This is a genomic window from Micromonospora sp. MH99 (assembly GCF_021442385.1).
Lineage (GTDB): Bacteria > Actinomycetota > Actinomycetes > Mycobacteriales > Micromonosporaceae > Micromonospora.
Genome location: NZ_MUZA01000025.1, coordinates 1 through 57,671 on the forward strand (window position 1 = coordinate 1; position 57,671 = coordinate 57,671).

The 57,671-nt window shown below is 72.4% G+C and carries 49 protein-coding genes and 1 pseudogene (1 of these 50 running past the window's edge); 35 read left to right on the forward strand and 15 right to left on the reverse strand.

Going from position 1 to position 57,671, the window contains the following annotated elements; all coding sequences use genetic code 11:
• Positions 1 to 120 precede the first annotated feature (120 nt).
• From proS to B0E54_RS15430, 12 genes are all read left to right on the forward strand, one after another.
• Positions 121 to 1,527, forward strand: a complete 1,407-nt coding sequence (gene proS, locus B0E54_RS15375) for a proline--tRNA ligase (RefSeq protein ID WP_234584219.1) — start codon at positions 121 to 123, stop codon at positions 1,525 to 1,527.
• Positions 1,528 to 1,602: 75 nt separating this feature from the next.
• Positions 1,603 to 2,250 (forward strand): DUF402 domain-containing protein, encoded by a 648-nt coding sequence (locus tag B0E54_RS15380; protein WP_234584220.1) that lies wholly within the window; start codon positions 1,603 to 1,605, stop codon positions 2,248 to 2,250.
• A gap of 230 nt (positions 2,251 to 2,480) precedes the next feature.
• Entirely contained in the window at positions 2,481 to 2,981 is a 501-nt protein-coding gene (gene rpsP / locus B0E54_RS15385; protein ID WP_234584221.1) for a 30S ribosomal protein S16, read from the forward strand.
• The gene (locus B0E54_RS15390; RefSeq protein ID WP_172862164.1) at positions 2,956 to 3,216 is read left to right on the forward strand and encodes an RNA-binding protein; all 261 of its coding nucleotides are present in this window, start codon (positions 2,956 to 2,958) and stop codon (positions 3,214 to 3,216) included. Before rpsP ends, B0E54_RS15390 begins: the two co-directional genes overlap by 26 nt.
• Positions 3,216 to 3,773 (forward strand): ribosome maturation factor RimM, encoded by a 558-nt coding sequence (rimM, locus tag B0E54_RS15395; protein ID WP_234584222.1) that lies wholly within the window; start codon positions 3,216 to 3,218, stop codon positions 3,771 to 3,773. The genes B0E54_RS15390 and rimM overlap by 1 nt, the downstream gene beginning before the upstream one ends.
• 11 nt (positions 3,774 to 3,784) lie before the next feature.
• A complete protein-coding gene (trmD, locus tag B0E54_RS15400; protein ID WP_234584223.1) occupies positions 3,785 to 4,558 on the forward strand; it encodes a tRNA (guanosine(37)-N1)-methyltransferase TrmD in 774 nt (257 codons plus the stop codon).
• A gap of 143 nt (positions 4,559 to 4,701) precedes the next feature.
• Positions 4,702 to 5,058, forward strand: a complete 357-nt coding sequence (gene rplS, locus B0E54_RS15405; protein WP_030335223.1) for a 50S ribosomal protein L19 — start codon at positions 4,702 to 4,704, stop codon at positions 5,056 to 5,058.
• Positions 5,059 to 5,239: 181 nt separating this feature from the next.
• Complete coding sequence (gene lepB / locus B0E54_RS15410) at positions 5,240 to 6,109, forward strand: signal peptidase I (RefSeq protein WP_234584224.1); 870 nt, start codon at positions 5,240 to 5,242, stop codon at positions 6,107 to 6,109.
• Between the two features lie 10 nt (positions 6,110 to 6,119).
• The gene (gene lepB, locus B0E54_RS15415) at positions 6,120 to 6,755 is read left to right on the forward strand and encodes a signal peptidase I (RefSeq protein WP_234584225.1); all 636 of its coding nucleotides are present in this window, start codon (positions 6,120 to 6,122) and stop codon (positions 6,753 to 6,755) included.
• 49 nt (positions 6,756 to 6,804) lie between these two features.
• Positions 6,805 to 7,278 carry an NUDIX hydrolase gene (locus tag B0E54_RS15420; RefSeq protein ID WP_234584226.1) on the forward strand — a complete coding sequence of 158 codons (474 nt, stop codon included), beginning with the start codon at positions 6,805 to 6,807 and terminating at the stop codon, positions 7,276 to 7,278.
• Complete coding sequence (locus B0E54_RS15425; RefSeq protein ID WP_234584227.1) at positions 7,272 to 8,084, forward strand: ribonuclease HII; 813 nt, start codon at positions 7,272 to 7,274, stop codon at positions 8,082 to 8,084. The genes B0E54_RS15420 and B0E54_RS15425 overlap by 7 nt, the downstream gene beginning before the upstream one ends.
• Positions 8,081 to 8,404, forward strand: a complete 324-nt coding sequence (locus B0E54_RS15430) for a DUF2469 domain-containing protein (protein WP_007075222.1) — start codon at positions 8,081 to 8,083, stop codon at positions 8,402 to 8,404. The genes B0E54_RS15425 and B0E54_RS15430 overlap by 4 nt, the downstream gene beginning before the upstream one ends.
• Before the next feature lie 54 nt (positions 8,405 to 8,458).
• Here the strand turns inward: B0E54_RS15430 and B0E54_RS15435 are convergent, their stop codons facing one another.
• A complete protein-coding gene (locus tag B0E54_RS15435) occupies positions 8,459 to 9,586 on the reverse strand; it encodes a sulfite oxidase (RefSeq protein WP_234584228.1) in 1,128 nt (375 codons plus the stop codon).
• A gap of 225 nt (positions 9,587 to 9,811) precedes the next feature.
• Between B0E54_RS15435 and B0E54_RS15440 the strand changes: the two are divergent.
• Positions 9,812 to 10,402: pseudogene (locus B0E54_RS15440) on the forward strand (murein hydrolase activator EnvC); the annotation flags it as partial.
• 90 nt (positions 10,403 to 10,492) lie between these two features.
• Here B0E54_RS15440 and B0E54_RS15445 read toward each other — a convergent pair.
• From B0E54_RS15445 to B0E54_RS15465, 5 genes are all read right to left on the reverse strand, one after another.
• The gene (locus tag B0E54_RS15445) at positions 10,493 to 11,674 is read right to left on the reverse strand and encodes an aminotransferase class V-fold PLP-dependent enzyme (RefSeq protein ID WP_234584229.1); all 1,182 of its coding nucleotides are present in this window, start codon (positions 11,672 to 11,674) and stop codon (positions 10,493 to 10,495) included.
• A gap of 44 nt (positions 11,675 to 11,718) precedes the next feature.
• Positions 11,719 to 12,888, reverse strand: a complete 1,170-nt coding sequence (locus tag B0E54_RS15450; RefSeq protein ID WP_234584230.1) for a tyrosine-type recombinase/integrase — start codon at positions 12,886 to 12,888, stop codon at positions 11,719 to 11,721.
• Between the two features lie 153 nt (positions 12,889 to 13,041).
• Entirely contained in the window at positions 13,042 to 14,229 is a 1,188-nt protein-coding gene (dprA, locus tag B0E54_RS15455; RefSeq protein ID WP_234584231.1) for a DNA-processing protein DprA, read from the reverse strand.
• Positions 14,226 to 15,746, reverse strand: coding sequence for a YifB family Mg chelatase-like AAA ATPase (locus tag B0E54_RS15460; RefSeq protein ID WP_234584232.1), 1,521 nt, complete (start codon positions 15,744 to 15,746; stop codon positions 14,226 to 14,228). Before B0E54_RS15460 ends, dprA begins: the two co-directional genes overlap by 4 nt.
• A gap of 30 nt (positions 15,747 to 15,776) precedes the next feature.
• Positions 15,777 to 16,136: a YraN family protein gene (locus B0E54_RS15465; RefSeq protein ID WP_234584233.1), complete on the reverse strand. Its 360-nt coding sequence runs from the start codon at positions 16,134 to 16,136 to the stop codon at positions 15,777 to 15,779.
• Positions 16,137 to 16,332: 196 nt separating this feature from the next.
• On the opposite strand from B0E54_RS15465, the gene B0E54_RS15470 reads away from it, so the two are divergent.
• From B0E54_RS15470 to frr, 5 genes are all read left to right on the forward strand, one after another.
• The gene (locus B0E54_RS15470) at positions 16,333 to 17,517 is read left to right on the forward strand and encodes a hypothetical protein (protein ID WP_234584234.1); all 1,185 of its coding nucleotides are present in this window, start codon (positions 16,333 to 16,335) and stop codon (positions 17,515 to 17,517) included.
• Between the two features lie 310 nt (positions 17,518 to 17,827).
• Positions 17,828 to 18,727, forward strand: a complete 900-nt coding sequence (rpsB, locus tag B0E54_RS15475) for a 30S ribosomal protein S2 (RefSeq protein ID WP_234584235.1) — start codon at positions 17,828 to 17,830, stop codon at positions 18,725 to 18,727.
• 137 nt (positions 18,728 to 18,864) lie between these two features.
• Entirely contained in the window at positions 18,865 to 19,692 is an 828-nt protein-coding gene (gene tsf, locus B0E54_RS15480) for a translation elongation factor Ts (protein WP_234584236.1), read from the forward strand.
• Positions 19,693 to 19,854: 162 nt separating this feature from the next.
• Positions 19,855 to 20,622: a UMP kinase gene (gene pyrH, locus B0E54_RS15485; RefSeq protein WP_151490294.1), complete on the forward strand. Its 768-nt coding sequence runs from the start codon at positions 19,855 to 19,857 to the stop codon at positions 20,620 to 20,622.
• A gap of 71 nt (positions 20,623 to 20,693) precedes the next feature.
• Positions 20,694 to 21,251 (forward strand): ribosome recycling factor, encoded by a 558-nt coding sequence (frr, locus tag B0E54_RS15490; RefSeq protein WP_204943784.1) that lies wholly within the window; start codon positions 20,694 to 20,696, stop codon positions 21,249 to 21,251.
• 82 nt (positions 21,252 to 21,333) lie between these two features.
• Here the strand turns inward: frr and B0E54_RS15495 are convergent, their stop codons facing one another.
• A complete protein-coding gene (locus B0E54_RS15495; RefSeq protein ID WP_234584237.1) occupies positions 21,334 to 21,777 on the reverse strand; it encodes a hypothetical protein in 444 nt (147 codons plus the stop codon).
• A gap of 445 nt (positions 21,778 to 22,222) precedes the next feature.
• Here B0E54_RS15495 and B0E54_RS15500 point away from each other — a divergent pair, with 445 nt between their 5' ends.
• The 3 genes from B0E54_RS15500 to B0E54_RS15510 all read left to right on the forward strand — a co-directional run bounded on the left by B0E54_RS15500 (position 22,223) and on the right by B0E54_RS15510 (position 26,167).
• On the forward strand, positions 22,223 to 23,683 hold the full coding sequence (locus B0E54_RS15500) for a phosphatidate cytidylyltransferase (RefSeq protein WP_234584238.1): 1,461 nt from the start codon (positions 22,223 to 22,225) through the stop codon (positions 23,681 to 23,683).
• A 104-nt stretch (positions 23,684 to 23,787) separates the two neighbouring features.
• Positions 23,788 to 24,945, forward strand: coding sequence for a 23S rRNA (adenine(2503)-C(2))-methyltransferase RlmN (gene rlmN, locus B0E54_RS15505; RefSeq protein ID WP_234584239.1), 1,158 nt, complete (start codon positions 23,788 to 23,790; stop codon positions 24,943 to 24,945).
• Positions 24,946 to 24,976: 31 nt separating this feature from the next.
• Positions 24,977 to 26,167 (forward strand): DivIVA domain-containing protein, encoded by a 1,191-nt coding sequence (locus tag B0E54_RS15510; protein WP_234584240.1) that lies wholly within the window; start codon positions 24,977 to 24,979, stop codon positions 26,165 to 26,167.
• An 87-nt stretch (positions 26,168 to 26,254) separates the two neighbouring features.
• On the opposite strand, the gene B0E54_RS15515 is transcribed toward B0E54_RS15510, so the two are convergent.
• Positions 26,255 to 26,479: a DUF2631 domain-containing protein gene (locus tag B0E54_RS15515; RefSeq protein ID WP_234584241.1), complete on the reverse strand. Its 225-nt coding sequence runs from the start codon at positions 26,477 to 26,479 to the stop codon at positions 26,255 to 26,257.
• Positions 26,480 to 26,676: 197 nt separating this feature from the next.
• Here B0E54_RS15515 and B0E54_RS15520 point away from each other — a divergent pair, with 197 nt between their 5' ends.
• A complete protein-coding gene (locus B0E54_RS15520; protein WP_234584242.1) occupies positions 26,677 to 28,257 on the forward strand; it encodes a Rieske 2Fe-2S domain-containing protein in 1,581 nt (526 codons plus the stop codon).
• A 129-nt stretch (positions 28,258 to 28,386) separates the two neighbouring features.
• Positions 28,387 to 29,085 (forward strand): TMEM175 family protein, encoded by a 699-nt coding sequence (locus B0E54_RS15525; protein WP_234584284.1) that lies wholly within the window; start codon positions 28,387 to 28,389, stop codon positions 29,083 to 29,085.
• A gap of 66 nt (positions 29,086 to 29,151) precedes the next feature.
• On the opposite strand, the gene B0E54_RS15530 is transcribed toward B0E54_RS15525, so the two are convergent.
• The gene (locus B0E54_RS15530) at positions 29,152 to 30,753 is read right to left on the reverse strand and encodes an NAD(P)/FAD-dependent oxidoreductase (RefSeq protein WP_234584243.1); all 1,602 of its coding nucleotides are present in this window, start codon (positions 30,751 to 30,753) and stop codon (positions 29,152 to 29,154) included.
• 52 nt (positions 30,754 to 30,805) lie between these two features.
• Complete coding sequence (locus B0E54_RS15535; protein WP_234584244.1) at positions 30,806 to 31,645, reverse strand: YhjD/YihY/BrkB family envelope integrity protein; 840 nt, start codon at positions 31,643 to 31,645, stop codon at positions 30,806 to 30,808.
• Between the two features lie 51 nt (positions 31,646 to 31,696).
• Here B0E54_RS15535 and B0E54_RS15540 point away from each other — a divergent pair, with 51 nt between their 5' ends.
• From B0E54_RS15540 to B0E54_RS15550, 3 genes are all read left to right on the forward strand, one after another.
• On the forward strand, positions 31,697 to 32,248 hold the full coding sequence (locus B0E54_RS15540; RefSeq protein WP_234584245.1) for a GNAT family N-acetyltransferase: 552 nt from the start codon (positions 31,697 to 31,699) through the stop codon (positions 32,246 to 32,248).
• Between the two features lie 405 nt (positions 32,249 to 32,653).
• Entirely contained in the window at positions 32,654 to 36,616 is a 3,963-nt protein-coding gene (locus B0E54_RS15545; protein WP_234584246.1) for a CARDB domain-containing protein, read from the forward strand.
• 214 nt (positions 36,617 to 36,830) lie between these two features.
• A complete protein-coding gene (locus B0E54_RS15550; RefSeq protein ID WP_234584247.1) occupies positions 36,831 to 38,813 on the forward strand; it encodes a WD40 repeat domain-containing protein in 1,983 nt (660 codons plus the stop codon).
• Positions 38,814 to 38,918: 105 nt separating this feature from the next.
• On the opposite strand, the gene B0E54_RS15555 is transcribed toward B0E54_RS15550, so the two are convergent.
• Positions 38,919 to 39,362: a hypothetical protein gene (locus tag B0E54_RS15555; protein ID WP_234584248.1), complete on the reverse strand. Its 444-nt coding sequence runs from the start codon at positions 39,360 to 39,362 to the stop codon at positions 38,919 to 38,921.
• A 518-nt stretch (positions 39,363 to 39,880) separates the two neighbouring features.
• On the opposite strand from B0E54_RS15555, the gene dxr reads away from it, so the two are divergent.
• From dxr to ispG, 3 genes are read left to right on the forward strand one after another with little or no spacing between them, the layout of a single operon-like run.
• Entirely contained in the window at positions 39,881 to 41,092 is a 1,212-nt protein-coding gene (gene dxr, locus B0E54_RS15560) for a 1-deoxy-D-xylulose-5-phosphate reductoisomerase (RefSeq protein WP_234584249.1), read from the forward strand.
• Positions 41,092 to 42,342 (forward strand): RIP metalloprotease, encoded by a 1,251-nt coding sequence (locus B0E54_RS15565; protein ID WP_234584250.1) that lies wholly within the window; start codon positions 41,092 to 41,094, stop codon positions 42,340 to 42,342. The genes dxr and B0E54_RS15565 overlap by 1 nt, the downstream gene beginning before the upstream one ends.
• A gap of 9 nt (positions 42,343 to 42,351) precedes the next feature.
• The gene (gene ispG, locus B0E54_RS15570; protein ID WP_130408231.1) at positions 42,352 to 43,524 is read left to right on the forward strand and encodes a flavodoxin-dependent (E)-4-hydroxy-3-methylbut-2-enyl-diphosphate synthase; all 1,173 of its coding nucleotides are present in this window, start codon (positions 42,352 to 42,354) and stop codon (positions 43,522 to 43,524) included.
• A 63-nt stretch (positions 43,525 to 43,587) separates the two neighbouring features.
• On the opposite strand, the gene B0E54_RS15575 is transcribed toward ispG, so the two are convergent.
• The gene (locus B0E54_RS15575; protein WP_234584251.1) at positions 43,588 to 44,175 is read right to left on the reverse strand and encodes a PadR family transcriptional regulator; all 588 of its coding nucleotides are present in this window, start codon (positions 44,173 to 44,175) and stop codon (positions 43,588 to 43,590) included.
• 112 nt (positions 44,176 to 44,287) lie between these two features.
• Between B0E54_RS15575 and B0E54_RS15580 the strand changes: the two genes are divergently transcribed.
• On the forward strand, positions 44,288 to 45,511 hold the full coding sequence (locus B0E54_RS15580; RefSeq protein ID WP_234584252.1) for an MFS transporter: 1,224 nt from the start codon (positions 44,288 to 44,290) through the stop codon (positions 45,509 to 45,511).
• 57 nt (positions 45,512 to 45,568) lie between these two features.
• Positions 45,569 to 46,408, forward strand: coding sequence for a DUF4081 domain-containing GNAT family N-acetyltransferase (locus B0E54_RS15585; protein ID WP_234584253.1), 840 nt, complete (start codon positions 45,569 to 45,571; stop codon positions 46,406 to 46,408).
• Between the two features lie 175 nt (positions 46,409 to 46,583).
• Here the strand turns inward: B0E54_RS15585 and B0E54_RS15590 are convergent, their stop codons facing one another.
• Positions 46,584 to 47,144, reverse strand: a complete 561-nt coding sequence (locus B0E54_RS15590; RefSeq protein ID WP_234584254.1) for a hypothetical protein — start codon at positions 47,142 to 47,144, stop codon at positions 46,584 to 46,586.
• Between the two features lie 1,068 nt (positions 47,145 to 48,212).
• Between B0E54_RS15590 and B0E54_RS15595 the strand changes: the two genes are divergently transcribed.
• The 4 genes from B0E54_RS15595 (at position 48,213) to B0E54_RS15610 (ending at position 55,804) form a co-directional block, all read left to right on the forward strand.
• Positions 48,213 to 49,259 (forward strand): ATP-binding cassette domain-containing protein, encoded by a 1,047-nt coding sequence (locus B0E54_RS15595; protein WP_234584285.1) that lies wholly within the window; start codon positions 48,213 to 48,215, stop codon positions 49,257 to 49,259.
• Positions 49,256 to 51,490, forward strand: a complete 2,235-nt coding sequence (locus B0E54_RS15600; RefSeq protein ID WP_234584255.1) for a YhgE/Pip domain-containing protein — start codon at positions 49,256 to 49,258, stop codon at positions 51,488 to 51,490. Before B0E54_RS15595 ends, B0E54_RS15600 begins: the two co-directional genes overlap by 4 nt.
• Before the next feature lie 10 nt (positions 51,491 to 51,500).
• Positions 51,501 to 52,094, forward strand: a complete 594-nt coding sequence (locus B0E54_RS15605; protein WP_234584256.1) for a TetR/AcrR family transcriptional regulator — start codon at positions 51,501 to 51,503, stop codon at positions 52,092 to 52,094.
• Between the two features lie 95 nt (positions 52,095 to 52,189).
• On the forward strand, positions 52,190 to 55,804 hold the full coding sequence (locus tag B0E54_RS15610) for an ABC transporter ATP-binding protein (RefSeq protein ID WP_234584257.1): 3,615 nt from the start codon (positions 52,190 to 52,192) through the stop codon (positions 55,802 to 55,804).
• A gap of 45 nt (positions 55,805 to 55,849) precedes the next feature.
• Here B0E54_RS15610 and B0E54_RS15615 read toward each other — a convergent pair whose 3' ends face one another.
• Both B0E54_RS15615 and B0E54_RS15620 read right to left on the reverse strand, forming a co-directional pair.
• Positions 55,850 to 56,917 carry an NADH:flavin oxidoreductase/NADH oxidase gene (locus B0E54_RS15615; protein WP_234584258.1) on the reverse strand — a complete coding sequence of 356 codons (1,068 nt, stop codon included), beginning with the start codon at positions 56,915 to 56,917 and terminating at the stop codon, positions 55,850 to 55,852.
• A gap of 68 nt (positions 56,918 to 56,985) precedes the next feature.
• Positions 56,986 to 57,671, reverse strand: the 3' portion of a protein-coding gene (locus B0E54_RS15620; RefSeq protein ID WP_234584286.1) for a dicarboxylate/amino acid:cation symporter. The gene runs 607 nt beyond the window's last position; the window shows 686 of its 1,293 coding nt (coding positions 608-1,293); its start codon lies off the right edge, out of view; its stop codon occupies positions 56,986 to 56,988.

Sequence of the window (57,671 nt, forward strand, 5' to 3'; positions counted from 1 at the left end):
CTGCCCAGCGCCCGCCGCGCCCCGGCAAGGGCGGGCTGCGCGCGCCGCCCAGCACCGGTCGCGCGGCGCGGCGCCTCCCGGGCGCGGCGGGGACCCGCGTGGCGCATAGGATGTGCGGTCATGGCACGCGTGCTCACTCCCCGTGCGGAGGACTTCCCCCGCTGGTACCAGGACCTGATCGCCAAGGCGAAGCTGGCCGACAACGGCCCGGTCCGCGGCACCATGGTCATCCGCCCCGCCGGCTACGCCATCTGGGAGCGGATGCAGGCCGAGATGGATGCCCGGATCAAGGCGGCCGGCGCGGAGAACGCGTACTTCCCGCTGTTCATCCCGGAGAGCTACCTCAAGCGCGAGGCCCAGCACGTCGAGGGCTTCTCGCCGGAGCTGGCGGTCGTCACCCACGGTGGCGGCAAGCAGCTCGCCGAGCCGGTGGTGGTGCGCCCCACCAGCGAGACGGTGATCGGCGAGTTCATGGCCAAGTGGATCGACTCGTACCGGGACCTGCCGCTGCTGCTCAACCAGTGGGCCAACGTGGTCCGGTGGGAGCTGCGCCCGCGGATCTTCCTGCGGACCAGCGAGTTCCTCTGGCAGGAGGGGCACACCGCGCACGCCACCCGTGAGGACGCCCGCGCCTACGCGCGGCGGATCCTGCACGAGGCGTACGAGGATCTGATGGTCAACGTGCTCGGCATTCCGGTGGTGGTCGGCCTGAAGACGGCCCGCGAGCGCTTCGCCGGGGCCACCGCCACGTACACCTGCGAAGGCATGATGGGCGACGGCAAGGCGCTCCAGCTGGGCACCAGCCACGAGCTGGGCCAGAACTTCGCCAAGGCGTTCGACATCAGCTACTCCGCCAAGGAAGGCGGTCGCGAGCACGCGTGGACGACCTCCTGGGGCACGTCGACCCGGATGCTCGGTGGCCTGATCATGGCCCACGGCGACGACAACGGCCTGCGGGTGCCGCCGCGGCTGGCCCCCATCCAGGCGTACATCATGATCGTCAAGGATGGCGAGGGCGTCGGCGAGGCGGCGGCCAAGCTGCGCGACGGCCTGCGCGACGCCGGTGTCCGGGTCGCGCTCGACGACCGGACCGACACCGCGTTCGGCCGCCGGGCCGTCGACGCCGAGCTGCGCGGCTATCCGGTACGCGTCGAGGTCGGCCCCCGCGATCTGGCCGTCGGCAACGCGACGGTGGTCCGTCGTACCGACGGGTCGAAGTCCCCGACGGCGGTGGCCGACGTGGTCGGCGCGGTCCTCGCCGCACTGGAGGCCGATCAGCAGGTGCTGCACGACCAGGCCCTCGCGCACCGCCAGTCGCGCACCGTCGAGGTGTCGACGCTGGCCGAGGCGATCGAGGCGGCGGCCACCGGCTGGGCCAAGGTGCCGTGGTCGGCGGTCGGCGTGGCCGGCGAGGCCGAGGCGAACGGCCAGGGCGTGACGGTGCGCTGCCTGCTGCGCGCCGACGGCTCGGTTCCGGACTCGGAGGACGAGCCCGACCTGGTCGCCATCCTCGCCCGCGCCTACTGAGGCGTCAGGAAGGGCCCCTTCCTGACACCCGTGGTCGAGGAAAGGGCCCCCGGCTAACAGCCCGGAGGTGCTGCCGTGCGCTTCGCGCCGGGTCGGCTGATCATGCACCGCAACGTGCGGCACGGTCGGATCGGATGGGTCCGGCCGGGTCGCGTGGTAAGCGACGACGAGCGGGGTCTGCTGGTGTGGATCGCGCGGGACTCGCCGGTGGCCCACGAGGTGACCGAGGCGGGGCTGGGCATGCGGGCGATGCCGTTCGCCCAGTGGATCTCGTCGTCGTACCGGCTGGCGCACGGCCGCTGGAACGGCCCTCCGCTGCTGAAGTTCCTGCCCACCGGGGCGGCGCACTCCGTGTGGTGGTTCCGGGACGCGCAGGGCAGGTTCGCCCACTGGTACGTCAACCTGGAGGAGCCCGGTGTCCGCTGGGACGACGGCCCGGTGGCCGGCGTCGACGTGGTGGACCAGGACCTCGACGTGGTGGTGCGCCCGGACCTCAGCTGGGAGTGGAAGGACGAGGACGAGTTCGTCGAGCGTCTCGCCTTCCCGGACGACTACTGGGTGACCGACGAGAAGGCGGTCCGCGCCGAGGGGGAGCGGGTGATCGCGCTCGCCGAGGCGGGCCGGTTCCCGTTCGACGGCACCTGGTGCGATTTCACCCCGCCGGCAGAGTGGGACGTACCGGACGAACTTCCGCCCGGGTGGGACCGTCCGCCGGTGCGCTGAGAGGTGTTCCGGGTCACCGGTGACGCGGTGTCCGGGTCCGATGCGGGAGATCGGCGTCGGATCTGGCAGAATGGGTCGCTGGTATCCGGCGCGCGTCCGGCGCCCTCTAACCCGGGCACGTCGCTAGTCCACCGAGTAGTCTCCGGCCCAACCCCACGGGTCCGGTCGGCGCTCACCCACGCACACCGCCCACAGCGGGCTGGTGAGATCGCAACAGGAGCGAAACAACTGTGGCCGTAAAGATCCGGCTCCTGCGGATGGGCAAGATCCGCAACCCGCAGTACCGCATCGTCATCGCCGACTCGCGCACCAAGCGCGACGGCCGGGCGATCGAGTTCGTCGGGGTTTACCAGCCCAAGGAAGACCCCTCGATCATCGAGGTCAAGTCGGAGCGGGTCCAGTACTGGCTGTCCGTCGGCGCTCAGCCGAGCGAGGCGGTGCAGCGGCTGCTGGAGCTGACCGGTGACTGGCAGAAGTACAAGGGCCTGCCGGCCCCGCCGCCGCTCAAGGTCGCCGCCGAGAAGGCCGACCGCAAGGCGGCGTACGAGGCTGAGGCGAAGGCCGCCGCCGGGCTCGCCCCGGAGACCCCGGCCAAGCCGGCCAAGAAGGCCGCCAAGGCCGCTGAGGCTCCGGCCGAGGCCCCGAAGGCCGAGGCCCCGGCGACCGAGGCTCCGGCCGAGGCCCCCGCCGAGGCCCCCGCTGCCGCTGCCGACGCCGGTGAGCAGGCCTGACATGCCTCTGCGTCCGGCGTTGGAGCACCTGGTCAAGGGCATCGTCGACCACCCGGATGACGTCCGGGTCCGGATGGTCGATTCCCGTCGGGGCAAGCGGCTGGAAGTCCGCGTGCACCCCGAGGACCTCGGCACGGTGATCGGACGGTCCGGCCGGACCGCCAAGGCGCTGCGTCAGGTGATCGGCTCCATCGGCGGGCGCGGGGTACGCGTCGACATCGTCGACTCGTACTGATGCAGCTCGTCGTCGGAAGGATCGGCAAGCCGCACGGTGTCCGCGGGGAGGTCACCGTGGAAGTGCGGACCGACGAACCCGAAGCACGGTTCGCCCCGGGTTCGGTGCTGCGCACCGAACCCGGGGCGGTCCCGCCGCCCGCGCCGGCGAACGGGCCGGGTGTGCCGTTCCGGGTGCCCGCCGAGCTGACCATCGAGGAGTCCCGGTTCCACCAGGGCCGGATGCTCGTCGCCTTCGACGGCATCCTGGACCGCGACACCGCGGAGGGGCTGCGCGGAACCCTGCTCGTGGTGGACAGCGCCGACGTGGAGCCTCCGGAGGACCCGGAGGAGTTCCACGACCACCAGTTGGTGGGTCTGGCCGTGGTCACCCCGGCCGGTGAGCGCCTCGGCGAGGTCGCCCGGATCGACCACGCGCCGTCGTCCGACCTGCTGGTGCTGCGGCGCCCCGAGGGGCGTACCGCGCTGATCCCGTTCGTCCGGGCGATCGTCCCGGAGGTCGACCTGGCCGGTGGACGCGTGATCGTCGACCCGCCGGCCGGCCTGCTCGATCTTTAGGGCCAGCCCGCATGCGCGTCGACGTCGTGTCGATCTTTCCGGAGTACTTCGCCCCGCTCGACCTGTCGCTGATCGGCCGCGCCCGGGCCAATGACGTACTCCAGCTCGCCGTGCACGACCTGCGGACCTGGACCCACGACGTGCACCGCACTGTCGACGACACCCCCTACGGCGGCGGCCCCGGCATGGTGATGAAGCCGGAGCCGTGGGGTGCGGCGCTGGACGCGCTCGCCCCGGCCGAGGCCCCGCCGCCCCGGCTGCTCGTGCCGTCACCGGCGGGTGTCCCGTTCACCCAGGCCATGGCGCACGAGCTGGCCGCCGAGCCGCACCTGCTCTTCGCCTGCGGCCGGTACGAGGGGATCGACCAGCGGGTCCTGGCGCACGCCGCCACCCGGATGCCGGTCACCGAGGTGTCGCTCGGCGACTACGTGCTCTTCGGCGGCGAGGTCGCGGTACTGGTCATCCTGGAGGCGGTCACCCGCCTGCTGCCCGGGGTGCTGGGTAACGCCGGCTCGCTGGACGAGGAGTCGCACGCGCACGGGCTGCTGGAGGCACCGATCTACACGAAGCCGCCGAGCTGGCGCGGGCACGACGTCCCGGAGGTGCTCCGCTCCGGCGACCACGGCAAGATCGCGCGCTGGCGGCGCGAGGAGGGGCTGCTGCGGACCGCGGCCCAGCGTCCGGACCTGCTGGCCGCGCTGCCGCCCGAGCGGCTCGACAAACGGGACATCGCGGCGCTGGAGCGGGCCGGATTTCAGCCGCCGCCGGGGGATGTGGCAAAGTAGGGGGGTTGCCGCATCCGTCCGCGCCCGCGGGCGGCTGCGAGGATCCCCGACCGGGGTCGGTCCGCCGATCACCACCCGGGAATCAGAATCACCCACCCGCGCACCGAGTGACGGTGCGCCGTGAGCCTTACGAGGACGCAGCGATGAACATCCTGGACGCCCTTGACGCCCAGTCGAAGCGGACCGATCTTCCCGACTTCCGTGCCGGTGACACCGTCAAGGTGCACGCGCGGGTCGTCGAGGGCAACCGGTCCCGTGTCCAGATCTTCCAGGGCGTCGTGATCCGCCGCCAGGGTGACGGTCTGCGCGAGACCTTCTCAGTCCGCAAGGTCAGCTTCGGTGTCGGCGTCGAGCGGACCTACCCGCTCAACGGCCCGGGCATCGACCGGATCGAGGTCGTGACCCGCGGTGACGTGCGTCGCGCCAAGCTCTACTACCTGCGTGAGCTGCGCGGCAAGAAGGCCAAGATCAAGGAGAAGCGGGAGAAGCAGCCCAGCTGACTTCCCGCTCGCCACGCCGCCTGAGCTGCGCGTATGCCGTACCGCCCAGACCGCACTACCCTGGTCGTACGGGCGCAGCCAGGCGGCGACCCCGCCTTCGTGGCGGGCAGCTGTCCACTACCGCCCGTGGAGCCTCGACGAGGCTCCCGGGCGGTGGTGTTTCTGCGGACCGGGGAGTGGCGTGGTGCAGACGCTTGACGAGGACGGCACCGTCGATCCGTGGCGCCGGCGGGTACGCCGCAGCCGCCGCCAGATGCCGCTCTGGCAGGAACTTCCACTGCTGCTGGTGGTCGCGTTCTGCCTCGCGGTGCTGATCCGCACATTCCTGCTCCAGGCGTTCTTCATCCCGTCCGGCTCGATGGAGGACACCCTCCTGATCGGCGACCGGGTGCTGGTCAACAAGGTCGTCTACGACGTCCGTGACCCGGTGCGCGGCGAGGTGGTGGTGTTCCGGGGCACCGACCGCTGGGCGCCGCAGGTCGACGAGCAGCCGGAGCCCGGCTTCGTCGGCAAGGTCGGCCGCACCGTCGGGGACCTGGTCGGGGTGAGCCGTCCCGGCGAGAAGGACTTCATCAAGCGGGTGATCGGCCTGCCCGGTGACCGGGTGAAGTGCTGCGACTCCCAGGGCCGGGTCACCGTGAACGGGACCCCGCTCGACGAGCCGTACGTGCTGCGCAACTCCCCGCTGGATCTGCCACCGAATCCGCAGGAGTGCCGCTCCCGGCGCTTCGACGAGGTGGTCGTACCCCCGGGGCAGATCTTCGTGATGGGCGATCACCGCGAGGTCTCCCAGGACGCGCGCTGCCAGGGCCCGGTGCCGATCGACAACGTGGTCGGCCGCGCGTTCATGGTGGTCTGGCCGTCGTCACGCTGGGCCGCGCTGTCGGTGCCGTCGACCTTCGACGACGTGGCCGCGCCGGCTGCCGCCTCCTCCGGGGCGCCCCCGGTCCGTCCGTCCCCGCAGGGCGGTGTGCTGCTGATTCTCCCGTTGGCGGCCGCGCTGAGGGGTTCCCGCGCGTTCCGGACGGTGCCGTCCGGCCCGGCAACGTAGGCTCCTTGGCGTGATTGACGAGCAGACCGACAAGCCGCGCAGCTCCTTCTGGAAGGAGCTGCCGATCCTGCTGGGTGTGGCGATCCTGGTCGCGGTGCTGGTCCGCGCCTTCGTGCTGCAGACCTTCTTCATCCCCTCTCCGTCCATGGAGAACACTCTCAAGATCGATGACCGCGTGTTGGTCAACAAGCTGGTCTACGACTTCCGATCACCGCACCGCGGCGAGGTGATCGTCTTCAAGGCGCCCACCGAGTGGAGCGGCAACCCCGACGGTGAGGACTTCATCAAGCGGGTGATCGGCGTCGGCGGCGACCACGTGGTCTGCTGCGACGCGCAGGAACGCCTGATGATCAACGGCAGGTCGCTCGACGAGCCGTACATCTTCTCGATCGACGGGGTCCGCGACAAGCCGGCCGACCAGGAGTTCGACATCACGGTGCCGAAGGGTCGGCTGTGGGTGATGGGCGACCACCGGTCGGCCTCGGGTGACTCGCTGGAGCACTGGCAGCAGTCCGGGCAGAACATCACCGAGGCCACGATCCCCGAGGGCGAGGTCGTCGGGCGGGCGTTCACCGTCTTCTGGCCCGTCAACCGGGCCACCTGGCTGACGGTGCCCGATCAGTTCGACGGCATTCCCAAGCCGTAGAACCGGCGGGGGCATGGGCGATCGGCCGCACGTCTGGCAGGCTGGTGCGGTGACCGTCTACACCCCTCGACGCGCGGCACGGGTGCTGCTCGTCGACGCGGCCGGCCGGGTCCTGCTGTTCCAGGGCTTCGACCCGGCCCGCCCGGAGCACCGCTACTGGTTCACTCCCGGCGGCGGGCTCGACGAGGCGGAGTCCCCGTCGTCCGGCGCGGCACGGGAGCTGGCCGAGGAGACCGGGCTGCGGGTCGATCCCGCCGAGTTGGGCGAGCCCGTCTGGTCCGACACGACCGAGTTTCCGTTCGACGGCGACTGGTACCGCCAGGAGCAGGATTTCTTCCTGTTCCGGGTGCCGTCGTGGCAGGTCGACACCGTCGGCTTCAACGACGTCGAGCAGCGCAGCATCGCCGGCCACCGCTGGTGGCTGCCGGCCGAGCTGGCCGCCAGCGGCGACCGGTACTACCCGCCCGAGCTGCCCGACCTGCTGGCCCGGCTCCTGCCGCCGGCCGTCGAGGCGTCGTGCTGACCCCGCCGCGCACCGTCGTACGCCGGGAGGCAGGCCTGTACGCGCTCGAACGGGCGCTGCAACGGCGCGGGTTCCGGCACGTGGCCGGCGCCGACGAAGCCGGCCGGGGGGCCTGCGCCGGCCCACTGGTCGCCGCCGCGGCGGTGCTGCCGGAGGGGCGACGCGGCGAGATCGACGGGCTGGCCGACTCCAAGCTGCTCACCCCGGCCAGCCGGGAGCGGGTGTACGCCGAGGTCGTGGACCGCGCCCTGGCGTACGCCGTGGTGGTCATTCCGGCCGACGAGGTCGACTCACGGGGGCTGCACGTGTGCAACCTGGCAGCGATGCGCCGGGCGCTCGCCTCGCTCACGACCCGGCCGGAGTACGTGCTGACCGACGGCTTCGGCGTGGACGGCCTGGGCGTGCCGGGGCTGGCGGTCTGGAAGGGCGACCGGGTGGCCGCGTGTGTGGCGGCGGCCAGCGTGCTCGCCAAGGTCACCCGAGACCGGATCATGGTGGAGCTGGACGGGGTGTTCCCGGCGTACGGCTTCGCCGAGCACAAGGGCTACATCACCCCGGAGCACAGCGCGGCGCTGCGGGAGCACGGACCGTGCCGGGAGCACCGCTTCTCGTACATCAATGTCGCCGCGGTCTCCGGCCGCGACGGCCGGCCGCCGCGCACCCGGCGGCCCGTCGGCCCGGCGTCGGACGAGCCGATGGAGCGCTCCTGGGCGTCAGGGGGTACCGTCGGCGTGGCGTTGGGCGAGCAGCCTCGGCCTCCGGCGCCGGTGGGGGAAGATGTGGTCATGGAAGGCGGAGTGCGATGAGCGCGGAAGATCTCGAAAAGTACGAGACCGAGATGGAGCTGCAGCTCTACCGGGAGTACCGCGACATTGTCCGCCAGTTCTCCTACGTGGTGGAGACGGAACGCCGGTTCTACCTGGCCAACCAGGTCGACCTGCACGTGCGTAACTCCGACGGCGAGGTCTACTTCGAGGTCGAGATGCACGACGCCTGGGTGTGGGACATGTATCGTCCTGCCCGCTTCGTGAAGAACGTCCGAGTGATGACCTTCAAGGACGTCAACGTCGAAGAGCTGGAGAAGCCCGACATCTCGCTGCCCGCCGACTCGGGCTTCGGCGGCTGACGACCCTCGGCCACGCCACGGTCCCCCCATCCGTGGCGCGGCCCGCCGCGCCGGTCACTCGGCCGGCACCACAACCTCGACGCGCTGCACCAGGTTGTTGGCGAAGCCGCCACGGTTCCACGGCTGCTCGACCGGCTGGGTCCGCCCGGACGCGTCGGTCGCCCGCGCGCTGAGCACGTACCGGCCGGGCGTCGCCGTCCACTCGTACCGCCACCGCCGCCACGCGAACTCCCCGCCCGCCGCCGGGTCCAGCTCGGCCGGCGCCCAGTTCGCACCGCCGTCGACGCTGACCTCCACCGCGACCACCGGCGCGTGGCCCGACCAGGCCCGCCCGTCCACAGTGCAGGGTCCCGCCGGCAGCACCCGACGGCGCGTCATGAAGTCGGGAAAGCCCGGCGGGCGGACCAGCGCGCGCGGCTCGATCCGGGTGACCGGCACGCCCGGGTCGTCGGCGTCGCGACGCAGCCGGTACGCCTCCGCGTTCTGGTAGCCCTCGAACGGCTCCGTCCGGACCTCGATCGAGCGCAGCCACTTCACGTGCGCCATGCCGTACCAGCCCGGCACGATCAGCCGCAGCGGGGCGCCGTGCTGCGGCAGTAGGGGAGCCCCGTTCATCTCGTACGCCAGCAGCACCTCCTCGCGCAGCGCGTCGGCCACCGACAGCGCCCGCTGGTAGTCCTGCTCGACACCGCGCTCGACGCCGTGGTCGGCACCGGTGAAGACCACGTCGACCGCGTCCGCGCCCAGGCCCGCCTCGCGCAGCAGCGGAGCAAGCGGCGTGCCGGTCCACTCGGCGTTGCCGACCGCCTCGACCAGCCAGGGCTGGCTCACCGGCCGGGGGTGCAGCAGGGCCCGGCCGTTGCCGGCGCACTCCATCGTGACCCGGTGGGTGACACGGGGTCGCGCGCGCAGGTCGGCGAGGGTGACGGTCAGCGAACGGTCCACCGCGCCCCCGACGGTCAGCGCGTGTGTCGCCGCGTCGACCTCCGGGATGTCGTAGTGGATCAGCAGGTAGTGCAGCCCGGCGGGGGTCACGTCGTACCGCAGCGCCTCCAGCGGAAGGCCGTGGTTGCGGGCGGCGAGCTGCAACTCCTCGGCACTGATCGCCTCGTCGGGCTCGGCGAGCCGCGACGGGCCGCTCACGTCCGCCACCGTCGGCGTCCGGTCATCGACAGTGGTCATGCGAGGCCTCCCCGGTGCAGACGGCGCCACCCGCCGTACGCGGCCCAGCCTAGGCCCTTCGTTCCGGCCCGGCGGTGGTGACCTGGTCCGCTGTGCGTCGGGTCGGGACAGCGTTCCCGTAACAGATCATCGGGCGGTTCGGTGGTCGTCCACAGGACCCCCGGTTGTCCACAGCTTCGTCGGCCGGGCTGGCGGACGGCCCGGCCTTCGCCGGAGGCTGCCGTCATGCGACAGCCACCCGTCGATCGGATCCGCCGCACACTGCTGCTCTGCGCCGCGCTCCCGCTCGCACTGACCGTCCAGCTCTGCGGGCTGGCGGTGCTGGTCGCGGCGGTGCCCGGCCAACCACCGACGCCAACCGTGCCGGTCGCGGCCGTGACCGACCCGGCGCCTGGTCCAGTGCCTGCCGGGCGGTTCCGCTGGCCCCTCGACGGGCCACCTCGTCCGGTGCGCCGGTTCGACCCGCCGCCCCGACCGTGGCTGCCCGGCCACCGTGGCGTCGACCTGGCCGCCCCGCCCGGAGCGGCGGTCCGCAGCGCCGGGCCGGGCACCGTGCTCTTCGCCGGCCTGGTGGCCGGCCGACCGGTCGTCACCGTCGGGCACGCCGACGGGCTGCGGACCACCTACGAGCCGGTCCAACCCGCCGTACGCCCCGGCCAGCCGGTCACCGCCGGCACGCCGCTGGGCGAACTGCTGCCCGGGCACCCGGGTTGCCCGGCGCAGGCGTGCCTGCACTGGGGCCTGCGGCGGGGCGAGGAGTATCTCGACCCCCTCTCCCTGCTCGGCCTCGGCCCGGTGCGGCTGCTCCCGGCGGACCCGCTCCCGGCGGACCTACTTCCGGCGGACCCGCTTCCGGCGCACCCGATTTCGGTGCGTCCGCTCCCGCTCGGTCCGGGCGGGAGCGGGTCAGCGCTGGGCGAGCAACGCCGGCAGCCGCACGGCCAGCCGTTCGTACTCGTCGGCGGCGTTGTAGACCTGACCGGTGAGCCGCAGCCAACCGCGGCCGTTCCAACTCATCACCGCGACCTCGGCGGCGAGCCGCTCGCCGATCCGGGTCTGCAACGCCCGGGCCGCGTCGATCGTGGTGCCCGTGCCGGGCGGCAGCGGAATGAGGCGAAGAGCCACAGCCGGCCCGCCGGGGTCGGGCAGATCAGCGGGGCCCACCCCCAGCGCGTCCCCCACCACCCGTTGGCCGTACGCGGCGAGCGCGGCGTTGTGCTCCCGTACCCGGTCGACGCCGAGGCTGCGCAGCGTGAACAGTCCCGCCGGGGCGGCCAGCCAGGAGGTGTAGTCGAGCGTGGCCTGCCATTCGAGCCGGGCCGGGAAGCCGGCTTCCTGCTCCCACGAGACCACCAGCGGCTCGATCCGCTCCCGCCACTGGGGGGCGACCACCAGCAGGGCGGTGCCGCGCGGGGCGTACCCCCACTTGTGCAGGTTGCCCGCCCAGAAGTCCGCGCCGATGCTCGCGACAGTGGTGGCCAGCATCCCGGGGGCGTGTGCCGCGTCCACCAGAACGGGCACCCCGCTCTCGTGGGCCGCCCCGACGATGGCGGCGATCGGGAAGAGCCGGGCGGTGGCGGAGGTGAGCTGGTCGACGACGAGCAGCCGCGTCCGCCCCGGGCGCAGACCGGCCCGGATGATTTGCACGATCTCTTCGTCGGTGGCGGTCAGCGGGATCGGCAGGACGCGGCTGACCGCGCCGGTGCGCCGGCACTCCCGCGCGATGGCCAGGCTCACCGCCCCGTACCCGTGGTCGGTGCTGAGCACCTCGTCACCGGGTCGCAGGCCCACCGACTGCAGCACCACGGCGACGGCGGTGGTGGTGTTTCCGATCAGCGCGCTGCCCTCCGGGTCGGCGCCCAGGAACCCGGCGAGGTGCCGGCGGGTGTGCGCGATCCGGTCGGCGAGCCCCTGGGTGAAGAAGCGCAGCGGGTTGGCCTCCATCTCGTCGCGCAGCCGCTGCTGGACTCGCTGCACGCCGATCGGCACCGCGCCGAACGATCCGTGGTTGAGATGGCTGACCGCCGGGTCCAGGGAGAAAAGCAGGCGGGCGCCCGGGATCGGCTCGGGTGGCTGCGGGACGCTCACCCGATGATCGTAACCGTCGAGCGGTCCGGCCCCTGGGCCCTTGATCAGGCGCGGGGATGTGCCTGCCGGTAGGCGGCGCGCAGCCGCTCCACCGAGACGTGGGTGTAGATCTGTGTGCTGGCCAGCGACGAGTGGCCGAGCAACTCCTGCACGGCGCGCAGGTCGGCCCCGCCCTCCAGCAGATGGGTGGCGGCGGAGTGGCGCAGCCCGTGCGGGCTGGTCCGCGGAAGGCCGGCCGTCTCGGCGTACCCGCCGACGATCTGTCGCGCCGTCGTGGGGTTGAGCCGGCCACCGCGCGCCCCGAGCAGCAGCGCGTCGCCGGAGCGGGCGCCCGCCACCAGCGGTCGGCCCCGGCGTAACCACTCGTCCAACGCCCGCTGCGCGGGCACCCCGTACGGCACCGAGCGCTCCCGGCCGCCCTTGCCGAACACCCGGATCACCCGGCGGCCGTGGTCGGCGTCCCCGACGTCCAGTCCGCACGCCTCGCTGACCCGCACGCCGGTGGCGTAGAGCAACTCCAGCAGAACCCGGTCACGCAACAGCACCGCCTCGGCGGCTGCCGCATCCGGCGCGTCGCCGACGGCCCCCGTGGCCGTCGTGCCGTGCGCGGGCGTTGCCGTCGTAGCAGGGTCGTGCGCGGGCGTTGCCGTTGTGGCCGTGCCGTGCGTGGGCGTTGCCGTCGTGGCCGCGTCGGGCGCGGGCGTTGCCGTCGTGGTCCCGCTGTGCGCGGCTGCTTCCGTCGCGGTCGTGCCGTGCGCGGGCGTCGGTTGCCGGGACGGCGCCTCCACCAGGGCGGCGGCCTGGTCGGCGCGCAGGACGCTGGGCAACTCCCGGTGAGCACGAGGGCTGGCCAGTGCGGCGCCCACGTCGGTCGGGAGCAACCCGGCGCGGTGTGCCCAGGCGCTGAACGCCCGCGCCGAGGCGGCCCGACGGGCCAGCGACGTACGGGCGGCACCTGTGGTCCGCTGCCGGGCCAGCCAGCTCCGCAGAACCGACAGGTCCAGCTCGGCCAGCTCCAGGCAGCCCATCCGCACGGCGTGGTCGAGCAACGTGACCACATCGGTGACGTACGCGCGGACGGTGTGCGCCGACCGGTTGCGGACCCGGGCGAGGTGCTCGGCGAAGTCGTCGACCGCGTCCCGTAGCGCCGGCGGCAGCGCCTGGTGGGTGGCCCGGGTGCCCCGGCTGGACCGGCTCACGGCAGTCGCGCCCATGGCGGCGTCGCGGTTGCTGCCCGCCGCGCGGCGTGTGCACCCCCACTGACAGCTGGCACGGCACCAGCGTACGGCCGCGAGCCGCACAACGCTCGCCACTCTGGTGCCGGTGTCGCCATACCCGACGGCCGTGCAGCGTGATGGTGCGTCTGCTCAGGCGCCGCCCTTCGAACCGGTTGGCGGGACAAGGGCGTAACCGTCGTCGCGGCGCACCACCATGGACAGTTCCTCCAGCAACGACAGCTTGCGCAGCGCGGTACGCACGTTCACGCCGGCCCGGGCGGCGAGCGCGTCCACACCCCGTACGCCCCGGCGGGGCAACGCCTCCAGCAGGGAGCGGGCGTCGTCGTCCAAGGCGTCGGTCGGCCGCTGCGGGCCACGGGCCAGCGGGGCCAGGTCCGCGCCGACCCGGCCCACCTCCTCGAGCACGTGCGCCACCCCGGTGACCAGCCGCACCTCGGTGCACTCGCGCAGCAACTCGTGTGCCCCGACGGACATCGCCGAGGTCACCGGCCCGGGCACGACCATCGCGACCCGCCCGGTGTGGATGGCCCGCCGGGCGGTCTGCGTCGCGCCGCTGCGCGCCGACGCCTCCACCACGACGGTGCCGAGGGTGCCCCCGGCGATGACCCGGTTGCGGATCAGGAACCGGGGACGGAGCGGCTCGGCGCCGGGTGGCCACTCGCTGACCAGCAGCCCTGTGTCGGCGATCCGGTCGAAGAGCGCGGTGTTGCCCATCGGATACGGCCGGTCCACACCGCAGGCCAGCACCGCGACGGTCAACCCGCCCGCGTTGAGGGCACCCCGGTGGGCTGCCGCGTCGATGCCGAACGCGCCGCCGGAGACCACTGTCCAGTCCCGCTCGGCCAGCCCGTACCCCAGTTCGGTGGCGACGTGCTGGCCGTAGCCGGTGGCCGCCCGCGCGCCGACCACCGCCACCGAGCGCTCCAGCGCCTCGCCCAGGTCCCAGGCCCCGCGTACCCAGAAGCAGAGCGGCGGCGCGGTCTCGCCGTCCACCCGGCGGATGGCGTTCGGCAGCCGGAGCGTCTTCAGGCCGGCCACCCGGACCGGCCACTCCGCGTCGTCGGGGGTGACCAGGCGGGCGCCGAGTCGGTCGGCCCTCGCCAACGCCTCGGCGGCGACCGCCCGCGCGTCACCGGCGGCCGACCGGGCGGCCACCGTGCTGTGCAGCCAGCCGTCGGGGCTACCGCCGTCGAGCAACAGATCCAGTGTCGCGACCGGACCGAGTCGGTCGACCAGTTGGTGCACCGCCCGGGTGCCCGGCTCGGCCAACCAGGTCAGCGCCACCCGGGCCAGCCTGCTCTCCTCGTCGGCGCTCATGCCGCCTCCCCCGTTCGTAGTTGGATCGCCTCTCGTACGTCGTCGCGGTCCGGCCGGTCCCGGCCGTCCAGGTCCGCGATGGTCCAGGCCATCCGGATCACCCGGTCGAAGCCCCGCGCCGAGAGCGAGCCGGAGTCGAGTCGGCCGCGCAGCTCGGCGGTGACCGGCGCCGGGAGCCGCCACGGTGGGCGGCGCAGGATCGGCCCGTCCACCTCGGCGTTGAGTCGCCGCCCGAGGCCGGCCCAGCGCGCGGCGGCCGCGCTGCGGGCCGCCGCGACCCGGCCGGCGACAGTGGCCGAGGACTCGGCGTCGCCGACGGACGCCATCAGCTCCGCCGCCCGGACGGGCATCAGCCGCACCTGCACGTCGATCCGGTCGAGCAGCGGCCCGGAGAGGCGGCCCAAGTAGCGACGGCGGACCAGCGGCGAGCACTCGCAGTACGCGTCGCCGGACGGCTTCGCGCACGGGCACGGATTGGCGGCCAGCACCAGTTGGGTCCGGGCCGGGTACTCGGTGCCGCCTCCGCTGCGGCTCAGCAGGATGCGACCGTTTTCCAACGGCTGACGCAACGCCTCCAGCGCGCCCTTGCTGAACTCCGGCGCCTCGTCGAGGAACAGCACCCCGCGGTGAGCCAGCGACACCGCGCCGGGGCGGGCCAGCCCGGAACCGCCGCCGACGAGGGACGGGACCGTCGCCGTGTGGTGCGGTGCCTGGAACGGCGGGCGGCGCAGCAGTCGGCCACCCGGTGGCAGCAGCCCGGCGACCGAGTGCAGCGCGGTCACCTGCAGCGCCGCGTCGTCGTCCAGCTCGGGCAGGAGCGACGGCAGCCGCTCGGCCAGCATCGTCTTGCCGGCGCCCGGAGGGCCGAGCAGCGCGATGTGGTGCCCGCCCGCCGCGGCGACCTCCAGCGCCCGCCGGCCCAGCTGCTGCCCGGCGACCTCGGCGAGGTCGGGGCCGCCGGGAACCGGTTCCGGGGCGTCCGGCGGTGGTTCGATCAGCGGGCTGCCGTCGCGGACGAAGGCGACCAGCCGGTGCAGCGTGTCCACCGCCCGCACCCGTACGCCGGGGATCACTGCGGCCTCGGCGGCGTTGCCGGTCGGCACGATGACCCGTTCGACGCCGGCCTTGGCCGCTGCGGCGACCATCGGCAGCACCCCGCGCACCGGCCGGACCGTCCCGTCCAGGCCCAGTTCGCCGAGGACCACCACCCCCTCCAGCGGGAGCAGCGGCAGCTCACCCGAGCCGCCCAGCAGCGCGGCGGCGATGGCCAGATCGAACGCCGAGCCGAACTTCGGCAGCGTGGCCGGCAGCAGGTTCAGCGTGATCCGCCGGTTGGGCCAGCGTTGGCCGGAGTTGACCACTGCGGCCCGGACCCGGTCGCGGGCCTCGTGCAGGGCCGTGTCCGGCAGACCGGAGATCACCACGGCCGGCAGGCCGGCGGCCAGGTCCGCCTCGACCTCGACGAGGTGGCCGGTGACGCCGACCAGCCCCACGCAGAGCACCTTCGCGTAGCTCATGACGCGTCACCGATCCGTCGGCGGCGCATCTCAGAACGCGCCCTTGAGGTGGTCGACCTGCGCGGGACCGGCGGCGGGCAGTCGTACCGACAGCACGTCGAACCGCACCTCGTCGGCGCTGGTGCCGGTCTCGGCGAGCCAGATCGCGGCGAGCCCGCGCAGGCGACGGGCCTTGGCTGGTACGACAGCTTCGGCCGGTGTGCCGAACACGTCGCCCCGGCGCGTCTTCACCTCACAGAACGCGAGCACCGGCCCGTCCCAGGCGATGATGTCGATCTCGCCTTGCGGGCAGCGCCAGTTCCGGGCGATCGGGCGTAGCCCCGCCTCGCTCAGGTGCCGGGCGGCACACCGCTCGCCGTACGCGCCGACCGCCTGGTTCCGCTTCGTCATGGCCGCGACGGTGCCCGTCCGAGTGCGCGCGTCGCGACCCCGCGACGGCCCGGCTGTGGACGACGGGCGTCCTGTGGACAACCGGACGATCAAGCCCGCGCCGTGCTATGCAGCGACCGGGACGAGGAGCTGCACCCTTCACCGGCCGACCGGGCTGAAATGGCGCGGACGTGGCCGGTCGCATACGGTGCCTGACGTGGACGGACGACGGAGCTTTCCGGAAGATCAGGAGTCGCGCTGGTACCCCGACGAGCGGGGTCGCGGTTACGGCGATTCCGAGTGGCGCGGCGCGGGTGAGCCGCGATACCGGGACAGCGAGGTCCCCGAGCAGCGCGGCGGCGAAGACGGTCGATCCCTCGAGGACACCGGCATCGGTCGACGCCGTGAGCCGGATCCGGCTCCCTTCGGTGCCATCCCGGAGCCGGGCTCGGGCCGCTTCGGCGCGGTGGACGCGGGTCGTTTCGGCGGCCCGCCCGAGTCGGACTCCGGCCGTCTGAGCGCGGTGGACGCGGGCCGCTTCGGTGGCCCGCCGGAGTCGGACTCCGGCCGTCTGGGCGCGGTGGACGCGGGCCGCTTCGGCGGTCCGCCCGAGTCGGACTCGGGGCGGTTCGGCGCCGTCGACGCCCAGGCGGGGATGTTCGGCAGCGGCGAGGCCGACTCCGGACGCTTCGGCGCGGTCGACCCGCTTGGTGACGCGCGTACGGAGGGGGACGGTTACCGGGCGACCCGCTCCCGCAGGGCGGATCGGGACCCCTCGGAGATCTCCGGGGAGCTGTCCGGCCGCCGGGCCGCCCGAGAGTCGCTGAGCCCGGCCACGCCCGAGGTGGCGCGGGACGCCACGCCGGAGGCCGCCCGAGACGCCGGGTCGGCGGCCCCCCAGGCCGTCGGGCCGGCGGCCGGTGTGCTCGCCGACCAGGCCCGGCCCGCCCCGCTCGCCGGATATCCGATCATTGAGCCGACCCGGGGCGGCGGGGAGCAGCCGCACCCGCTGGAGATGCCGACCGGCCCGATGCCGGGGATCGGCCCGCGGCCCGACCTGTCCGCCGGCGAGCCGCCGGTGTACCCCCAGCCGGCCGACGGTGTCTACCGGACCCGTCGCCCGGCGTTGGCCGCGCTCTTCGCCCTGCTGGCGTTGATTTTCGAGATCCCCGCACTGCGGGTGTTGCTGGCGGGCGTGACCGGCGACCCGCTGGACGCTGGCAACGTCGTGGTGGGCATCTGCCTGGTCGCCGGGCTGCCGATCTTCGCAGCGGGTCTGTACGGACTCAGAACCGGCGGACTGGCGCTTTCCGACGGCGGACGGGGATGGCTGCGCCCTCCGACGGCGTACCTGACCGTCGGCCTGGTGCTCTTCGTCGCCGCCGCCCTCGCCGCCGGCTGAGTCCCACCCGCACAGCTCCGCCCGACAGACCCGCCGGCGGGCCCCGCCTGGCAGCGCGCCCGGCGGCCCCGCCTGGCAGCCCCGCCCGCGCTGCACCCGGAGGTCGTCGGGCGGGGGAGGGGCGTACACTGGCCAACTGGCGACCGCCTCGCGCGGTCGACCTCGCGTGCCCTCTTCACGAATCGTCGTGAAGCGACGGCCTCCCTGGTCCCGATCTTGATCGGGCCCACCATGGGCCGGCGACCAGGCGCCAGGACGCCCGGCCACCGGCCGGGCGTGACAACCAGGGATCTTGAGGAGTACCCCACCCATGGCCGTCGTGACCATGCGCCAGCTGCTGGAGAGCGGTGTCCACTTCGGGCACCAGACCCGGCGTTGGAACCCGAAGATGAAGCGCTTCATCATGACCGAGCGCAACGGCATCTACATCATCGACCTGCGCCAGACTCTCGACTACATCGAGAAGGCGTACGAGTTCGTGCGTGGGACCGTCGCGGAGGGTGGCAGCATCCTCTTCGTCGGCACCAAGAAGCAGGCCCAGGAGGCCATCGCCGAGCAGGCGACCCGGGTCGGTCAGCCGTACGTCAACCACCGCTGGCTCGGTGGCATGCTGACCAACTTCCAGACCGTGTACAAGCGCCTCCAGCGGATGAAGGAGCTGGAGGGCCTGGGTGACCTCAGCGGCACCGCCGCCGGTTACACCAAGAAGGAGACCCTGCAGCTCTCCCGCGAGAAGATCAAGCTGACCCGCACGCTGGGTGGTCTGCGGGACATGCAGAAGCTGCCGGCCGCGGTCTGGATCGTCGACACCAAGAAGGAGCACATCGCCGTCGACGAGGCCCGCAAGCTGGGCATCCCGGTGATCGCCGTTCTCGACACCAACTGCGACCCGGACGAGGTCGACTTCCCGATCCCGGGCAACGACGACGCGATCCGCTCCGCCGAGCTGCTGACCCGCGTGGTCGCGGCCGCCGTCGCGGACGGTCTGATCGCGCGGTCCGGTCGTCGCCGGGGCGGGGACGAGAAGCCCGAGGGCGTCGCGAGCGACGAGCCGCTGGCCGAGTGGGAGCGCGAGCTGCTGGAGCCGAAGAAGGCCGACGAGTCGGCCGCCCCGGCCGAGCAGCCGGCCGCTGCCGCCGCCGAGCAGCCCGCTCCGGAGCAGCCGGCGCAGGCCGCCACCGAGCAGCCGGCGGCCGCCACCGCGGAGTGACCCGCACCGTCGCTGCCCGTCCGTCCGTTTTTCCGCGGACGGCGGGCAGCGGCGGTACGCCGGGCACGATCCGCCCGGATCCGGGTAACCGGCACCTCTGACCATCCACACGCCGTCTCAACACCGAAGAGAGAGCCATGTCCCAAATCACCGCCGCGGACGTCAAGAAGCTCCGCGACCTCACCGGCGCCGGCATGATGGACAGCAAGAAGGCGCTGACCGAGGCCGAGGGCGACTTCGACAAGGCCATCGAGATCCTGCGCGTCAAGGGCGCCAAGGATGTCGGCAAGCGGGCCGGCCGTACGGCCGCCAACGGCTTGGTCGCCCACTCCGGCAAGGCGCTGCTCGAGCTCAACTGCGAGACCGACTTCGTCGCCAAGACCGAGTCGTTCATCGCGCTGGCCCAGCAGCTGGTGGAGCACGGCGAGCGTTCCGGCGTGAACAACGCCGAGGAGCTGCTCGCCTCCGAGCTGGACGGCAAGGTCGTCGCGGACCTGGTCCAGGAGCAGTCCGCCAAGATCGGCGAGAAGCTGGTGCTGAACCGCTTCGCCAAGGTCGAGGGCACCACCGCGGTCTACCTGCACCGCAAGGCGCAGGACCTGCCGCCGGCCGTCGGCGTGCTGGTGTCGTACACCGGCAAGTCCGACGAGGCGGGCGACGCTGACGCCCGTGGTGTCGCCATGCAGATCGCCGCGATGCGGCCGAAGTACCTCACCCGGGACGAGGTTCCGGCCGAGGTCGTCGAGTCCGAGCGGCGCATCGCCGAGCAGACCGCCCGCGAGGAGAACAAGCCCGAGGCGGCCCTGCCGAAGATCGTCGAGGGTCGGGTGAACTCCTTCTTCAAGGACTACGTCCTCGTCGAGCAGTCGTCCGTCGCCGACAACAAGAAGACGGTGAAGCAGATGCTGGCCGAGGCCGGTATCGAGGTCACCCGCTTCGTGCGGTTCGAGGTCGGCCAGGCCTGAGCCGCCACCGGGCGCCGCGCGCGCCCGTGGGCAGGAAACGTCGACGAGGAGGCCGCCGGTGTACGTGACAGGCACCGCGGCCTCCTCGTCACATAGGGTCGGCAGCGGCAGGTTCGCGGTAACGCGTCGCGCGGGGCGTGCGCGTGGGGGAAGGCGGGGCGGATGACGCAGGTTGTGAGTGACCGGACGCTGGCGGTGGACGATCCGACGGCGCCGCCGCCGGGGCGGGCCCGCCGGGTGGTGCTGAAGCTCTCGGGTGAGGTGTTCGGTGGCGGCGCGATCGGCGTCGACCCGGACGTCGTGCAGGCCATCGCCCGGCAGATCGCCACAGTGGTCCGCCGCGGCGTGCAGGTCTCCGTGGTGGTCGGCGGGGGCAACTTCTTCCGTGGCGCGGAGCTGCAGAAGCGCGGGATGGACCGCGCTCGCGCCGACTACATGGGCATGCTCGGCACCGTGATGAACTGCCTCGCGTTGCAGGACTTCCTGGAGAAGGAAGGCATCGAGACCCGGGTGCAGAGCGCCATCACGATGGCCCAGGTCGCCGAACCGTACATCCCGCTGCGGGCGATCCGGCACCTGGAGAAGGGCCGTGTGGTCATCTTCGGCGCCGGCGCGGGCATGCCGTACTTCTCCACCGACACCGTGGCCGCCCAGCGGGCGCTGGAGATCCGGGCCGACGTGGTGCTGATGAGCAAGAACGGCGTGGACGGCGTGTACACCGCCGATCCGCGGATCGACCCCACCGCCAGCAAGCTCGACTCGATCACCTTCTCCGAGGTGCTGCGCCGCAACCTGCGGGTGGCCGACGCCGCGGCGTTCAGCCTCTGCATGGAGAACGGCCTGCCGATGTTGGTCTTCGGCGCGCAGGGTGACGACACCATCATCCGCGCGGTGGGTGGCGACAAGATCGGCACCCTGATCACCGCCTGAGCGTGACCGGCAGCGGCCCGGACGACTTTCAGCAGAGCCCACGACGAGCACAGAAGGAGGCGAGGAGACCGGTGATCGACGACACCCTCCTCGAGGCCGAGGAGAAGATGGAGCGTGCTGTTGAGCACGCCAAGGAGGAGTTCGGCGCGATCCGCACCGGTCGCGCCAACGCCGCCATGTTCTCCAAGGTCATCATCGACTACTACGGCACGCCCACTCCGTTGACGCAGATGGCGTCCATCGCGGTTCCCGAGCCGCGGATGGCCATCATCAAGCCGTACGACAACTCGCAGATCAACGCGATGGAGAAGGCGATCCGCGACTCGGACCTCGGGGTGAACCCGAACAACGAGGGCAACCAGCTGCGCATCCTGCTCCCGCAGATGACCGAGGAGCGCCGCCGCGACATGATCAAGGTGGCCCGGCACAAGGGCGAGGAGGCCAAGGTGGCGATCCGCAACGTCCGCCGCCGTGGCAAGGAGGAGCTGGACCGGATCGTCAAGGACGGCGAGGCCGGCGAGGACGACGGTCGCCGCGCCGAGAAGGAACTGGACGACCTGACGCAGCGCTACGTCGCCAACATCGACGACCTGGTCAAGCACAAGGAGACCGAGCTGCTGGAGGTCTGAGGCCCGACCCGGCGTCCGCCGGGTGAGCAGCCGATGCGAGGCCCGCCCCCGATCCGGGGACGGGCCTCGCGCCGTCCGAGCGTCAGCGGGGGATCCGGACGGTCCGGGTCGTCTCGGTCAGGGTCGTTCCGACGTACGCGTCGTGCAGTTCGAAGCGCACGGTGGCCCGACCCGGATGCAGCACCGGGTCGGCCCGGTAGAAGCCCATCGAGATGCTGGCGGTGCCGCCGTCGCAGACGATCTCGCCGGCGCCGAGGCCGCCGGTGGCCCAGTAGGTCGGCAGGCCGTCCTGGGTCAGCGACGCCGACAGGAAGTACACGCCGGTCGGGCAGTTGCGCACCTCCCCCCGGGCGGTGGCGGCCGGGAACGCCGGCCCGGTGCCGTCGGGGCTCCCGTCGTACAGGTAGATCTCGCTGGTGCGGTGGTCGATCCTGATGGTGGCGTTCCGTGTCGCCGCGGTGGCCGGTGGGGCCGCCGTCAGGACGAGGGCGGCCATCGTCAGCACCGCCAGGCTGATTCTGCGCACGAACGTTCCTTCCCCGTTGCTGTGGTGCAGACCGCCGGCGGACGCCGGCACACCGACAGCCGACCACCGACGGGTGGCGCGGGTCATCCCCTGTTCGCCCGGATGCTCGGTCGGATAGGCGTCGATGCGCCGGGGGCGCTCGGTCGGGCGGCGGGGCGCGGTTCTCGGGCCGGCGTCGGGCCGTCGCCGTCGTGGCAGCGTGGGCCACTCGCCGGACCCCGCCCACCGCGACCCCGCGAGGGCCTCGGCGGCCACTGGCGCCATCGTCCGCCTCGCCCCGGCGACGGGTGCAGTAGGCTCGGCAGGATTCCCGGCCACCGGGCGGTGCGCACCGGGAATCGACCGACCGTCGGGGCGGTCGAGCCGGAGGAACACAGTCGCGCGTGTAGGGGATGCTTGTGGTCTTGCGTCATGTGGTGGTACTCGTGCCGCGTCGCGGTGCGTGATGTCCCACCCCGACCCCTACACCGACGAGCCGCGCGGCTGGGACCGACCCGAGCGCCCGGTGGCCCTGCCCTGGCCCGAGCAGGAGCTCGATGCGGGGCAGTGGAACCACCGTACGGCCGCCGGGCCCGAGGTGTACGCCGAGCCACGCACCCGCCCGTACGCCGATCCATACCCGGCCGACCCGTACGACGAGCGCGGCCGGACGCTCCGCCCGGACGACCGGGACCGCTTCGACGACCGGGACCGGCGCGACCGGTTCGACGACCGGGATCGCTACGACGACGAGCGGAACCAGTCCGACAGGTACGACGACCGGGGTCGCCCCGCCCGCTACGGCGACCGCCCGCCAGCGGGTGACGCGGCGCCACGTTATGCCGACCCCGGCGCCGGCCAGCGTTACGACGACAGTGCCGCACCACCGCACTTTGACGACAGTGCCGCGCCGCCCTACGTCGACGACCGTGACGTTCCGCCGCGCTTCGACGACGATGCCGGTTTCCCGACGGCGCAGCTCGCGCCCATCGGCGCGGAGATCCTGCCGGACGACGACCCGGTGACCGAGCCGGAGCCCCCGAAGGGCCGGCGGCCGAGGGGCCGGCGACGGGCCAGCCTCGACCGGCCGGCGACCCAGCAGGTGGGCACCGGGCGGGCCGGCCGGAACCTGCCGGCGGCCATCGGGGTCGGGCTCGGCCTCGGCGCGCTGATCGTGGTGCCGCTGGTCTTCTACCCGCTGGCGTTCCTGCCGGTGATCGCCGCCGCCATCGCGGTGGGCATCTGGGAGATGGCCCGGGCGGTCCGCCGCAGCGGCGCCCACCCGCCGCTGGTGCCGCTGCTCGCCGGTGGCGTGCTGACCATCGGGCTGGCGTGGTTCGCCGGTCCGGACGCGCTCAGCCTGGGCCTGCTGGTCACCGTGCTGGGCACGATGGTCTGGCGGTTGGGCGACGGCCCGGCCGGCTTCCAGCGGGATCTCACCGCGGCCACCCTGATCGCTGTCTACGTGCCGTTCCTCGGTGGCTTCGCGGCGTTGCTGGCAGCGGCCCCCGACGACGGCCGGCTGCGCATCCTGGCCACGCTGATCGCGGTGGTCCTCTCCGACACCGGCGGGTACGCGGCCGGCGTCTCCTTCGGCCGCCACCCGATGGCCCCGTCGATCAGCCCGAAGAAGTCCTGGGAGGGTTTCGCCGGCTCGGTCACCGCGGCGGCGCTGGGCAGTGCCCTGCTGCTGTGGCTGATGTTCGAGGTGGCCCCCTGGTGGGGTGCCGTGTTCGGGGTGGCCGTCTCCTGTGCGGCGGTCCTCGGCGATCTCGCCGAATCGATGATCAAGCGGGACCTCGGGGTCAAGGACATGAGCAACCTGCTGCCCGGGCACGGTGGCCTGATGGACCGGTTGGACTCGATCCTGTTCGCGGTGCCGACCGCGTACCTGCTGTTGGCGATCTTCGTGCCGGTGGTGGGGTGAGGCATGGATCACCGTGGCCCGAGGGTTGCCGACCGGCGGTCGGGGTCGGTTCCACACCTCCGCAGGGGTGCCCGGCGCCGGAGGCGTGACACACTGGACCAGCCATGACGAGCCTGCCGTTGATCCCCGCCATCTCGGAAGCCCCCGCCGCACGCCGGGCTTCCATGCCGCCGCAACACCTCGCCGACCTGGATCTGGCCGGCCGCCAGGCGCTTGTCGCCGGGTTGGGTGAGCCCGCGTTCCGCGCCAAGCAGATCTCCAACCACTACTTCGGGCGACTGGTCCGCGACCCGCAGGCGATGACCGACCTCCCTGCGGCGACGCGTGAGCGGCTGGCCGACCAGCTGCTGCCGACGCTGCTCACGCCGGTGCGCGAGCTCGCCTGCGACGACGGAGCGACCCGCAAGGCGCTCTGGAAGCTGCACGACGGCGCGCTGGTGGAGAGCGTGCTGATGGGCTACCCGGACCGCGTCACGGTCTGCATCTCCAGTCAGGCGGGCTGCGGCATGGCCTGCCCGTTCTGCGCCACCGGCCAGGCCGGGCTGACCCGCAACCTGTCCACGGCCGAGATCGTCGACCAGGCGGTCTACCTGGCCGGGGTGGCGGCCTCCGGCGCGGTCGCCGGCTCACCGCCGCGGCTGTCGCACGTCGTGTTCATGGGCATGGGCGAGCCGCTGGCCAACTACAACCGGGTCATCGCGGCGATCCGTCGGCTGGTCAGCCCCGCTCCGGAGGGCCTTGGTCTGTCCCAGCGGCACATCACCGTTTCCACGGTCGGCCTGGTTCCGGCCATCCGCCGACTGGCCAGCGAAGACCTCTCTGTGACCCTTGCGCTGTCGTTGCACGCGCCCGATGATGATCTGCGCGACGAACTCGTGCCGGTAAACCAGCGCTGGAAGGTAGCCGAGGTGCTGGACGCAGCGTGGGACTATGCCGCCCGGACGGGCCGTCGCGTGTCCATCGAATACGCAATGATCAAGGACGTGAACGACCAGCCGTGGCGAGCTGACCTGCTCGGGCGGCTGTTGGCAGGCAAGTTGGCGCACGTGAACCTCATCCCGCTCAATCCGACGCCGGGCAGCCGCTGGGACGCGAGCCCGAAGCCGGTCGAGCGGGAGTTCGTCCGGCGCTTGCGTGACGCGGGAGTGTCCACCACCGTACGGGACACCCGGGGTCGCGAGATCGACGGCGCGTGTGGCCAGCTCGCCGCCGCCGAGGACACCGACACCTTCACCGACCGCGCCGGAGAGGCACCGGCGTGACCGGGCGTGGCGAACGAGACCAGGAGACATAGTGGCGAGTCAGGGTCAGCGTTTCCGGCGCAAGGCGCTCCGCCGGGGATACAAGGTCGACGAGGTGGATGCCTTCCTCGACCGGGTCGAGGCGACGCTCGACGGCCGGCAGGTGGGTGCGCCGGTGGCCTCCCAGGAGGTCCACGACGTCGTCTTCCGGGTCCGGTTCAACGGCTACGACGAGTGGCAGGTCGACCTGCACCTGGACCGGGTCGAGCGACAGCTGGCCGAGCTGGAGGAGCGCACGAGCGCCGGGCGCGGCGGCGACCCTCGGATGGGTGACCGGATGGGCCCGCCGGACCGGATGGGCCCGCCGCTGCGCGACGACCGTGGGGGCATGGTCCCGCAGCCGATGCCGCCCCGGCCGATGCCCGCGCAGGCCGGTCCGCCCGCCGACCGCTACGGCCGGTACGACGAGCCCACCGGCGCCTTCGCCGGCGGGTACGACGCCCCTCGCGGCGGCGGCTACGACGCGCAGCGCGGCCCCGGCCCCGGCGGTCCGGGCCCGATGGGACCGGGTGGTCCGATGGGCCACGGCGTCCCGCAGCGCGGTCTGCCCGCCGGTCCGGGTGGCTACGGTCCGCCCGACGACCAGCGGATGCCCGGCGGCTACGGCCCGCCCGACGACCAGCGCATGCCTGGCGGCTACGGCCCGCCTGACGACCAGCGTGGGCCCGGTGGCGGCTACCCGCCGGAGGAGCCCCGCTTCGACGGCTTCGAGGCCGGTCGGCACGGTCGCACCGACATGACCGCCGAGATCCGGATGCCCGAACGGGACCTGCGCGACATGCGCCGTGGCCCGGGCGGCCCGCCGCCGATGCCGCAGCAGGGCCTCGGTGGCCCGTCGATGGCGGGTCCGCCCGCCGTGGCCGGCCCGCCGATGGGTGGTCCGCCGATGGCCGGGCCTCCGATGGGTGGCCCGCCGATGGCCGGCCCGCCCGGCAGCGACCTGTACCGGGTCGACCAGATCCGCCGCAGCTTCCAGGTGCGCCGGTTCGGCAGCGGGTACGACCCGGACCAGGTGGACCGGTTCTTCGACACCCTGCTCGGCGGCATGCAGCGCCGTAACCCGATGCCTGTCGACCCGAAGGATCTGGACACGCTCCGGTTCGGCCTGGTGCCCGGCGGCTACTTCGAGGCCGAGGTCGACGCCGCGCTCAAGGACGTACAGGACATCCTGTTCGGGCGCTGACCTCGACCCGTACGCGAACGAGGGCCCGTCCCCGGGTGGGGGCGGGCCCTCGGCGTACGTCGGCCGGTCGTTCGGCGCTCGGTCGGGTCAGGAGCGCAGACCGTTGCGCCGCAGCACAGCGTCGCCGATCACGATGACCAGCAGCAGCGCGGCCAGGCCGATCAGCCAGATGTCCTCGACCCTGCCCTCGTGGTTGCCGCAGAACGCCATGACGACCAGCGCCAGCGCGGACAGCACGGCGCCGATGCGCCCCGACTTGCGGTGCCCGGGCTTGTGCTGGTCCGGCGACGTTACCGGCTCGCTTCCTGCCACTGTCGGTCCTTCCTCGCGATCGGATCTTTGGTTAGTCTGGCACGCCTCCTGCCCGGGGCGGTGCGGTGGGGGTTTCCCCGCCTTCTGGCCCTGCCCGCCCAGGCCGGACGGCACTACGGGCGTCGCGGGGTGGCGGTCAGACTCCCTCCGGTAGCGTTTGGCGTACACCTGATTGTCTGTTTGAGGGGGACTGTGCGGTGCGAGTGACCGGAACCGGGCACGCCAGCATGCGGATCGACACGGCCGCGGGCAGCATCCTGTGCGACCCGTGGGTCAACCCGGCCTACTTCGCCTCGTGGTTTCCCTTCCCGGACAATTCACTGCTCGACTGGGAGACGCTGGGCCAGGTCGACTACCTGTACGTCTCCCACCTGCACCGGGACCACTTCGATGCGAAGCACCTGCGGGACTTCGTCTCGAAGGACGCCACCGTCCTGCTCCCCGAGTTTCCGACCTCGGAGATGGAGGACGAGTTCCGGGCACTGGGCTTCACGAAGTTCCTGAAGGCGCCCAACGAGCAGGTCGTGGAGCTCGACGGCGGCCTGAAGATCATGATCCAGGCGTTGACCAGCCCCACCGACGGCCCGATCGGCGACTCCTCGCTCTGGGTGGAGTACGACGGTGTGCGGCTGCTCAACCAGAACGACGCCCGCCCCACCGACCTGAGCGTCTTCGCCGAGTTGGGGCACGTGCACGCGCACCTGCTCCAGTTCTCCGGGGCGATCTGGTACCCGATGGTCTACGAGTTGCCGCAGGCGGCGAAGACCGCGTTCGGCAAGCAGAAGCGTGACCGGCAGTTCGACCGGACGTGGCGCTACATCGACGACCTGAAGGCCGACCACGTCTTCCCGATCGCCGGCCCGCCGTGCTTCCTCGACGACGAGCTGTGGCAGTTCAACGACATCCACGGCGACGAGGGCAACATCTTCCCGGACCAGTCGGTCTTCCTGAGCGAGTACGCGAAGGTCGGCGGCACCAACGGCATCGTGCTGCTGCCGGGCAGCGTCGCCGAGGTCACCACCGAGGGCGCGAGCACCACCCACCCGGTGCCGGTGCAGGAGTTCTTCGCGAACAAGGTCGCCCACCTGGAGGAGATGCGGGAGCGCAAGCGCCCGATCATCGAGGCAGAGAAGGCGTCCTGGCGGCACCCCGAGGTAGACGTGCTCGGCGAGATGAAGCGCCGCATCGAGCCGCTGCTCGACGAGTCGATCTACCTGGCCAAGGGGGTCGGCGGCCCGGTCCGCTTCGACCTGGTGGGCTACGACGGCGAGAGCGTCGAGTCGATCGTGGTGGACTTCCCGGGTAAGGAGGTCCGGCCGTACGCGGACGAGAAGGTCCGCTACCGCTTCCGGACCGAGCGGTCGCTGATCGAGCACCTGCTCTTCATCGACGAGGTGGACTGGGTCAACTCGCTCTTTCTGTCCTGCCGGTTCTCGGCGGCCCGGATCGGCCAGTACAACGAGTTCGTCTACGCGTTCTTCAAGTGCCTCTCCGAGGAGCGCCTCCAGTACGCCGAGGGTTGGTACGACGAGCACGAGCGCACCACCGACGCCGAGGACATCACGCTTGGCGACTGGGTGGTGCAGCGGCGCTGCCCGCACCTGAAGGCGGACCTGACCCGGTTCGGCATCGTCGAGGGCGACCAGCTCACCTGTCAGCTGCATGGTTGGCGCTTCGACCTGCCCTCTGGCCGCTGCCTGACGAGCGTCGGCCACAAGGTCCGCGCCCACCGCGTCGACGCGGAGACCCCGGCCCCGGCGGGCGAAGCCCTGAGCTGACCCCGCTCCGCCCCCTTCCGCCCTCGCGATCGTGCACTTTCGGTCGGCGCAAAGTGCCGCAATCGCCCCAGAGCGGCGACCGAAAGCGCAAGATCGCGGGGTGGGGTGCGCGACGAGAGCGGGGCGGGCGTGGCGGGGGCGGACGCGCGGGAGAGCGAGTACCGGTACGAGCGCGGCCGGGAGAAGGCCCGGGACGCCGCGCGGGTGGAGACGTTCAGCGATGGTGTCTTCGCGGTCGTGCTGACGGTGATGGCCGTCGAGCTGCTCCAGACCGGTCCCGCCAGGGAGAGTGGGCGGGCGCTTCCGGACGCCCTGGCCCACGCCTGGCCGTCCTACCTGGCGTACGTGATCACCTTTGCGCTCGCCGGGCAGGTCTGGCTCGCCCACCACAACCTGTGGCGGTACGTCGTCCGGGTCGATCAGATGCTGCTGGTCTTCAACCTGGGCGTCCTGCTCTTCATCGCCACCATCCCGTTCACCGCCGACCTGCTGTCGGACAACCTGCGCGGTGGAACGACCGAGCAGCGACTGACCGCCGCCCTGTACCTCGGCACGGTGCTCGGCGAGGCGATCTTCGTCAACCTGAGCTGGTGGTGGGCCCGCCGACGTGGGCTGCTGCACCCCGACCTGGATCCCCGGCTGGCCCGGGCGATCGCGCGTCGGGTGCTGGTCAAGCCCCTGCTCTACCTCGTCGCCTTCGCCGTCGTCTTCATCGACCCGATCCTGAGCCTCTGCGCGTACCTCCTGCTGGTCGGCTACTACCTGATCGGCGGCCCGGGCGACCTCCGGCCGTCCGCCGGCACGAGCGAGGGCCGGTCAGCGGCGTAGGGCCTGTTTGCTGGGAACGCGCCCTGCCGGATCGCCGCCCGGCCCCCGCCTCGGCTCGACCGCCGTTCAGGAAACAGACCCCAGGTCGGCGAGGATGCGTCGGGCGGCGTTGTGGCCGGCGGCGCCGATGACGCTGCCCGCCGGGTGGCAGCCGGCGCTGCCCGCGTACACGCCGTCGATGCCTGTGGCGTACGGCATCCGGTCGGTGAACGAGACGGTGTTGTCGACGTGGTGGATGTGACCGCCGGTGATGCCGAAGTGCTTCTCGATGCCCGGCGGGGGCAGCGGCACCGCGTCGGCGATCAGGTCGGCGGTGCCCGGCGCGTACCGCTCGACGATCGCGACGAGCCGGTCGACGTAGCCGGGCAGTTCCGCCTCCCAGGTGGTGCCGGCCAGCTCGTAGGGGACCGACTGGACGAACAGCGCCGACGAGTGGTGCCCGGCGGCGTCGGACAGCGACGGGTCGACTGTGGTGTGCAGGTACCACTCGATCGTCGGCTCCGCGGGCAGCCGCCCCGCCTGCACGTCCGCCCACATGTCACGCAGCGCGGTCATCGGCGAGGCGGAGTCGCCGCCGACCAGCGACGCGGACCCGGGCAGCAGGTGGATTGTCGAGCCGAACGGGCTCGGCGTGCCCGCCGGCAGGCAGGAGAACCGCGGCAGGTCGGTGAGCGCCAGGTTGAGCTTCAGGGTGGTGCCGGGGCGGCGGACCGCCGACATCCGTTCGCCGAGCGACGCCGGGAGCGCGCCGTCGGGCACCAGGTCCATCAGCCGGTACGGGTCGCACGCGCCGAGCACCACCCGCGCGGCGACCTGCCGGCCGTCGGCCAGCACGACTCCGCTGGCCGCGCCGCCGTCCAGGGTCACCGCGCGCACCGGCGTACCGGTCAGGATCGTCGCTCCGGCGGCGCGTGCGGCGTCGGCGAACGTGGCCGAGACGGTGCCCATCCCGCCCTCGGCGATCATCCAGGTGCCGCCGGAGCCGGGCAGCCGGCACATGTTGTGCACGAGGAAGTTGTGGCCGGTCCCGGGGTCGTCCGGGCCGGCGTTGAGGCCGGAGAGCCCGTCGGTGACCGCGTACATGCTGACCAGCAGTTCGGAGCGGAACTCGAACCGGGCCAGGTAGTCCGCGACCGAGCCCCGGACGAGGTCGACGAAGACCTGCCGCAGCGCCGGGCGGACGTGCCGCTCGGCGGTCTCCTCGGCGCTCAGCGGCTCGGCCAGCCAGGCCGGGGCGAGGTCCTCGCGCAGCGCGGCCAGCTCGGCCTGCATCGCGTCGTCGGCGGCCACGTCGGCGGGGGAGAAGAACTCGGCGAGCTGCGCCCGGGTGGCGGCGGTGTCGCTGCCGAAGAGCAGGTACGGCGAGCCGAGGCCGCCGGGCGTCGGCAGGAAGTAGTGCGGGTCGCGGCGCAGCACCGGAATCCGCACGTCGAGGGTGGCGAGCAGCTCCGGCGGCATGAGCCCGAGCAGGTACGACCCGGTGGAGTGGCGCAGCCCCGGCACCTTCGGGAACGGGTTCTCGGTGCGGGTCGCGCCGCCGATGACGTCGGCCGCCTCCAGCACCAGGACGTCCAGGCCGGCGCGGGCCAGCAGGATGGCCGAGACCAGACCGTTGTGCCCGGCACCGACGATCACGACGTCGGCCCGGCCGGGAAGTTCACTGCTCATGCCGCCGCAGCCTAGCCCCACCACCGCGCGGGGTCAGCCCACCGCGCGCTGATCAACTCGGCCGGGGAGCGCGTTGGGCACGCCAGCGGGAGAGGGCCAGGGTGGCGGAGTAGCCGGCCAGGACGATCACGTGGAACAGGTACAGCCACAGGAGCACGGCCACGCCGGCGCCGATCTCGTCGAAGCCGCCGAAGGGTGCGCCCAGATCCAGCGGCAGGGACGCGAACAGCACGAAGCCGTGCATGAACCCGGAGAGGTTCGCCGCGGTGAACGACCCGAGCCCGAGGGTGGAGAGCCAGTCCGGCGATGCGGGCCCCACCACCCGGAACACCCACACCACCACAGGTGTGAGCACCAGCCACACCGCCAGGAACGACAGCACCACCCCCAGAGCGCCGAGCCAGCCGCCCTGGGTGACCAGGTGGGTGGTGACCGGGAGCGCCAGCAGGATCGACAGCAGCAGCGCGGGTGCCGGCGCGAGCAGCGGCAGCAGCAGCAGTCGACCTCGCCAACCGACCAGGTGCTCGTCGCTGCGCGGGGCCGCCACCGACACGAACGCCCGGCGGAGCCCCTCGCCGTACAGCGACGCGGGCAGCAGCGAGGCAAGGGCCAGCACGGGGGTCAACTCCACCCCGGCGTCGACAAGCGCGGCCACCGCCCGGGGCGCCCCGATCGCCGTCGGCAGGGCCTCCACGGCGTACGACGTGAGCCGGCGTACCCGATCGGCGCCCGCGATCAGTGAGGTGAGCCAGAGGGCCAGCAGGGCCACCGGGACCACGGCGATCGCCCCGTAGAAGGTGATCGCGGCCGCGTGCAGCGACAGGTCCCGCCCGCGCACCGGACGGAACGCGGCACTGGTGATCCGCTTCGCGCGCTGCCATCCGTTGCCCATCGGGTTCTCCTTCCCTGTCCTCGGGGCGGTCACTCCTTAAGATCGCCGGTCATGACTGTTGTCACCACCGAACGTCTCATCCTGCGCGACTGGACCGACGATCCGGCCGATCTGGCCCGTATCTACGACATCTACTCCCGCCCGGAGATCACTCGCTGGTTGGGCGCCTCGCCGGGCCTGCCGATGACCGACCCGGCCCAGGCCGTCGAGCGGCTGCGGTTCTGGCAGGACCGGCACGCCGCCGACGGTGGCCGGTACGGCACCTGGGCGGTCGAGGTGCGCGAGACCGGTCAGGTGGCCGGTACCGCGTTGCTCAAGCCGCTGCCGGGGCGGGACGAGACGGTGCGGACCGAGGACATCGAGACGGGGTGGCACCTGCACCCGGACTCGTGGGGTCACGGCTACGCCACCGAGGCCGCGCGTGCGCTCGTCGCGCGGGAGTTCGCCGCCGGCACCCGGGAGATCTACGCGGTCGTGTCGCCGGGCAACGAGCCGTCGATGGCTGTCGCTCGGAGGCTGGGCATGACCCATGTGGGTCAGCGCACCGACTGGTACGGCGGGGAGCTGTTGGAGACGTTCGTCCTGGCGGCACCAGACGCCTGATCGTTCCCGCACTTTCTGACGCAACATCCGCGCGGCATCGGCGAAGGTGCGGCCTCCAGTCGTCGGGGGCCGCACCTTCGCCGTGTGTGGGGACGGCGCGTCGGGCGTCGGGGCAGAAGAGCCCATCAATAGTCACGGCTGTCGAAGTGTTGACGCTCCCGTAGCACGTCAGTAACCTTTGGCCAAAGTAACGCAAGATTTCGACAAAGACGTGCACGATTTCGAGCACGTATGCGGAAGATTCGGCGGGCCGCTCTGGGCCCGTTGCTGGTCGTGCCCCGCGCGGTCCGTACCCCCGTCTCTCTCGACGCCGGCCCACTCCCGCGTGGGCCGGCGCTGCACCGCCGCACCCCCACCCCGTGGTCACGCCGCCGCGGCAACCGTCCCCCGACGACAAGGACAGTGATGAGACGAACGAATCTGTTCAGGATGGTGGCGGCCATGGCCGCGGCCACCCTGATGGCCACGGCGGGGGCGACCGCGATCGCGAGCCCGGCCGGCGCCGCCCGCCCCGCCGCCCCGGCCAGCAGCGCCTTCGCCCCGGCCGCCACCAACCTCGCCCAGGGCCGTCCCACCCAGGAGAGCGGCCACGCCGACGTCTACGACTCGTCGAAGGTCGTAGACGGCAACGCGGGCAGCTACTGGGAGAGCCTCAACAACTCGTTCCCCCAGTGGGTGCAGGTCGATCTCGGCTCGTCGCAGTCGGTCAACCAGGTCGTGCTGAAGCTGCCGACCTCCGGTTGGGCGACCCGTACGCAGACGTTGAGCGTGCAGGGCAGCGCCACCGGGTCGTCGTTCACCGACCTGGTCGGGTCGCAGACGTACACCTTCAACCCGGCGAGCGGCAGCACCGTCACCATCAACGTCAGCTCGGCCTCCACCCGCTACGTGCGGATCACCGTCACCGCCAACAGCGGCTGGCCGGCCGGGCAGCTCTCCGAACTGGAGGTGTACGGCAGCGGCACGACCACCCCGGACACCACAGCGCCGAGCGTGCCGGGCAACCTCTCCTACACCCAGTCGGGCACCACCATCACCCTCAACTGGGTCGCGTCCACCGACAACGCGGGCGGCAGCGGCATCGCCGGCTACGACATCTACCGCAACGGCGCGTTCCTCCAGTCCGTCGGGAACGTGACCACCTTCAACGACACCCAGCCGGCCACGGCGACAGTGTCGTACTTCGTCCGGGCGCGCGACGCCGCCGGCAACCTGTCCGGCAACAGCAACACGGTCACCCGTACCGGCAGCGGTGACACCACCGCGCCGAGCGTGCCGGGGACGCTGTCCCAGAGCACGTCGGGCAGCACGATCACGCTCACCTGGGGCGCGTCGACCGATTCCGGCGGCAGCGGCCTGGCCGGCTACAACGTCTACCGGGGCGGCAGCCTGATCGCGACGCTGGGCACGGTGCTGACCTATCAGGACACCCAGCCCGCGACGGCTACCGTGTCGTACTACGTGCGCGCCCGCGACGGCGCCGGCAACCTCTCCGGCACCAGCAACACGGTGACCCGGACCGGCAGCAACCCGCCCGCGTGCACCAACGTGGCGCAGGGCAAGAGCATGACCGCGAGCGGTTCCACCTTCAGCTTCACGCCGGACAAGGCGAACGACGGGCAGCTCACCACCTACTGGGAGGGCGCGGCCAGTTACCCGCAGAACCTGACCGTGGCGCTGGGCGCGAACCACGCCATCTCCGCTGTCACGGTGAAGCTCAACCCGGACCCGGCCTGGGGCACCCGTACCCAGACCATCGGTGTCCTCGGCCGCGACCAGGCGTCGTCGGCGTACACCAGCCTGGTGTCGGCGGCGGCGTACCAGTTCGCCCAGGGCACCAACGTGGTGACCATCCCGGTCACCGCGACCACCGCGGACGTGCAGCTGCGGTTCACCGGCAACACCGGCGCCCCGTCCGGCCAGGTGGCCGAGCTGGAGGTGTGCGGCACCCCGGCGCCCAACCCGGACCTGGTCGTCAGCTCGCTGACCTGGTCGCCCTCGTCGCCCAGCGAGGTCTCCCCGGTCACCCTCTCGGCCGTGGTGCAGAACGTCGGCTCCGCGTCCGCCGGTGCTACGACCGTGAACTTCAGCCTGGCCGGCGCGGTCGTCGGCAGCGCCACGGTGGGCGCGCTCGCCGCGGGCGGCTCGACCACCGTGTCGTTCAACGCCGGTACGCGGCCGATGGGCAGCTACGCCGTCTCGGCGGTGGTCGACCCGACGAACACGATCGTCGAGCAGAACAACGGCAACAACAGCCTCACGGCGGCGTCGCCGCTGGTGGTCGCGCAGGCGCCGGGCCCGGACCTCCAGGTGCTCAGCATCGCCTCGAACCCGCCGAACCCGGCCGTCGGGGCGTCCGTCACCTTCACCGTGACGGTCCGCAACCGGGGCACCACCGCGACCGGCGCGACCACAGTCACCCGACTGGTGGCGGGCGGCACCACGCTCAACACCACCACCGCCTCGATCGCCGCCGGCGCGACGGTCACCGTGGCCGTCACCGGCAGCTGGACCGCCACCAGCGGCGGCGCCACCCTCACCGCCACCGCCGACGCGACGAACGTGGTCACCGAGACCAACGAGGGCAACAACGCGTTCAGCCAGTCGATAGTGGTCGGCCGTGGGGCCGCCGTCCCGTACGTCTCCTACGAGGCCGAGGCCGGCCGCTACCAGGGCACGCTGCTGGAGACCGACCCGCTGCGCACCTTCGGGCACACCAACTTCGCCAGCGAGTCCTCCGGCCGCAAGTCGGTACGGCTCACCAGCACCGGCCAGTTCGTCGAGTTCACCTCGGCCAACCAGGCCAACTCCATAGTGGTGCGCAACTCGATCCCGGACGCGCCCGGTGGCGGCGGCATCGAGGCGACCATCAGCCTCTACGTCAACGACGTGTTCTCCCGGAAGCTGACCCTGTCGTCGAAGCACAGCTGGCTCTACGGCAACACCGACGGGCCCGAGGCGCTGACCAACACCCCGCAGGCCGACGCCCGGCGGCTCTTCGACGAGTCGAACGCGCTGCTGGCGCAGTCGTACCCGGCCGGCACCCGGTTCAAGTTGCAGCGCGACTCGGGTGACACCGCCTCGTTCTACGTGATCGACATGATCGACCTGGAGCAGGTGGCGCCGCCGGCGAGCCAGCCCGCCGGCTGCACCTCGATCACCGCGTACGGCGCGGTTCCGAACGACGGGCTCGACGACACCGCAGCCATCCAGCGGGCCGTGACCGACGACCAGAACGGTGTCATCGGCTGCGTCTGGATCCCCGCCGGGCAGTGGCGGCAGGAGCAGAAGATCCTGACCGACGACCCGCAGAACCGGGGCATGTACAACCAGGTCGGCATCAGCAACGTCACGATCCGGGGCGCCGGCATGTGGCACTCGCAGCTCTACACGCTCACCGAACCGCAGAACGTGGTGGGCGGCATCAACCACCCGCACGAGGGCAACTTCGGCTTCGACATCGACAAGAACACCCAGATCTCCGACATCGCCATCTTCGGCTCCGGCCGGATCCGCGGCGGCGACGGCAACGCCGAGGGTGGCGTCGGTCTCAACGGCCGATTCGGCACCGGCACCAAAATCAGCAACGTGTGGATCGAGCACGCCAACGTGGGTGTCTGGGTGGGCCGCGACTACGACAACATCCCTGAGCTGTGGGGCCCGGCCGACGGGCTGGAGTTCACCGGCATGCGGATCCGCGACACGTACGCCGACGGCATCAACTTCAGCAACGGCACGCGCAACTCGCGGGTGTTCAACTCGTCGTTCCGCACCACCGGCGACGACGCGCTCGCCGTCTGGGCCAACCCGTACGTCAAGGACCGCAGCGTCGACATCGCCCACGACAACCACTTCGTCAACAACACCGTCCAGCTGCCCTGGCGGGCCAACGGCATCGCCATCTACGGCGGCTACGACAACTCGATCGAGAACAACCTGATCTACGACACCGCGAACTACCCGGGCATCATGCTGGCGACCGACCACGACCCGCTGCCGTTCTCCGGCACGACGTTGATCGCCAACAACGGGCTCTACCGCACCGGCGGCGCGTTCTGGAACGAGGACCAGGAGTTCGGCGCCATCACGCTCTTCCCCGCCACCCGGGACATCGTCGGGGTCACCATCCGCGACACCGACATCATCGATTCGACGTACGACGGCATCCAGTTCAAGAACGGTGGCGGCAACATGCCGAATGTCGCCATCACCAACGTACGGATCGACAAATCCAACAACGGCGCCGGCATCCTCGCGATGGGCGGCGCGCGCGGCAACGCCAACCTGACCAACGTGACCATCACCAACTCGGCCGACGGCGCCATCGTCGTCGAGCCGGGCTCACAGTTCGTCATCAACGGGGGCTAGTCCCGGCCGGGGGCCGCTCCGGCGGTCCCCGGCCGTTCCAACCACTCTCGATCAACGCGCCTTCAGCGATTTCGGGGTATCCGCGTTCCGCGGATACCCCGATTTCCACGAAACCGAGTCGATCACCGGCTGCTCGGCCAGCATCCTCAGGCGCACGCACGTCGACCCGTCGCACGTTCGGGATAGCCTGCGCGAGATCGTCAGGAGGTGCGGGGTGGATCGGTTGGAGCGCATGCTGTGGCTGCTACGCAGTGGACAGTCCGAGCGCGCGGAGCAGTTGCTGGCGAAGGACCCCGGGGCGTGCCAGCCCCGGTGGACGGCTGGCGAGCCGTTGAGTCCGGCACTGCGGCAGGTGCACCAGCTCAACTCCTCGATCAACGGGGTCCATCTGGATGACACGTACGCGTGGGCCATGGCCGGCGGCCGTGTCCATCGCATCCCTCTGGCCGGGGGCGAGGCCGACGTGGTCCGCCTGGAGGGGCCGCACGATCACTACTATCCGGGGGCCGTGTTCGACGGTGACGCCGTCGTCGCCGTGGACGAGGAGCGGCTGCGCGTATGGGATGTCGCGTCCGGGAAACTTCTGCTGGCCACTGACCCCGACGACGTTCCCCGCCGTGCGGGCCGCCTCCGTAGCCTCGCGGTCGGTGCCGGGGTCGCGGTCACCGGCACCGAGGACGGCTACCTGCTCCTGTGGGATCTGGCCGACGGTCGGCAGTTGGCCAGGACCGCCGCGCACAGCGGTTACGTCTTTGAGGTGGCGATCAGCACCGACGGGGCTCCGGTCGTCCTCAGCCTCGGCGGCGAGGACGACACCACGATGACGCTGTGTTTCCACGACCTCGACGGATTGCGCCGCTCCGGCGACGTCGCCATGGCCGAGCCGACGACGTGCGGCGGCTGGACGATGCTGGACGGTCAGCGGCGTGCGGTGACGGTCGCCGGCAGCGGCCTGCTGACCCTCTGGGATCCCACCACGGCGGCACCGGTCGCGCAGTTTCCCACCACGACGGACCCGCGCGGGGCACCGGTGTTCATCGCCGACGGTGCCTGGGCCGTGCTCGGTGAGCGACGCGCGCTGCGGATCGTGGACCTGCGGGACGGCACCCTGCGGGGGACGATCCGGACCGACTTCACCCAGCATGTCGACAAGGTGGCCGTGTACGGCTCGTACCTCTTCGCGGCGCAGGGAGGCAGCACCGAGGGGCGGGCCAACCTCTTCGACCTCACCGACCCTCCGACGCAGGATGACCCGGAGGGGCCCTACTTCGGCGACGCGGTGTCGTCGACGATCGGCGGGCGACCCGTGGTTGTCGCCGTGGACCGCACCGGGGCGTTCGAGGTCGTCGATGCCACCGACGGGCGAGATGTTCACCGGCCGGCCGGTGAACGACACATCACCCACCGGGCCACGGAGTGGGACCCGCTACTGGAAGCTGCCACCGCTGCTGGCCGCGACGTGCTCGTCGTGATGTCGAGACTTCAGCCGACGACGGTCGACCTGGCCACCGGCGAGACCCACACCGCGCCCGAGCCCCCGTTGACCCCCGCCGTGCTGCACGCGGTCACCACGGGCTACGGCCTGATCGCGGCGGCCGACCGCGGAGGCACCCTCGCCGTCTGGGACGCGACCACGCTGGCGTTGCGCGCCTCCCTCCGACTGGACCTGCGGGAGACGACCTCGATCGCACTCGGTGACCTGCACGGCCGCACCGTCGTGTTGACGGGGACCGAGGCCGGCGGTTTTCGCTGGTTCGACAGCACCGATCTGACCGAGCTGGCCCCGCCGGGCCGGTTCGCCGAACGCACCGGTCGAACCGCACCGGAAGGCCGGAACTGGCCCGGGGCGGCCGCTGTCAGCGGACTACACGTACTCGATGCCGTGGTGATCAGCGTCGTGGGCGGCACGGTCACCTGCGCGGACATCACCACCGGGGAGCCGGCCGGGCCGGCCCTGACGCACCCCGACAGGGTCGGCGTGCTGCTGCCAGCCATCCTCGACGGCGTTCCGGTGCTCGCCACCAGTTGCGCCGACCGGGTCCTGCGGGTCTGGGAGATCGCCACCGGCCGCGTCATCCGGTCCGTCGCGCTGCCCGAACAGGTCCGCCGGATCGTTTCGGTCACCGCTGACCAGGTCATTGTCCTCACCGAGGGTCATCTGACCGGGATCGGCCCGATCGTGACCAGGCCCACCTGAGCGGACGCCTGGCGGCCGCCACTCCTGCAGATCTTGGACAGTTTCCGTCCGCACCGGACGGAAACTGTCCAAGATCTGCATATGCCCCCTGCTGGCCGGGGCAGGTCAGGCGGTCGGCACCGGCGCCAGGGCCGCCGCGAGGGCCTCGGCGTTCTTCTTGTCCACCCGGGGGAAGGTCAACGTGACGCCGTCTCCCGCGTCGCCGAAGGCGAGACGCAGCAGGCTCACGATGCCCATCTTCGCCTCGGCGAGCGCGACGTGTTCCCGGGGCACCTCGCCGAGAACGCCGGTGCCGGGCCCGCCGAGGAAGGTCTGCGGCAGGAAGATGAGTCGCCGGTTGGTGAGGACGACGAACTGCTTCTTGGTCCGCGACAGCGCGTGGCCCACCGCCCCGGCACCCGCGGTGATCAGCCCTTGCGAGACGACAGTCCCGAGTCGGCCGGCGGAGAAACTGCCGACCATCGCCCGGGTCGCGGTGACCGGCTGTTCGCCGGGTTGCAGGATCGACGCCACCCGTTCGAACGCGCGCGCCTGAAGTTTCTGGTTCATGTGGTCCCCTCCGTGTTTGACCGTGACCGCCGCTGATGCTTACGGAGTAGGACACCCTGGGCCATCCGACGATCAGACGCATGATCATGACGGTCGGGCATGGACGGCGTCACCTTCACCCCCTCGGCCTGGGCCGCCTTCATCGAGTTCACGGTGGTCAGCCGACCCTCGCGATGACCACGATCTACGGCTGATCGCTGGCGGAGTCGGTGTGCGATCCGCTGTACGAGTTGACCGAGGGGGAGTACAGCCCGCCGCTGCGGCCGGAACGCGGTTCGTCATGCGGGAGCCGTTCGAGTTCTCCATCGATCCGGCCGACCTGCTGGGCGAGGAGGCGGCACCCGACGGGTCGGGCGAACAGGGTGAGGCTCGCGCGCCCGTGATCGACACGAGTTCGGCGAGGTGGGGGTGTCCGGGGATTCGGATCCCGCGAGGTCGGCGATGTGGTGTCGATCAAGGGCGCGGGGAGGGCTGAGGCTCCCAGCGGGCGTACAGCGGCGGTGGGGGAGAATGGGCTCGTGACTTCCCCCCGCGACCTTGTTCTGCTCGGGTCCACCGGTTCGATCGGCACGCAGGCCATCGACATCGTCCGGCGCAACCCGGACCGGTTCCGGGTGGTGGCGCTCGGCGCCGGCGGCGGCAACGTCGAGCTGCTCGCCGCGCAGGCCCTCGAACTGGGCGTCGAGGCGGTCGGGGTGGCCAAGGCGTCCGCCGCGCAGGACCTGCAACTGGCGTTCTACGCGGAGGCGAGCCGGCGGGGCTGGGCCACCGGCGACTTCAAACTTCCCAAGATCGTGGCCGGGCCGGACGCCATGACCGAGTTGGCGCAGTGGCCGTGCGACGTCGTGCTCAACGGGGTGGTCGGCTCGCTGGGCCTCGCTCCTACGCTGGCCGCTCTGCGCGGTGGTCGTACTCTCGCGTTGGCCAACAAGGAGTCGCTCGTGGCCGGCGGCCCGCTGGTCAAGGCCGCGGTGACGCGGCCGGGGCAGATCGTGCCTGTCGACTCGGAGCATTCGGCGCTGGCCCAGTGTCTGCGCTCCGGGGCGCGCGGCGAGGTGCGGCGGCTGATCGTCACGGCCAGCGGCGGCCCGTTCCGGGGGCGGCGGCGCGACGAGCTGACGCAGGTCACACCGGAGCAGGCGCTCGCGCACCCGACCTGGAACATGGGGCCGGTCGTCACGATCAACTCGGCGACGATGGTCAACAAGGCCCTTGAGGTGATCGAGGCGCACGAGTTGTTCGACGTGCCGTACGCCGACATCACGGTGATGGTGCACCCCCAGTCGGTGATCCACTCGATGGTCGAGTTCGTCGACGGGTCGACGATCGCCCAGGCCAGCCCACCGGACATGCGGCTGCCGATCGCGCTGGGCATCGGCTGGCCGGACCGGGTGCCCGAGGCCGCCACCGCCGTCGACTGGACGGCTTCGCACACCTGGGAGTTCGCGCCGCTGGACGATCAGGCGTTCCCGGCCGTCGCGCTGGCCAAGGCCGCCGGGGAGGCCGGACGCTGCCGCCCGGCGATCTACAACGCGGCGAACGAGGAGTGCGTGGCGGCTTTCGTGGCGGGTCGGCTGCCGTTCCTCGGCATCGTCGACACCCTGGAGCGCGTGCTGGAGGACGCTCCGGACTTCGCCGAACCAGGTACCGTCGGGGACGTGCTCGCGGCCGAATCGTGGGCGCGCGCGCACGCGCAGGAGATCATCGCGGGTTCGGTGGAAGGAGCTTGATGTCGTACCTGCTCGGGGTGGTCCTCTTCGCCCTGGCCATCCTCGTCTCGGTGAGTCTGCACGAAGCGGGGCACCTGCTCACCGCCAAGATGTTCGGGATGAAGGTGACGAAGTACTTCGTCGGCTTCGGCCCCACCATCTGGTCGTTCCAGCGGGGTGAGACCGAGTACGGCCTCAAGGGCATCCCGCTCGGCGGCTTCTGCAAGATCGTCGGGATGACTCCGCAGGACGACGACGTCGAGCCGGGCGACGAGTCGCGGGTGATGTGGCGCTACCCGGTCTGGAAGCGGACGATCGTGATGGCCGCCGGCTCGATCACGCACTTCGCGCTCGCGCTGATCACCATCTGGATCCTCGCCGTCTCCGCCGGCCTGCCCAACCCGGACTTCCCGACCACCGACGCGCAGGCCCGCCAGGAGCCCGCGGTCATCCAGCTCAGCGACTGCGTGGTGCCGGAGAACGCGGTGCGGGCGTGCACCCCCGCCGACGCGGCCAGCCCGGCCGCCCAGGCACAGCTGCGCGACGGCGACCGGATCACCTCGATCAACGGCACCCCGATCGCCAACTACGGCGACCTGCTGACCACCCTGCGCAGTCTCAAGCCGGGCGACACCACGCGGATCGAGTACGTCCGCGACGGGCAGGCGGGCAGCACCAGCACGGTGCTCGCGCAGACCCAGCGGCCGCCCCTGGACGACCCGAAGGGCGCCGCCGCGCCGGTGGCCGCGCTCGGCGTCGGTCTCGTGCCCAGCACCCCCACCCGCGTGACGTACGGGCCGGGGGCCGCCTTCGGGGCCACCGCCGACTTCACCGGTCAACTCGCCGTCGGCACCGCGCAGGCGTTGCAGCGCATCCCGCAGAAGGTCCCCGCCCTGTGGACCGCCCTCACCGGCGGCGAGCGGGACGTGGACACCCCGATCAGCGTCGTCGGCGCCAGCCGGCTCGGCGGGGAGGCCGTGCAGAACAACGCCTGGCTGGTCTTCTTCATGCTCTTCGTGTCGCTGAACTTCTTCATCGGGGTGTTCAACCTGCTTCCGCTCCTCCCGGTGGACGGCGGCCACATCGCCATCGCCTGGTTCGAACGGGTCCGCTCCTGGGTCTACGCCCGGATCGGCCGGGCCGACCCGGGCCGGGTCGACTACCTCAAACTGATGCCCTTCACGTACGCGGTGATCCTGATCGGCGGCGCGTTCACGCTGCTCACCATCGCCGCGGACGTCGTCAACCCGATCACGCTCTTCTCAAGGTGAGTGCCTGAAGTGACCGCTATCAGTCTCGGTATGCCCGCCGTGCCGCCCCCGCCGCTCGCTCCCCGTCGGGCCAGCCGCCAGATCATGGTCGGTTCGGTGCCCGTCGGCGGCGGTGCGCCGGTGTCCGTGCAGTCGATGACCACGACCCTCACCTCCGACGTCAACGCGACCCTTCAGCAGATCGCCGAGCTGACCGCGTCCGGCTGCCAGATCGTCCGGGTGGCGGTGCCGTCGCAGGACGACGTCGAGGCGCTGCCCGCGATCGCCAAGAAGTCGCAGATCCCGGTGATCGCCGACATCCACTTCCAGCCCAAGTACGTCTTCGCCGCGATCGACGCGGGCTGCGCGGCCGTCCGGGTCAACCCGGGCAACATCCGCCAGTTCGACGACAAGGTCAAGGAGATCGCCCGTGCCGCCGGGGACGCCGGGGTGCCGATCCGGATCGGCGTCAACGCGGGCTCGTTGGACAAGCGGCTGCTGAGCAAGTACGGCAAGGCCACCGCCGAGGCGCTCGTCGAGTCGGCGCTGTGGGAGTGCTCGCTGTTCGAGGAGCACGGCTTCCGCGACATCAAGATCTCGGTCAAGCACAACGACCCGGTCGTGATGATCCGCGCGTACCGGCAGCTCGCCGAGCAGTGCGACTACCCGCTGCACCTCGGTGTCACCGAGGCCGGGCCGGCCTTCCAGGGCACCATCAAGTCGGCTGTCGCCTTCGGCGCCCTGCTCGCCGAGGGCATCGGCGACACCATCCGGGTGTCGCTGTCCGCCCCGCCGGTCGAGGAGATCAAGGTCGGCAACCAGATCCTGGAGTCCCTCGGCCTGCGCGAGCGCGGTCTGGAGATCGTCTCCTGCCCGTCCTGCGGGCGGGCCCAGGTGGACGTCTACAAGCTCGCCGAGGAGGTCACCGCCGGCCTGGAAGGGCTGCCGGTGCCGCTGCGGGTCGCCGTCATGGGCTGCGTCGTCAACGGTCCGGGCGAGGCCCGCGAGGCCGACCTCGGCGTCGCCTCCGGCAACGGCAAGGGCCAGATCTTCGTCAAGGGCCAGGTCGTCAAGACGGTGCCCGAGGCGCAGATCGTGGAGACGCTGATCGAGGAGGCGCTGCGCATCGCCGACGAGATGGGCGCCGAGCTTCCCGAGGAGCTGCGTGGGCTGGTCACCGGCCCGACCGTCACCGTGCACTGAGTCGGTTCGAAGAATGCGGGCCGTTCCCCCTCGGGGAGCGGCCCGCATTCGTTCCGGCGCATCTCACTCGGATTCGGCGAGGATCGCGTACAGCTTGCGCCGGGTCTCGTCGAGCACCTGGGCGGCCCGCTCACGCTGGTCGTCGGTGCCGTTCATCATCACCTGACGCAGGGCGTTCATCGCCTGCGCGCCGGAGTCGCGGATGTCGTGCCAGCTGCTCACGGTGCCCTGGGCGACGTCCGCCCAGGCCGGGCTCTCCGCAGCCGCGGTGGCCTCCGCCTGCCCGGCCTCGGTGACCGTGAACCGCTTGCGCCCACCGCTGGACTCCTCGGTGCTGGCGGCGATCACACCCTCGTCCTCCAGGAGCTGGAGCGTGGGGTAGATCGAACCCGGGCTGGGCCGCCATGCGCCGCCGGTGCGGGAGTCAATCTCCTGGATCATCTCGTAGCCGTGCATCGGCCGTTCGGTGAGCAGGGCCAACACCGCGCCCCGGACGTTGGGGCGTCGGCCCCTGCCCCGCCCGCGACCGCGTCCGCCCCAGGGGCCGCCGTGCTCGTGGCCGTGGCCGTGCGGGCCGGGCGGGACCGGCGGGAAGCCGAACCCCCGCATCCGGGCCTCGTGCATCGGGTGGTGCTGTCGATGGAACCTCATGGGGTTCTTCCTTTCCTCGTACTGTCGCTGATGCATCAACGATATATCGGCAATGCATCGCCGACAAGCCGCTATTTACAAACCGTACGTACGTCTTGTTAAGGTGTCGGGCATGCGCCTGCTCCCACCACCCGGCCCGGCCCGGATCCTCACCCTCGGCACCCTGGTCAAGACCGTCGGGCGGGGCCTCTGGCTGGTCGCCAGCGCGCTCTTCCTCACCCGCTCGGTCGGCCTCTCGGCCACCCAGGTCGGCGTCGGGCTGACCATCTCGGCACTCGTCGGCGTGCTCGCGAGCGCGCCCAGCGGCTACCTGGCCGACCGCGTCGGGCCGCGCGGCGCACAGGTCGGCGGCCTGATCGCGGCCGGCATCCTGACCGCCGGGCTGGTCACCGTCCGCTCGTTCGCCGCCTTCCTGCTGGTCGGCGCCGCCACGGCGCTCGCCGACGCCGTCGAGCGCGGCGCCCGGGGAGCGCTCATCGCCGGCGCGATCCCACCCGACCAGCGGGTGCACACCCGCGCCTACCTGCGGGCCACCACCAACGTCGGGATCTCCGTCGGCGCCGTCCTCGGCGGCTTCGCCATCGCCGCCGACACCCGCGCCGGCTACCTCACGCTGATCCTGACCACGGCTGTGGCGTCGCTGGCCGCAGCGGCGATCTCCGTCCGGCTGCCCACCGTCGCACCCGTCGCCGCCCCGACGCGGGGACCCCGGCTGGTCGCCCTACGGGACCGCCCGTTCCTCGCCTTCACCCTGCTCGACGGGCTGATGTCCATGCACTTCAGCCTGCTCACCCTCGCCCTGCCGTTGTGGATCGCCGGGCACACCACGGCGCCGGCCTGGATGATCTCGGTGCTGACGCTGGTCAACACCGCACTCGTGGTGCTCCTGCAGGTACGCGCCGCACGCAGCGCCGTCACCCTGCCCGGGGCCGCCCGCGCGTCCCGCCGGGCGGGAGTCGTCATCGCGCTCGCCTGCGTACTCTTCGCCGCCAGCGGCGCGCTGCCCACTCCGGGCGCCATCGGCCTGCTCTGCTGCGGGTCGCTGGCGCACGTGATCGGCGAGCTGTGGCACTCCGCCGCCGGATGGGGGATCTCCTTCGGGCTGGCGCCCGCCGAGGCGCAGGGGCAGTACCAGGGGACGTACGGCATGGGCTACGAACTGGGCAAGATGCTCGCGCCCGTCGTGGTGACCAGCCTCGCCCTCGGTTGGGGCGTACCGGGATGGCTCACACTCGGCGCGCTGTTCCTCCTGCTCGGTGCCCTGGTGCCCCCGGTCGTCCGGTGGGCCGGCCGGACCCGCCCACCCAGCCCGGTCGCCGAGCCACTGACCGTCTGACGGCGGGCTCGCCACTCGGCCGGCGGGGCGGGGGGTCGATCTGGCAGGCTGGTAGTCGTGCTGACGGTGCCGGTACGGCAACTGGGGGAATCGGAGCGCCGCGCGGTCGAGCGCCTCCTCGACCGTGACCCGTTCGCGGGCGCGCAGGTCGCGGAGCGCATCGCCGCGCGCGGGCTCTCCTGGTGGCGGGCCGAAGGGCGGATCCTGGGGTACGGCGCCCGCCGCAACCTCGAATCGCTGTGCTGGCTCGGTGGCAACCTGACACCGGTGCTCGCCAACGACGCAGCCGTGTCCGCCTTCGCCGACCTGCTCGCGGGGGAGGAACGACTCTGCTCGTCAATCGTCGGCCGCGCCGACGCCGTCCTCGGCCTCTGGGACCGGCTCTCCGGAACGTGGGGCCCAGCCCGCGACGTCCGCCCCAACCAGCCGCTGCTGGCCACCGACACACTGCCGGCAGTACCGGCCGACCCAGAGGTACGCCGCGTCCGCTCCGGCGAGGTCGACAGGCTCTTTCCGGCTGCCGTCGCCATGTACACCGAGGAGGTCGGTGTCTCCCCGCTCGCCGAGGACGCCGGCCGCAGCTACCGCCGCAGAGTCAACGACCTGGTCCGCGCCGGTCGCGCGTACGCCCGCTTCGTCGACGGCAAGGTCGTGTTCAAAGCCGAGCTGGCCGTGGTGACCAAACGGACCGCCCAGGTCCAGGGCGTCTGGGTCGCGCCGGAGTGGCGGGGCCGCGGCATCGCCGCCGGCGCGATGGCCGCCGTCGTACGCGACGCGCTGCTCCGGGTCGCCCCCACGGTCAGCCTGTACGTCAACGACTTCAACCTGCCGGCCCGCAGGGTGTACGAGCGCTGCGGCTTCCAGCCCGTCGGCACGCTCGCCACCGTCCTCTTCTGATCGACCAGCGCTCGCGCCTTCAGATCTTGGACAGTTTCCGTCAGCTGGTGACGGGAACTGTCCAAGATCTCTCTCGGGCACGACGATGGCCGGCACCCCGGTTTCGGGGTGCCGGCGGGGTATGCCGATGGCCGGCGCCCGTTGTCGGGTGCCGGCCATCGGTCGGTGCGGTGGGTCAGCTGTTCCAGTGCTGGGCGACGAGGTCGGTGGCCTGCTGCTGCCACTGGGCGTACGCGTCGGGGTAGGCCGAGACCTGCACGGTCTGGGCGGCGTCGGTCAGCGGCATGTCCTGCCAGCCGTCAACCTGCTTGAGGCCCTTGAGGAACGCGGTCGTGGAGTACTCCGGGTTGGTGATCTGCTCCGGCGTGCCCCAACCACTGGTCGGGCGCTGCTGGAACAGGCCCAGCGAGTCGTGGTCGTTGGCGTCGCCGAGGTGACCCAGGTTCTCCAGCTTCGACTCCTGCAGGCTCGTCGCGATCGAGATGACCGCGGCGCGCTCGGGCAGGCCGGCCTTCTTCGTGGCGGCGATGATCGCCTTGACGTTGCCGGTCTGCTCACCGTTGAGGTCGATGTGCGACTGCGCGCCCTGCGGCTTCGCCGCCACGGTGTGCACGGCGGCGGCGGTGGGCTTGGCGTCGACGGGGTTGGCGTGCGCGGCGATCGGGCCGGCGAAGACACCACCGGCGAACGCGAGACCGGCAACAGACAGCATGCTCTTGCGGAAGATCGTGTTCATGGGGGTAGCTCCTTCGGGGGTAGGAACACCACACACACCACCAGCGGGGGTCGGTGACGTGGGGTGTGAGCACCTCGTCCGGCGCTGCACAAAACAAGGGGAAAAGTTTGGGGGCCTGCGAGCCGGGGGCTCGCGGCGCGGCGACCTTGCGAGCGGGGCTCGTGGCGCCGGGACCGTGTGTAACGACCCGCGGTCCGGGGTCATTCCCGGCGGCCCGCGAGGGGGCTCGCGGTGCCGGACCCGGTGTAACGACCGGCCTGCCGGGGCCATTCCCGGGGCGGCCCGCGAGGGGGCTCGCCGCGCCGGACCGTGTGTAACGGCCGGCTGTCCGGGGTCATTCCCGGCGGCTCGCGAGCGGGGCTCGCGGGGCCCGGACCGTGTGTAACGGCCGCCGGGGCTGGGGTCATTCCCGGGCCCTCGCCGGGGCCCCGGGGCGGGGCCACGGGTTGTTCGGGTGGTCTGCGACGACCCGGCCCGACCGGCCATTTCCCACCCGGTCGAGCGGGCGGGGGCGGGCCGTGGTCCTGCGATCGTCAGGGTATGTAACGACCCCCGGCCCGCCACGATTCCAGCCCACGGATGCGACCGGTCACCACCCAACCACCGCCCAGAAACGGACATCCCGCCTATTCGACACAACGGACACGGCTGGCGGGGTGTAACTGGGTGGTGATCGACTCGGGTTCGCCGATATCGGGGTGTCCGGGACCGGTTGATACCCCGATTTCGCCGATCTCGTGTTGATCACCGCCCAGGCCACCCCCTAGCGACCTCGTAGGGGCGGACATCTCGCCCATTCGAGGCAGCGGACGTGGCCGACGCGGGGGCTTCCGGGTGGCGATCGACTCGGGTTCGCCGATGTCGGGGTGTCCGGGGCGGGTTGATACCCCGATTTCGCCGATCTCGCGTCGATCAAGGCCGGAGTGGTGGGGTCCGGCTCGGTGGCGCCATCCACGCTTCCGTGATGACGGGGATCACGCGTCCCGGACGGGCGGAAACCGGCCATCGTGCCTAGGCTGGGCCATGTTTTTAGACTGACCAGTCAGTACAGTGATCGGGGTGGGCGTGATGGTGGTCGAGGCGAGGGGTCTTGGCCTGCGTACCTCTCGGGGGTGGGTTTTCCGGGGTGTCGACCTTGCGGTGGACGCGGGTGAGCTGCACGCGATCGTCGGGGTGCCCGGCAGCGGACGGACCTCTCTGCTCCTCGCCCTGGCGAACCGCTTCCCCACGAGCGAAGGCCAGTTGGAGCTCCGTGCGGCTGCGGCGCTCGGTCACGTGGCCGGGGTGCACGAGCCCGACCCGGAGTTGACGGTCGCCGAGCACATCTCGGAACGACTGTCGCTGCTCGGGCGGCGAGCTGACCGTGCCGGGCCCATGGCCCTTCGTGGCGGTGCGGCAGGCAAGTTCCCGGCTGCCGAGTTCGCCGACGCTGCCGAAGCCGAAGCCGAAGCCGAAGCCGAAGCCGAAGCCGAAGCCGAAGCCGAAGCCGAAGCCCAGGGCCAAGCCCAAGCCCAAGCCGAACCCGAAGGCCAAGCCCAAGCCCAAGGCCAAGCCGAAGCCCAGGGCCAAGGCCAAGCCGAAGCCCAGGGCCAGGGCCAGGGCCAAGCCCAAGCCCAAGGCCAAGGCCAAGCCGACGCCGAAGGCCAGGCCGACGGCCGAGGCGGGCGCGACCGACTGTCGACGGGCCGGCGAGGGTTCTTCGGCACGGTGGGCGGTCGACCGACTGGCAGACGCGGGTCGCCGAGGCAGGGCCGGCGGGACGCGGTCGCCGCCGTGATCGAGGGCGCCGGACTGGGCACTGTCATCCCGCTCGACCCGGCCAGCCGGGGACGGGACCTGACGCCGGTGCAGCGCCAGATGCTCGGGCTGGTGCTCGCCACCCTCGCGGGGCCGGGGCTGATCCTCGCCGACGACGTCGACGCGGGCACGGATGGTGCGGACCGTGCCCTGCTCTGGGACCTTCTCGGTCGGCTGACCGAGCGGGGCATCGCGGTGGTGGTGACCGCGCGCGACGTGGAACCGCATCTGCCGTCGATCGTGCACCGACTGGGCCCACCCACAACCGTCGTCGCCGTCGGGACCGCCACCGACCAGGACACCGAGGGGAACCGATGAGCGTCGTCCGACTGGCCTGGTTCGAGCTGCGCCGGATGACCCGGGGGCGGCTGCCGCGCACCGCGCTGGCCGTGCTGACCGTCGTGCCGCTGCTCTACGGGGCGCTCTACCTCTACGCCTTCTGGGATCCGTACGGAAAGATGGACCGGATTCCGGTCGCCCTGGTGAACGCCGACCGGCCGGCGACGGCAAGCGACGGGTCGGTGGTGCACGCCGGGCAGGACCTGACCGACGAGCTGATCGACCGTCGAGTGTTCGGCTGGCAGGTCACCGACGCCGACGATGCCGACGCGGGGCTGCGCAGCGGCCGGTACCACCTGGTGTTCTCCATTCCGGCGAACTTCTCGGCGACGCTCGCCGCGAGCCCCGACCCCGGCCAGCCGGCCCAGCGGGGCAAGCTGAAGGTGGTCAACGACGACGCCACCAACTACCTGTCGGGGCTGCTCGCCCGCTCGGCGTTCAGCGAGATCCGGGCCGCCGCGTCCGAGAGCGCCGCGTCGGACTACTTCTCCCGGATGCTTGTGGGCTTCACCGATGCCAAGGCCGAGACTCATCGGGCCGCAGACGGCGCCGGTCAGCTCGCCGACGGGCTGGGCAGCTCGAAGGAGGGCGCTGGTCGTATCGCCGACGGGTTGGACAGCTCGGCCGACGGCGCCGGGCAGGTCGCCGACGGGTTGGACAGGTCCGCGGCCGGGGCGGGCCGGCTCTCAGCCGGCCTGGACGCGAGCACCCGGGGTGCCGACGAGTTGGCCACCGGGTTGGACCAGCTGCGAACCGGCGCCGCGCAGCTCGCCGACGGCACCGCGCGCGCCGCGACGGCGACCCGCGCGGTGGCCAGCAAGGTGGACGGTGCGGCCTCGACCATCGAGCCGGTGCTGCGGGAGAACGCCGAGCGGATCGAGCGGTCGGCCACGGCCATCGCCGACGGGGCGCAGGCGCTCTCCGACGGCCTGGACGCGCTGCCGCAGCGGGCGCGGAAGGCCCAGACCCAGGCCCAGGTGGTGTGCGATCGGCTCGACGCCCTGGTCGCCGCGCACCCGGAGCTGGCCGACGATCCGACAGTCGTCGCCGCCCGTACGGCAGCGGCGGCAGGGGTCGAGGCGGCGCGGGCTGTCGTCGACGGTCTCGACCAGGCCGACCTGACCGCGCTGCGCGAGCGGATGACCGCGGTGGCCGCCACGGCCCGGCAGATCGCCGCCGCGGCGCCGCACCTGGCCGACGACGTGGCCGCCGCACGCGCCAAGGTCGACGAGCTGGCAGCCGGGCTGGGCACCCTCGCCGACGGCAGTGCCCAACTGCGCGACGGTCTCGGCGACGCGGCGACCGGGGCCGAGCAGCTGCGCGGCGGGCTGTTCCGCCTGGCCACCGGGGCCCGCGAGCTGGACGGCGGGCTCGACCGGCTCAGCACCGGCGGCGACCGGCTCGCCGACGGCCTGATCCGGCTGGAGAGCGGCGCCGGCGAGTTGGCCTCCGGGCTGACCCGGCTGGGCGGCGGGGCCGGCGACCTCGCCGACGGCCTGGCCGACGGCGAGAAGAAGATCCCGGGGTACGACGACGCGGACGTCCGGTCGGGCATCCTCGGCGATCCGGTGTCCCTGGACCGTTCGGCCCGCCACCCGGCCGGCTCGTACGGGGTCGGCTTCGCGCCGTACTTTCTCGGTCTGGCGCTCTGGGTCGGCGCGATGATCACGTACATGCTGCTGCGGCCGGTCAACCGGCGGCACGTCATGTCCGGCGCTCCCGCCTGGCGGGTCGCGCTGGCCGGCTGGTTGCCCGCCGCAGCGGTCGGGTTGGCCCAGGCCGGGGTGCTCTTCACAGTGGTGACGCTGGTGCTGGGGCTGGACCCGGTGCGTCCCGCCGTGACGCTGGGTCTGCTGGCGCTGGTCTCGCTCGCCTTCACCGCGATCATGCAGTGGCTGGGGGCGCAGCTCGGCCCCGCCGGGCGGCTCGCCGCGCTGGCCCTGTTGATGCTTCAGCTCACGTCGTCGGGCGGCACCTACCCCGTCCAGACCTCGCCCGGCTTCTTCCAGGCGATCCACAGCTGGTTGCCGATGAGCTACGTGGTGGCGGGGCTGCGGCACACCATCAACGGCGGCCCGGCCGGCCCGGTGGTGACGGCGGTGCTCGTGCTGCTCGGCTTCACGGCGGCGGCGCTGGCCCTGACCGCCGCCGCGGCCCGTCGCTCACGCCGGCTCACCCCGGCGAAGCTGCATCCCGATCTGACCATGTGAGGATGGGCCGGTGACGGACGGACGGTCGAGACGGCGGGAGGACACCCGTCAGCGGCTCTTCGTCGCCGCGGTGGACCTCATCGCCGAGCGCGGCTTCTCCGCGACCACCGTGGACGACATCGCGGCCCGGGCCGGTGTCGCGAAGGGCACGGTCTACTACAACTTCGAGTCCAAGACGGTGCTCTTCGAGGAGTTGTTGCGCCACGGCATCGGCCTGCTCACCGCCGAGTTCCGGGCGGCGGTCGCCGGGCAGCCGCCGCGCGCCGCGCTGGCGGCCCTGGTCCGCGCCGAACTGGAGTACATCCGCCGGTACCGGGCCTTCGCCCAACTGCTGCTGTCGGAGATGTGGCGGACCAACCGGGAGTGGCAGCAGACGTTGCGGCTGCTGCGCGGCGAGGCGATCGAGGTGATCGCCGAGACCGTACGGGCCGGGGTGGACAGCGGGGACCTGCCGGCCGATCTGGACGTGCCCACCGCCTCCTCGGCGCTGTTCGGGGTGGGTCTGGTGGTGGCCGTGGACTGGCTGGTGTTCCAGCCCGACCGGCCCATCGCCGACGTGCAGGAGGCGCTGCTCGGCATCGTGCGCCGGGTCGCCCAGACCTGACCGCAGGGCCTGCTCAGGGCGGGTAATTCGGTTGAGTCGACGGGTCTGCTGCCGGCACGCTGGGTGTTCCGCCACCCACGTCCGGAGGAACTCCGATGCGCCTGCTCCGTGATCTGTGGGGCACCTCGCCGCGCCGTCTGACGCTCGTCGCCGTCCTGATCGTGCTCGGCGCGGCCGGTCAGGCGGGCGCGTCGGCGCTCGCCGGCGCGGTGCTCGTACACCGGTCGACGAGTTCCTTCGCGGTCCTGGCCGCGGCGCTGGCCGCCGTGGTCCTCAGCGATCTCGTGGTGAGCCTGTTGATGGCCGGGCTCACCGCCGACTGGTCCGCGGACGTCCGTCGGCGGCTCTGCCGGGTCGCGTTCGGGCAGGACCTGCCGAGCCTCGAGACCACGCCGGTGGGGGAGCTGCTCGACCGCATCGACGGGGACGTGTACCAGGTGGCGTCGGCGGTGCGTAACCAGGGCTCGCGCCTCGCCCAGGGGCTCTGCGTCGGCCTGCTGTCGATGGTGGTGGCGCTGGCCGTGTGGTGGCCGGCCGGGGTAGCGATGCTGCTGCTCACGGTGCTGCTGGGGGTGGGGCTGCGCCGGCCCACGGCGCGGATCGGCCCCGCCCGGATGGTCGAGGAGGAGGCCTGGTCGGACCTGGCCGCCGTGATGGAGGAGGCGGTGCACGGTCAGGACGACGTGCGGACCAGCCTGGCCCAGCCGTACGTGCTGCGGCTGTACGCCCGGCGGGCCGCCACCGTGCTGTCCCGCGGCAACCGGGTCTGGACGCTGTCCGCCCGGGTGGCGACTGTCGCCACCGCGACGATCCGGGTCGGCGTCGGCGGGGTGGTGCTCGGCGGGGCCTGGGCCCTGGCCACCGGCCGGGTCGACGCCGCCAGGCTCACCGCGATCTGGCTGCTCGCCCTGGCCTTCGGGGCCACCGCCGAACACGTCAGCCGGATGGTGCCCGAACTCCAGGAGGCCCTCGGCGCGTGGGCCCGGGTGCAGCTGCTCCAGAAGGCCCGGCAGGAGCCGGTCGGCGGGGTCAGCCCGACCGAGGGTGACCTGCGCATCCGGGACCTGACGTTCGGCTACGAGGTGAGCGGCCCGGAGAGCGGGCGGGGTCCGGCCCTGCGCGGGCTCAGCCTGACCTTCGCGCGCGGCCGGTCGTACGCCCTGATCGGGCGGACCGGGTCGGGCAAGTCGACACTGGCGAAGGTGCTCACCCGGGCCGTGGACGTGCCGCCCGGCACCGTGTTCCTCGGCGACACCGACCTGTGCGACCTCGACGTCGAAGAGCTGCGCCGCTGGGTGGCGCTGGTGCCGCAGCGCACCGAGATCCTGGCCGGCACGCTCGCCGAGAACGTCGCGCTCTACGACCCGGAGCTGCTCGACGCCGCTGCCCGGGCGTTGGACGAGCTGGGCCTGGCCGGCTGGATCGCCGAGCTGCCCGACGGGCTGGCGACCCGGCTGGGGGAGGGCGGGCACGTGCTCTCCGCCGGCCAGGAGCAGTTGGTGGCGTTCGCCCGGATCCTGGTGCGCGATCCGCACGTGGTGATCCTCGACGAGGCCACCGCCCGGCTGGACCCGGTGACCGAGGCGCGGGTGCAGCGGGCCACCGAACGGCTGCTGCGCGACCGGATCGGCATCGTCATCGCCCACCGGCTCTCCTCGGTGCGTCGCTGCGACGAGGTGGTGGTGCTGGCCGACGGCGCGGTGGTCGAGGCCGGCCCGCTGGAGACGTCGACGCGCTTCGCCGAGCTGCTGGCGACCAGCCACGCCGCCGTGTACGCCGGCGGGTCGTCGACGTTCCGGTCCGGCGGCGGCACCGACCTGTTGACCGGTCCGGACGCCGCCGGCACCGACCTGTTGACCGGTCCGGATGCCGCCGGCACCGACCTGTTGACCGGTCCGAATGCCGCCGGCACCGACCTGTTGAGCGGCTCCGGGACGCCCGGCACCCGCTCGGGCGCTGGTCCGGTCGACCCGGCGGTGACGGGTGAGCCGGGGCCGGCGGGGCGGGCCGAGCCGCCGCCGTTGCCACCGACCCCGCCCGCGCGCACCTTCCGGGAGATCATCCGGCTCTGCACCAACGACCCCCGGTACGGCGCGGCGGCGATCGTGCTGTTCCTCGGGCTCAGTCTGCTCGGCCTGGACGGCCCGCTGCTGCCGTGGCTCTGGGCCGACCTGGTCGACGGGACCGGCAGCCCGTACCTGCCGGCGCTGGGCATCGTGACCGGGCTGCTGATCACCCTGCCGCTGCCGTACTACACGCACGTCTGGTTCCCGCACTGGTGGGTGCGGCAGATGCTGCGGATCGGCCTGCGTCTGGTGCACGGCCAGACCGGCCCGCGCCGGGTCAGCTCGCACACCCCGGCCGAGGTCGTGGCGCAGGGCGGGGACACCGAGCGCGTGGTGCAACTCGCCGACAACGTGCTCGACCAGGCGGTCGCGCTGGTCCTGGTGGTCGCCATGACCGCGGTCACCGGCAGCGTCGTACCGGGGCTGTTCTTCCTCGGCACGATGGTCGTCTCCGGACTGGCCGCGACGTTGTTCGGCCCGAAGCTGGAGCGGGCGGCCCGGGCGACGGTGACGGCGCGGGCGGCGTTCGCCACCGCCCTGGTCTCCGCGCTCTCCGCGGCGCGGACGGTGAAGCTCGCCGGTGCCACGGCGGCGGTGCTGCGTCACCTCGCGGTCCTGGACGCGCTGCGCAGTGACCGGCAGCGACGGGAGATCTCGGTCCAGGTGTGGTCGCGGTCGACGCCGTCGGTGGCCAGTGGCCTGCTGCCGATCGGCGCGTGGGCCCTCTACCTGGGCGGCGAGCTGTCGGCCGGCGCGGTGCTGGTGGCCGTGTCCACGCTTGGCGCGGCCCGCTGGTTCGCCTGGACCACCGCGTCGTTGATCTCCCAGCTGCCGTCGGCACGGGTGTGGACGCGCCGGACGGTGGCGATGACGGGCGTGGGCGCGTACACGGCGGCGGTGCCGGCGGTCGACCTGGCCGCCGGGACCGCGCCCGCGCCGACGTCGCCGCCCCGCAACCCGCTGCGCCGGTTGGAGCTGCGCCGCTTCTCGGTGGTGCACTCCGACGGCACGGTCGCCGTCCGGGACGTGGACCTGACGGTGCAGCGCGGGCAGTTGGTGCTGGTCGTGGGGCCGGTCGGGTCGGGCAAGTCCTCGCTGCTGCGGGCGCTGGCCGGCATCGTGCACCACACCGGCGAGCTGTCGTGGAACGGCGACCCGGTCACCGAGCCCGAGCTGTTCCTGCGTCCCAACCAGGTCGGCTACGTCGGCCAGTTGCCCCGGGTGCTCTCCGGCACGGTGGCCGACAACATCGCGCTCGGCCACCAGGTGGACGCGGCCGGCGCGGTCAGCACCGCCCAGCTCGACCACGACCTGGCCGCCGCCGGCGGTGGGCTGGGTCTGCTGATCGGGCACAAGGGCACCCGGCTCTCCGGCGGCCAGCTTCAGCGGCTGGCGCTGGCCCGGGCGCTCGCACCGCGTACCGAACTGCTGGTCGCCGACGACGTGTCGTCGGCGCTGGACGTCACCACCGAGCTGGCGCTGTGGCGGGCGCTGCGGGCGCACGGGGTGACAGTTGTCGGGTCGACCGCGAAGCGTGCCGCGCTGGTCCGCGCCGACCACGTGGTGGTGCTGCACGCCGGGGCGGTGGCGGCGCAGGGCACCTGGCAGGAGCTGGAGGGCGACTGGTCGCACCTGGCCGGCTGACGGTCGGGCGGCTGCCGGTGACGGCAGCCGCCCGACCGGCGGGAATCACCAGGCGCGGGCGTACTGGGCGGGCCCGCTGTACGCGACGCCGAGCTTCGCTGCGGCGCGGCGCGGCCAGTACGGGTCGCGCAGCAGTTCCCGGCCGAGCAGCACCAGGTCGGCCTCGCCGTTGGCGACGATCTGCTCGGCGTGCTCCGGCTCGACGATCAGGCCTACCGCGCCGGTCGGCACGCCCGCCTCGCGGCGGATCTGGGCGGCCAGCGGCACCTGGTAGCCGGGGCCGAGCGGGATGCGCTGGTCGGTGCTGACGCCGCCGGAGGAGGTGTCGACCAGGTCGACGCCGACGCCGGCCAGCTCACCGGCGAGCACCACGCTGTCCTCGACGGTCCAGCCGCCCTCGACCCAGTCGGTGGCGGAGATCCGGGTCAGCACCGGCACGCTCTCACCGACCGCGGCGCGCACCGCGCGTGCGACCTCCAGGGTGAGCCGCATCCGGGCGGCCCGATCGCCGCCGTAGGAGTCGGTGCGGTGGTTGGTCAGCGGCGACAGGAACTCGTTGAGCAGGTAACCGTGCGCGGCGTGGATCTCCACGGCGGCGAAACCGGCGGCGAGCGCCCGCTCGGCCCCGGCGGCGAACGCGTCAATCAGGTTGGCGATGCCCGCCGCGTCGAGGGCGGTCGGCGTCCGGTAGCCGGGAGTGAACGGCTCGGCGCCGGGGGCGACGGGCGTCCAACCGCCCTCGGCGTCCGGCACCCCGCCGCGCTCCGGCGCCCACGGCCGGTAGGTGGAGGCCTTGAAACCGGCGTGCGCGAGCTGGATGGCCGGCACCGCGCCGTGGGCGGCGACGAACGCGGTCACCGGTCGCCAGGCGTCCACGTGCGCGTCGGACCACAGCCCGGTGTCCTGCGGAGAGATCCGACCCTCGGGGAGTACGGCGGTCGCCTCGGTCAGCACCAGCCCGGCCCCGCCGACCGCGCGGCTGCCCAGGTGGATGAGGTGCCAGTCGGTGGGCAGGCCGTCCGGTCCGGCCGAGTACTGGCACATGGGCGCCACGGCGATCCGGTTGGGCAGGGTGACGCCGCGCAGGGCCAGGGGAGTGAACAGGGAGCTCATGTGGTCATCCTCTCCGGAACGGCGACGGGCCCCCGGGAGAGGGGGCCCGTCGTCGTGCGGTGAACGGGTCAGGCAGGGACGGGGCTGAGCTCGGGCCGGGTCTCGGCTACCGGCTCCGGCTCGGTCAGGTCGCGTCGACCGGCGGACTCGTACGCGGCCCGGTCGAGGGTGCCCTCGCGGGCGGCGACAACTGTCGGCACGAGCGCCTGCCCGGCCACGTTGGTGGCGGTGCGGATCATGTCCAGGATCGGGTCGATGGCGAGCAGCAGGCCGGCGCCGGCCAGCGGCAGACCCAGCGTGCTCAGGGTGAGGGTGAGCATGACGATCGCCCCGGTCAGGCCGGCGGTGGCCGCCGAGCCGACCACCGAGACGAACGCGATGAGCAGGTAGTCGGTGACGCCGAGCTGCACGCCGAACACCTGCGCCACGAAGATCGCGGCGAGGGCCGGGTAGATCGCGGCGCAGCCGTCCATCTTCGTGGTGGCACCGAACGGCACCGCGAACGAGGCGTACTCGCGGGGGACGCCGAGCCGCTCGACGGAGCGCTGGGTCACCGGCATGGTGCCCACCGAGGAGCGGGACACGAAGGCCAGCTCGATGGCGGGCCACGCGCCGGCGAAGAAGCGCAGCGGGTTGAGCCGGCCGGCGAGGATCAGCACCAGCGGGTAGACCACGAACAGCACGATGGCGCAGCCGACGTAGACGGCGGTGGTGAACTTCGCGAGGGGCGCCAGCAGGTCCCAGCCGTACGAGG

Excerpts from the sequence above, each read along its gene's own strand:
- proS (WP_234584219.1), top strand. The coding sequence starts at position 121 with ATGGCACGCGTGCTCACTCCCCGTGCGGAGGACTTCCCCCGCTGGTAC.
- rimM (WP_234584222.1), top strand. The coding sequence starts at position 3,216 with ATGCAGCTCGTCGTCGGAAGGATCGGCAAGCCGCACGGTGTCCGCGGG.
- trmD (WP_234584223.1), top strand. The coding sequence starts at position 3,785 with ATGCGCGTCGACGTCGTGTCGATCTTTCCGGAGTACTTCGCCCCGCTC.
- rplS (WP_030335223.1), top strand. The coding sequence starts at position 4,702 with ATGAACATCCTGGACGCCCTTGACGCCCAGTCGAAGCGGACCGATCTT.
- B0E54_RS15430 (WP_007075222.1), top strand. The coding sequence starts at position 8,081 with ATGAGCGCGGAAGATCTCGAAAAGTACGAGACCGAGATGGAGCTGCAG.
- B0E54_RS15435 (WP_234584228.1), bottom strand. The coding sequence starts at position 9,586 with ATGACCACTGTCGATGACCGGACGCCGACGGTGGCGGACGTGAGCGGC.
- B0E54_RS15450 (WP_234584230.1), bottom strand. The coding sequence starts at position 12,888 with ATGGGCGCGACTGCCGTGAGCCGGTCCAGCCGGGGCACCCGGGCCACC.
- dprA (WP_234584231.1), bottom strand. The coding sequence starts at position 14,229 with ATGAGCGCCGACGAGGAGAGCAGGCTGGCCCGGGTGGCGCTGACCTGG.
- B0E54_RS15460 (WP_234584232.1), bottom strand. The coding sequence starts at position 15,746 with ATGAGCTACGCGAAGGTGCTCTGCGTGGGGCTGGTCGGCGTCACCGGC.
- B0E54_RS15465 (WP_234584233.1), bottom strand. The coding sequence starts at position 16,136 with ATGACGAAGCGGAACCAGGCGGTCGGCGCGTACGGCGAGCGGTGTGCC.
- rpsB (WP_234584235.1), top strand. The coding sequence starts at position 17,828 with ATGGCCGTCGTGACCATGCGCCAGCTGCTGGAGAGCGGTGTCCACTTC.
- tsf (WP_234584236.1), top strand. The coding sequence starts at position 18,865 with ATGTCCCAAATCACCGCCGCGGACGTCAAGAAGCTCCGCGACCTCACC.
- pyrH (WP_151490294.1), top strand. The coding sequence starts at position 19,855 with ATGACGCAGGTTGTGAGTGACCGGACGCTGGCGGTGGACGATCCGACG.
- B0E54_RS15500 (WP_234584238.1), top strand. The coding sequence starts at position 22,223 with ATGTCCCACCCCGACCCCTACACCGACGAGCCGCGCGGCTGGGACCGA.
- rlmN (WP_234584239.1), top strand. The coding sequence starts at position 23,788 with ATGACGAGCCTGCCGTTGATCCCCGCCATCTCGGAAGCCCCCGCCGCA.
- B0E54_RS15530 (WP_234584243.1), bottom strand. The coding sequence starts at position 30,753 with ATGAGCAGTGAACTTCCCGGCCGGGCCGACGTCGTGATCGTCGGTGCC.
- B0E54_RS15535 (WP_234584244.1), bottom strand. The coding sequence starts at position 31,645 with ATGGGCAACGGATGGCAGCGCGCGAAGCGGATCACCAGTGCCGCGTTC.
- B0E54_RS15540 (WP_234584245.1), top strand. The coding sequence starts at position 31,697 with ATGACTGTTGTCACCACCGAACGTCTCATCCTGCGCGACTGGACCGAC.
- B0E54_RS15545 (WP_234584246.1), top strand. The coding sequence starts at position 32,654 with ATGAGACGAACGAATCTGTTCAGGATGGTGGCGGCCATGGCCGCGGCC.
- B0E54_RS15555 (WP_234584248.1), bottom strand. The coding sequence starts at position 39,362 with ATGAACCAGAAACTTCAGGCGCGCGCGTTCGAACGGGTGGCGTCGATC.
- B0E54_RS15565 (WP_234584250.1), top strand. The coding sequence starts at position 41,092 with ATGTCGTACCTGCTCGGGGTGGTCCTCTTCGCCCTGGCCATCCTCGTC.
- B0E54_RS15575 (WP_234584251.1), bottom strand. The coding sequence starts at position 44,175 with ATGAGGTTCCATCGACAGCACCACCCGATGCACGAGGCCCGGATGCGG.
- B0E54_RS15580 (WP_234584252.1), top strand. The coding sequence starts at position 44,288 with ATGCGCCTGCTCCCACCACCCGGCCCGGCCCGGATCCTCACCCTCGGC.
- B0E54_RS15590 (WP_234584254.1), bottom strand. The coding sequence starts at position 47,144 with ATGAACACGATCTTCCGCAAGAGCATGCTGTCTGTTGCCGGTCTCGCG.
- B0E54_RS15595 (WP_234584285.1), top strand. The coding sequence starts at position 48,213 with ATGGTGGTCGAGGCGAGGGGTCTTGGCCTGCGTACCTCTCGGGGGTGG.
- B0E54_RS15600 (WP_234584255.1), top strand. The coding sequence starts at position 49,256 with ATGAGCGTCGTCCGACTGGCCTGGTTCGAGCTGCGCCGGATGACCCGG.
- B0E54_RS15610 (WP_234584257.1), top strand. The coding sequence starts at position 52,190 with ATGCGCCTGCTCCGTGATCTGTGGGGCACCTCGCCGCGCCGTCTGACG.
- B0E54_RS15615 (WP_234584258.1), bottom strand. The coding sequence starts at position 56,917 with ATGAGCTCCCTGTTCACTCCCCTGGCCCTGCGCGGCGTCACCCTGCCC.